61 protein-coding genes, 1 tRNA gene and 4 pseudogenes (1 of these 66 only partly in view) are annotated in these 56433 nt (G+C 49.8%); 54 read left to right on the top strand and 12 right to left on the bottom strand.

Going from position 1 to position 56433, the window contains the following annotated elements:
* The 6 genes from HV237_RS25420 to HV237_RS25395 all read left to right on the top strand — a co-directional run.
* Positions 1 to 3543 carry the 3' portion of a tail fiber domain-containing protein gene (locus HV237_RS25420; RefSeq protein WP_131405962.1) on the top strand. It extends 534 nt beyond the left edge of the window, so only the last 3543 of its 4077 coding nucleotides appear in the window; the start codon falls outside the window, past its left edge; the stop codon is at positions 3541 to 3543.
* A 64-nt stretch (positions 3544 to 3607) separates the two neighbouring features.
* Positions 3608 to 4396, top strand: a complete 789-nt coding sequence (locus tag HV237_RS25415) for a receptor-recognizing protein (protein WP_110921389.1) — start codon at positions 3608 to 3610, stop codon at positions 4394 to 4396.
* A gap of 74 nt (positions 4397 to 4470) precedes the next feature.
* On the top strand, positions 4471 to 4794 hold the full coding sequence (locus HV237_RS25410) for a hypothetical protein (protein ID WP_000064173.1): 324 nt from the start codon (positions 4471 to 4473) through the stop codon (positions 4792 to 4794).
* A gap of 13 nt (positions 4795 to 4807) precedes the next feature.
* Entirely contained in the window at positions 4808 to 5500 is a 693-nt protein-coding gene (locus tag HV237_RS25405) for a membrane protein (protein WP_006812500.1), read from the top strand.
* Between the two features lies 1 nt (position 5501).
* Positions 5502 to 5753: a hypothetical protein gene (locus tag HV237_RS25400; RefSeq protein WP_000147960.1), complete on the top strand. Its 252-nt coding sequence runs from the start codon at positions 5502 to 5504 to the stop codon at positions 5751 to 5753.
* Positions 5746 to 5910 (top strand): hypothetical protein, encoded by a 165-nt coding sequence (locus HV237_RS25395; RefSeq protein ID WP_233622557.1) that lies wholly within the window; start codon positions 5746 to 5748, stop codon positions 5908 to 5910. Before HV237_RS25400 ends, HV237_RS25395 begins: the two co-directional genes overlap by 8 nt.
* A gap of 28 nt (positions 5911 to 5938) precedes the next feature.
* Here the strand turns inward: HV237_RS25395 and HV237_RS25390 are convergent, their stop codons facing one another.
* Together HV237_RS25390 and HV237_RS25385 are read right to left on the bottom strand one after the other, a co-directional pair.
* Positions 5939 to 6442, bottom strand: a complete 504-nt coding sequence (locus HV237_RS25390; protein WP_172754447.1) for a GNAT family N-acetyltransferase — start codon at positions 6440 to 6442, stop codon at positions 5939 to 5941.
* Positions 6443 to 6466: 24 nt separating this feature from the next.
* Entirely contained in the window at positions 6467 to 6736 is a 270-nt protein-coding gene (locus HV237_RS25385) for a DUF1778 domain-containing protein (RefSeq protein WP_016582626.1), read from the bottom strand.
* Positions 6737 to 7156: 420 nt separating this feature from the next.
* Here HV237_RS25385 and HV237_RS25380 point away from each other — a divergent pair, with 420 nt between their 5' ends.
* From HV237_RS25380 to HV237_RS25355, 6 genes are all read left to right on the top strand, one after another.
* Positions 7157 to 7822: an AAA family ATPase gene (locus tag HV237_RS25380; RefSeq protein WP_023315962.1), complete on the top strand. Its 666-nt coding sequence runs from the start codon at positions 7157 to 7159 to the stop codon at positions 7820 to 7822.
* Between the two features lie 5 nt (positions 7823 to 7827).
* Positions 7828 to 8181, top strand: coding sequence for a hypothetical protein (locus HV237_RS25375; RefSeq protein ID WP_160859104.1), 354 nt, complete (start codon positions 7828 to 7830; stop codon positions 8179 to 8181).
* A gap of 48 nt (positions 8182 to 8229) precedes the next feature.
* Entirely contained in the window at positions 8230 to 9933 is a 1704-nt protein-coding gene (locus HV237_RS25370; RefSeq protein WP_131405960.1) for a P-loop NTPase fold protein, read from the top strand.
* A gap of 191 nt (positions 9934 to 10124) precedes the next feature.
* Positions 10125 to 10850: a hypothetical protein gene (locus tag HV237_RS25365; protein WP_130715040.1), complete on the top strand. Its 726-nt coding sequence runs from the start codon at positions 10125 to 10127 to the stop codon at positions 10848 to 10850.
* 60 nt (positions 10851 to 10910) lie between these two features.
* Positions 10911 to 12251, top strand: coding sequence for a DnaB-like helicase C-terminal domain-containing protein (locus HV237_RS25360; protein ID WP_006812582.1), 1341 nt, complete (start codon positions 10911 to 10913; stop codon positions 12249 to 12251).
* Between the two features lie 91 nt (positions 12252 to 12342).
* Positions 12343 to 13527 (top strand): DNA primase, encoded by a 1185-nt coding sequence (locus HV237_RS25355; RefSeq protein ID WP_233622553.1) that lies wholly within the window; start codon positions 12343 to 12345, stop codon positions 13525 to 13527.
* Here HV237_RS25355 and HV237_RS25350 read toward each other — a convergent pair.
* Entirely contained in the window at positions 13511 to 14581 is a 1071-nt protein-coding gene (locus HV237_RS25350; RefSeq protein ID WP_130715038.1) for a hypothetical protein, read from the bottom strand. The two genes, HV237_RS25355 and HV237_RS25350, sit on opposite strands and share 17 nt — an antisense overlap.
* A 183-nt stretch (positions 14582 to 14764) precedes the next feature.
* Here HV237_RS25350 and HV237_RS25345 point away from each other — a divergent pair, with 183 nt between their 5' ends.
* The 11 genes and pseudogenes from HV237_RS25345 to arsC all read left to right on the top strand — a co-directional run bounded on the left by HV237_RS25345 (position 14765) and on the right by arsC (position 22655).
* Positions 14765 to 15559, top strand: a complete 795-nt coding sequence (locus HV237_RS25345; RefSeq protein WP_130715037.1) for a hypothetical protein — start codon at positions 14765 to 14767, stop codon at positions 15557 to 15559.
* A gap of 81 nt (positions 15560 to 15640) precedes the next feature.
* Positions 15641 to 16117, top strand: a complete 477-nt coding sequence (locus HV237_RS25340; protein ID WP_176691752.1) for a hypothetical protein — start codon at positions 15641 to 15643, stop codon at positions 16115 to 16117.
* Positions 16118 to 16151: 34 nt separating this feature from the next.
* A complete protein-coding gene (locus tag HV237_RS25335) occupies positions 16152 to 17474 on the top strand; it encodes a DNA ligase (protein WP_131405957.1) in 1323 nt (440 codons plus the stop codon).
* The gene (locus tag HV237_RS26300) at positions 17474 to 17650 is read left to right on the top strand and encodes a hypothetical protein (protein WP_100229812.1); all 177 of its coding nucleotides are present in this window, start codon (positions 17474 to 17476) and stop codon (positions 17648 to 17650) included. Before HV237_RS25335 ends, HV237_RS26300 begins: the two co-directional genes overlap by 1 nt.
* On the top strand, positions 17634 to 17846 hold the full coding sequence (locus HV237_RS25330) for a hypothetical protein (RefSeq protein WP_004110177.1): 213 nt from the start codon (positions 17634 to 17636) through the stop codon (positions 17844 to 17846). The genes HV237_RS26300 and HV237_RS25330 overlap by 17 nt, the downstream gene beginning before the upstream one ends.
* A gap of 148 nt (positions 17847 to 17994) precedes the next feature.
* Positions 17995 to 18075, top strand: a pseudogene (locus tag HV237_RS26385) (C-type natriuretic protein); the annotation flags it as partial.
* Positions 18076 to 18346: 271 nt separating this feature from the next.
* On the top strand, positions 18347 to 18700 hold the full coding sequence (gene arsR / locus HV237_RS25325; protein ID WP_001114073.1) for an As(III)-sensing metalloregulatory transcriptional repressor ArsR: 354 nt from the start codon (positions 18347 to 18349) through the stop codon (positions 18698 to 18700).
* 47 nt (positions 18701 to 18747) lie between these two features.
* Positions 18748 to 19110, top strand: a complete 363-nt coding sequence (gene arsD / locus HV237_RS25320; protein WP_000783215.1) for an arsenite efflux transporter metallochaperone ArsD — start codon at positions 18748 to 18750, stop codon at positions 19108 to 19110.
* A 17-nt stretch (positions 19111 to 19127) separates the two neighbouring features.
* A complete protein-coding gene (gene arsA, locus HV237_RS25315) occupies positions 19128 to 20879 on the top strand; it encodes an arsenite efflux transporter ATPase subunit ArsA (RefSeq protein WP_001556710.1) in 1752 nt (583 codons plus the stop codon).
* Between the two features lie 48 nt (positions 20880 to 20927).
* Positions 20928 to 22217, top strand: coding sequence for an arsenite efflux transporter membrane subunit ArsB (gene arsB / locus HV237_RS25310; RefSeq protein WP_000922630.1), 1290 nt, complete (start codon positions 20928 to 20930; stop codon positions 22215 to 22217).
* Positions 22218 to 22229: 12 nt separating this feature from the next.
* On the top strand, positions 22230 to 22655 hold the full coding sequence (gene arsC, locus HV237_RS25305; RefSeq protein ID WP_000065758.1) for a glutaredoxin-dependent arsenate reductase: 426 nt from the start codon (positions 22230 to 22232) through the stop codon (positions 22653 to 22655).
* A 30-nt stretch (positions 22656 to 22685) separates the two neighbouring features.
* Here arsC and HV237_RS25300 read toward each other — a convergent pair.
* Positions 22686 to 22979, bottom strand: a pseudogene (locus HV237_RS25300) (ArsA-related P-loop ATPase); the annotation flags it as partial.
* Positions 22980 to 23098: 119 nt separating this feature from the next.
* Positions 23099 to 23671 carry a recombinase family protein gene (locus tag HV237_RS25295; protein WP_001556711.1) on the bottom strand — a complete coding sequence of 191 codons (573 nt, stop codon included), beginning with the start codon at positions 23669 to 23671 and terminating at the stop codon, positions 23099 to 23101.
* 163 nt (positions 23672 to 23834) lie between these two features.
* Between HV237_RS25295 and HV237_RS25290 the strand changes: the two genes are divergently transcribed.
* The 3 genes from HV237_RS25290 to HV237_RS25285 all read left to right on the top strand — a co-directional run bounded on the left by HV237_RS25290 (position 23835) and on the right by HV237_RS25285 (position 27932).
* Positions 23835 to 26843, top strand: coding sequence for a Tn3 family transposase (locus HV237_RS25290; protein WP_136374471.1), 3009 nt, complete (start codon positions 23835 to 23837; stop codon positions 26841 to 26843).
* Between the two features lie 48 nt (positions 26844 to 26891).
* Positions 26892 to 27110, top strand: a complete 219-nt coding sequence (locus HV237_RS26295) for a C-type natriuretic protein (RefSeq protein ID WP_249415312.1) — start codon at positions 26892 to 26894, stop codon at positions 27108 to 27110.
* Positions 27111 to 27857: 747 nt separating this feature from the next.
* A tRNA-Asn gene (locus HV237_RS25285) sits at positions 27858 to 27932 on the top strand.
* A gap of 292 nt (positions 27933 to 28224) precedes the next feature.
* Here the strand turns inward: HV237_RS25285 and HV237_RS25280 are convergent.
* Positions 28225 to 28611, bottom strand: a pseudogene (locus HV237_RS25280) (hypothetical protein); the annotation flags it as partial.
* A 72-nt stretch (positions 28612 to 28683) separates the two neighbouring features.
* Here HV237_RS25280 and HV237_RS25275 point away from each other — a divergent pair.
* A protein-coding gene (locus tag HV237_RS25275) for an IS3-like element ISSen4 family transposase (protein WP_249415311.1) occupies positions 28684 to 29846 on the top strand; the annotation gives its coding sequence in 2 pieces (ribosomal slippage) (positions 28684 to 28942 and positions 28942 to 29846; 1164 coding nt in all).
* On the opposite strand, the gene HV237_RS25270 is transcribed toward HV237_RS25275, so the two are convergent.
* Both HV237_RS25270 and HV237_RS25265 read right to left on the bottom strand, forming a co-directional pair.
* Positions 29812 to 30899 (bottom strand): IS3 family transposase gene (locus HV237_RS25270; RefSeq protein WP_095661766.1). Its coding sequence is split into 2 segments (ribosomal slippage): positions 29812 to 30647 and positions 30647 to 30899, totalling 1089 coding nucleotides; the frame shifts between segments, so codons are not numbered across the junction. The genes HV237_RS25275 and HV237_RS25270 overlap by 35 nt on opposite strands.
* 133 nt (positions 30900 to 31032) lie before the next feature.
* Positions 31033 to 32238 (bottom strand): annotated as a pseudogene (locus HV237_RS25265) (hypothetical protein); the annotation flags it as partial.
* Positions 32239 to 32478: 240 nt separating this feature from the next.
* On the opposite strand from HV237_RS25265, the gene phoH reads away from it, so the two are divergent.
* From phoH to HV237_RS25230, 7 genes are all read left to right on the top strand, one after another.
* Positions 32479 to 33252 (top strand): phosphate starvation-inducible protein PhoH, encoded by a 774-nt coding sequence (gene phoH / locus HV237_RS25260; RefSeq protein WP_130715034.1) that lies wholly within the window; start codon positions 32479 to 32481, stop codon positions 33250 to 33252.
* A 9-nt stretch (positions 33253 to 33261) separates the two neighbouring features.
* Entirely contained in the window at positions 33262 to 33465 is a 204-nt protein-coding gene (locus HV237_RS25255; protein WP_130715033.1) for a hypothetical protein, read from the top strand.
* Positions 33466 to 33480: 15 nt separating this feature from the next.
* The gene (locus HV237_RS25250) at positions 33481 to 33840 is read left to right on the top strand and encodes a Gp49 family protein (RefSeq protein ID WP_130715032.1); all 360 of its coding nucleotides are present in this window, start codon (positions 33481 to 33483) and stop codon (positions 33838 to 33840) included.
* Complete coding sequence (locus tag HV237_RS25245; protein WP_130715031.1) at positions 33840 to 34085, top strand: GrxA family glutaredoxin; 246 nt, start codon at positions 33840 to 33842, stop codon at positions 34083 to 34085. Before HV237_RS25250 ends, HV237_RS25245 begins: the two co-directional genes overlap by 1 nt.
* A gap of 95 nt (positions 34086 to 34180) precedes the next feature.
* Entirely contained in the window at positions 34181 to 34789 is a 609-nt protein-coding gene (locus HV237_RS25240; protein WP_165501434.1) for a hypothetical protein, read from the top strand.
* A gap of 9 nt (positions 34790 to 34798) precedes the next feature.
* A complete protein-coding gene (locus tag HV237_RS25235) occupies positions 34799 to 35209 on the top strand; it encodes a type II toxin-antitoxin system YafO family toxin (RefSeq protein WP_042863510.1) in 411 nt (136 codons plus the stop codon).
* Between the two features lie 173 nt (positions 35210 to 35382).
* Positions 35383 to 36489, top strand: coding sequence for a site-specific integrase (locus HV237_RS25230; RefSeq protein ID WP_048665987.1), 1107 nt, complete (start codon positions 35383 to 35385; stop codon positions 36487 to 36489).
* On the opposite strand, the gene HV237_RS25225 is transcribed toward HV237_RS25230, so the two are convergent.
* Positions 36481 to 36867, bottom strand: coding sequence for a transcriptional regulator (locus HV237_RS25225; protein WP_000224608.1), 387 nt, complete (start codon positions 36865 to 36867; stop codon positions 36481 to 36483). The genes HV237_RS25230 and HV237_RS25225 overlap by 9 nt on opposite strands.
* 264 nt (positions 36868 to 37131) lie before the next feature.
* Here HV237_RS25225 and HV237_RS25220 point away from each other — a divergent pair, with 264 nt between their 5' ends.
* From HV237_RS25220 to HV237_RS25200, 5 genes are all read left to right on the top strand, one after another.
* Positions 37132 to 37344, top strand: coding sequence for a hypothetical protein (locus tag HV237_RS25220; protein ID WP_004110118.1), 213 nt, complete (start codon positions 37132 to 37134; stop codon positions 37342 to 37344).
* A 109-nt stretch (positions 37345 to 37453) separates the two neighbouring features.
* The gene (locus tag HV237_RS25215) at positions 37454 to 39850 is read left to right on the top strand and encodes a porphyrin biosynthesis protein (protein WP_181541874.1); all 2397 of its coding nucleotides are present in this window, start codon (positions 37454 to 37456) and stop codon (positions 39848 to 39850) included.
* 96 nt (positions 39851 to 39946) lie between these two features.
* Complete coding sequence (locus HV237_RS25210) at positions 39947 to 41182, top strand: AAA family ATPase (RefSeq protein ID WP_131405955.1); 1236 nt, start codon at positions 39947 to 39949, stop codon at positions 41180 to 41182.
* A 180-nt stretch (positions 41183 to 41362) separates the two neighbouring features.
* The gene (gene dnaE / locus HV237_RS25205) at positions 41363 to 44881 is read left to right on the top strand and encodes a DNA polymerase III subunit alpha (RefSeq protein ID WP_131405954.1); all 3519 of its coding nucleotides are present in this window, start codon (positions 41363 to 41365) and stop codon (positions 44879 to 44881) included.
* The gene (locus HV237_RS25200; RefSeq protein WP_130715028.1) at positions 44878 to 45321 is read left to right on the top strand and encodes a hypothetical protein; all 444 of its coding nucleotides are present in this window, start codon (positions 44878 to 44880) and stop codon (positions 45319 to 45321) included. The genes dnaE and HV237_RS25200 overlap by 4 nt, the downstream gene beginning before the upstream one ends.
* Positions 45322 to 45478: 157 nt before the next feature.
* Here HV237_RS25200 and cspG read toward each other — a convergent pair whose 3' ends face one another.
* A complete protein-coding gene (gene cspG / locus HV237_RS25195; protein ID WP_130224581.1) occupies positions 45479 to 45694 on the bottom strand; it encodes a cold shock protein CspG in 216 nt (71 codons plus the stop codon).
* A 376-nt stretch (positions 45695 to 46070) separates the two neighbouring features.
* On the opposite strand from cspG, the gene HV237_RS25190 reads away from it, so the two are divergent.
* Positions 46071 to 46496 carry a hypothetical protein gene (locus HV237_RS25190; RefSeq protein WP_131405953.1) on the top strand — a complete coding sequence of 142 codons (426 nt, stop codon included), beginning with the start codon at positions 46071 to 46073 and terminating at the stop codon, positions 46494 to 46496.
* Between the two features lie 10 nt (positions 46497 to 46506).
* Entirely contained in the window at positions 46507 to 46806 is a 300-nt protein-coding gene (locus HV237_RS25185; RefSeq protein ID WP_047722225.1) for a hypothetical protein, read from the top strand.
* Between the two features lie 41 nt (positions 46807 to 46847).
* Here HV237_RS25185 and HV237_RS25180 read toward each other — a convergent pair whose 3' ends face one another.
* A complete protein-coding gene (locus HV237_RS25180; RefSeq protein ID WP_047722227.1) occupies positions 46848 to 47522 on the bottom strand; it encodes a hypothetical protein in 675 nt (224 codons plus the stop codon).
* 158 nt (positions 47523 to 47680) lie between these two features.
* On the opposite strand from HV237_RS25180, the gene HV237_RS25175 reads away from it, so the two are divergent.
* The 13 genes from HV237_RS25175 (at position 47681) to HV237_RS25115 (ending at position 54770) form a co-directional block, all read left to right on the top strand.
* On the top strand, positions 47681 to 48112 hold the full coding sequence (locus HV237_RS25175) for a hypothetical protein (protein WP_000102109.1): 432 nt from the start codon (positions 47681 to 47683) through the stop codon (positions 48110 to 48112).
* A gap of 119 nt (positions 48113 to 48231) precedes the next feature.
* A complete protein-coding gene (locus HV237_RS25170) occupies positions 48232 to 49260 on the top strand; it encodes a regulator (protein ID WP_131405952.1) in 1029 nt (342 codons plus the stop codon).
* A 60-nt stretch (positions 49261 to 49320) separates the two neighbouring features.
* Positions 49321 to 50265, top strand: a complete 945-nt coding sequence (locus tag HV237_RS25165) for a 5'-3' exonuclease H3TH domain-containing protein (protein WP_022649902.1) — start codon at positions 49321 to 49323, stop codon at positions 50263 to 50265.
* Entirely contained in the window at positions 50265 to 50531 is a 267-nt protein-coding gene (locus HV237_RS25160) for a hypothetical protein (RefSeq protein WP_130715027.1), read from the top strand. The genes HV237_RS25165 and HV237_RS25160 overlap by 1 nt, the downstream gene beginning before the upstream one ends.
* Before the next feature lie 2 nt (positions 50532 to 50533).
* Positions 50534 to 51610 carry a recombinase gene (locus HV237_RS25155; protein WP_130715026.1) on the top strand — a complete coding sequence of 359 codons (1077 nt, stop codon included), beginning with the start codon at positions 50534 to 50536 and terminating at the stop codon, positions 51608 to 51610.
* A gap of 90 nt (positions 51611 to 51700) precedes the next feature.
* Positions 51701 to 51901: a hypothetical protein gene (locus HV237_RS25150; RefSeq protein WP_000589750.1), complete on the top strand. Its 201-nt coding sequence runs from the start codon at positions 51701 to 51703 to the stop codon at positions 51899 to 51901.
* A 3-nt stretch (positions 51902 to 51904) separates the two neighbouring features.
* Positions 51905 to 52735 carry an SPFH domain-containing protein gene (locus HV237_RS25145; protein ID WP_004110049.1) on the top strand — a complete coding sequence of 277 codons (831 nt, stop codon included), beginning with the start codon at positions 51905 to 51907 and terminating at the stop codon, positions 52733 to 52735.
* A 162-nt stretch (positions 52736 to 52897) separates the two neighbouring features.
* Positions 52898 to 53269: a DUF2591 domain-containing protein gene (locus tag HV237_RS25140; RefSeq protein WP_000801005.1), complete on the top strand. Its 372-nt coding sequence runs from the start codon at positions 52898 to 52900 to the stop codon at positions 53267 to 53269.
* On the top strand, positions 53253 to 53663 hold the full coding sequence (locus HV237_RS25135) for a hypothetical protein (RefSeq protein ID WP_032655922.1): 411 nt from the start codon (positions 53253 to 53255) through the stop codon (positions 53661 to 53663). Before HV237_RS25140 ends, HV237_RS25135 begins: the two co-directional genes overlap by 17 nt.
* A 67-nt stretch (positions 53664 to 53730) precedes the next feature.
* Positions 53731 to 54006, top strand: coding sequence for a hypothetical protein (locus tag HV237_RS25130; protein ID WP_004110038.1), 276 nt, complete (start codon positions 53731 to 53733; stop codon positions 54004 to 54006).
* 40 nt (positions 54007 to 54046) lie between these two features.
* Positions 54047 to 54226, top strand: coding sequence for a hypothetical protein (locus HV237_RS25125; RefSeq protein ID WP_004110036.1), 180 nt, complete (start codon positions 54047 to 54049; stop codon positions 54224 to 54226).
* Positions 54223 to 54558: a hypothetical protein gene (locus tag HV237_RS25120; RefSeq protein ID WP_016051670.1), complete on the top strand. Its 336-nt coding sequence runs from the start codon at positions 54223 to 54225 to the stop codon at positions 54556 to 54558. The genes HV237_RS25125 and HV237_RS25120 overlap by 4 nt, the downstream gene beginning before the upstream one ends.
* Positions 54558 to 54770 (top strand): hypothetical protein, encoded by a 213-nt coding sequence (locus tag HV237_RS25115; protein ID WP_006812558.1) that lies wholly within the window; start codon positions 54558 to 54560, stop codon positions 54768 to 54770. Before HV237_RS25120 ends, HV237_RS25115 begins: the two co-directional genes overlap by 1 nt.
* Positions 54771 to 55377: 607 nt before the next feature.
* On the opposite strand, the gene repA is transcribed toward HV237_RS25115, so the two are convergent.
* Complete coding sequence (gene repA / locus HV237_RS25110) at positions 55378 to 56433, bottom strand: replication protein RepA (RefSeq protein WP_001293470.1); 1056 nt, start codon at positions 56431 to 56433, stop codon at positions 55378 to 55380.

Raw genomic sequence — 56433 nt, 5'->3', positions numbered from 1 at the left:
GAAGCAAGCCAGAGTGCTGCCGCAGCTGCTGCATCAGAAAACGCTGCCGGTGCAAGCGCTTCCGCTGCCAAAACGTCTGAAACCAATGCTGAGAGCTTCAAGGTAGAAGCTGCTGCGTCTGCCGCGACAGCGTCTACCAAAGCGACTGAAGCGGGAGAATCAGCCACGAGTGCCGCGGCATCCAAAGATGCGGCGAAAGCATCTGAAACTCAGGCTGCGACCAGCGCGTCCGAAGCCTCTGCTTCAGCGTCTGCTGCGTCTGACTCTGCTGCTGCTGCCAAAACCTCTGAAACCAATGCCTCTGCCTCAGAGCAGGCCGCCGCTGGCAGTGCAGCTGATGCGCTGGCCTCAAAAAATGCGGCTAAGGAATCAGAAACCCATGCTGCTTCGAGCGCCGGTGAGTCGGCGGCAAGTGCTGCGGCTGCCAAAACGTCAGAAACCAACGCCGACGCATCACAGAAGGCTGCTGCTGCCAGCGAGTCAGCTGCCGCATCCAGCGCGAACGCCGCTTCCGAAAGCGCCACCGCTGCAGGTGAGTCTGCTGACGCCGCTTTAGCGAGTAAAAATGCTGCTGCGTCCAGCGAACAGAAGGCAAAAACTTCGGAGACCAATGCAAAGGCGTCCGAGACAGCTGCATCGGAGAGCGCAACGGCTGCCGAAGCATCAAAAGCGGCTGCCCAGAACTCAGAAGCCCACGCAGTGGAAAGTGCCGCTGCCGCAGCTGGCAGTGCTGATGCTGCGAGCAAATCCGCTACCGCGGCTGCCGATTCGGCCACAACTGCAACAGAGAAGGCCAACGTTGCCAGTGAACAGGCGACAGCTTCTGAGGCATCTGCCGCAGCCGCCAAAACCTCTGAAACCAACGCGAAGTCTGCTGAGACCGCCGCTGAAGGATCTGCAACAGCTGCTGCCAAATCCGCAGGTGAGGCTGCTGCTTCCGCAGCGACTGCGACCGAAGCGATGGCAGTGGCTGAAGCTAAAGCCAAAGAAGCCTCTGACTCTGCTGCTCTGGCATCCACGAAAGCAACTGAGGCGACCGATGCGGCTGCCGGGGCGAAAACTTCTGAACTGAATGCCAAAGAATCAGAAACGAAGGCTTATGAGTACGCCCAGAACGCCCAGGCCAGTGTTGCCAGTGTGAAATGGAAAGGGACTTCGGCTGAAATGGACATGGCTACCGATGCGCCGAAGTGGGTGAAAGTGTCCACGGCACGTATGCCACAGTCGACCAGCACCGTATACATCGAAGTGATCGGCGGGGCAGGGTACGAAGCCGGGCAGCCAGGGCTTGCTGCAATGGCCGATATTGTGCTGCGAACTGCTGCAGGCGATCCGAAATCGTTGAATGCGGTCGCTTATCGCACTATGGATTCGGCTGTGTTGACTGTAGCTACCGTTAACACGACTGACGATAATTACGACATTTACCTCAAAGCCGGTGCTGGCTCTCAGAAGCTGGTCGTCAACCTGCAATCTGCCGGTGCTGTGGTCGAAACTCTGGAAGTACTTGAGGTTGTGGATACGCTGCCTGAAGACGCTGTAGAAGGGACTGTCTACCATCGCGTCATTTCTGATCAGGATGGCTCTATTACCGGTTCGCTGGTGGGTAATGCCAGCACTGCGACTGTACTTCAGACTGCACGCCAGATCGGTGGAGTGAGATTTGACGGTTCGGCTGATATCAACCTACCTGGTGTGAATATTCAGGGTGATCAGAACACCACTGGTAATGCCGCTACTGCAACCAAACTGCAAACACCGCGGACAATCAACAGCGTAATGTTCGATGGCTCTGCCAACATTACTATCCCGACGTTGGTTTCCCGCGGGCGAGTTAATGCGCTGGCTTCGAACACTCAAGGTGCCATGCCTGGCATTCAGATGTATGAAGCCTATAACAATAGCTATCCAACGGCTTACGGCAACGTTATTCACTTGAAAGGTGCTTATGCGTCTGGTGAGGGCGAACTTTTAGTTGGTTGGAGTGGAACAAGCGGCGCTCATGCCCCGGTATATGTGCGATCTCGACGTGATGCCGGTGACGCAAACTGGTCTGATTGGGCACAGGTTTACACCACAGCACACAAACCCACAGCGAAAGACGTTGGGGCCGCGCAAGCATTTAGCGCGTCGTACAGCACAGGGGCTGGTAATTGGACTACCGCTGAATTTATCGCATGGCTGAAGGAGCGTGGTGCTTTCGAAGTGCCGTACTGGATGATGAAGGGTTCCTGGTCATATGCCGACAATAAAATTATCACTGATACAGGTGTCGGCAATATCTGTCTTGCTGGTGCAGTTATCGAGGTTTTAGGTACCGAAGGCGCAATGACCATCCGAGTAACTACGCCTACAACGACGACCGGTGGTGGGATTGCCTGTGCTCAGTTCACCTATATTAATCACGGTAGCGCGTATGCCCCTGCCTGGCGCAGAGATTACAACACTGCTCTCAAACCTACTGCGGCTGATGTCGGTGCATTGCCGATTTCTGGCGGTTCACTCTCTGGCGGAATCACTGCATCCGGGGAACTCCAGGTCACTTCGGCAAAAACAGATGGAGGCCAATTCAGGGCTGTAAGTGGAAACTACGGTTTCTTTATCCGTAACGACGGTGCAAATACCTATTTTCTTCTTACCAATTCTGGCAGTGCATATGGCGGTTGGAATGGCTTACGTCCTTTAACCATCAACAATGCCACTGGCCGTGCTTCAATATCAAACGGAATTGATATCGGTGGTGGGGCAACCATCAACGGAAGTGTGGGGTTGGGGGTTGCAAACGGGTTAGGCGGTAATTCAATCGTTCTTGGCGATAATGATACCGGCTTTAAACAGAACGGAGATGGCATTCTGGATGTTTACGCCAATAGCGCCCATGTTTTTAGGTTCGTTAATAGCACGCTGCAAAGCCTTAAGCCGTTGAGTGTAACGGGTGACATCACGTCAAGTGCGTGGGTTTACGCCAACCGTTTTTCCATCAACAGCAGTTCTGGCGCGTGGATAGATATGCGTAACCAGAACGTCATCTTCGGGAGGAACGCTGTAAGTACAAGCTCTGCACAAGCGTTGTTGAGACAAGACCACGCGGATCGCAAATTCTTCTTGGGTGGCTTGGGAAACAGTCAGTTTGGTTTTTACATGATCAACAACTCACGTACCGCAAACGGCACGGATGCGAACGCATACCTCCAGAATGATGGTACTTGGGTTTGTGGCGGTAATGGCAGCTTTAATGACGTTTATATCCGCTCTGACCGTCGTAGCAAACGCAATATTCGCAAGATTGAACGAGCGCTCGACAAGCTGGATCGGATCGAAGGTGTTCTGTACGAGATTCAGGTCTGTGACCGGTATGAGCAGTCTGGCGGCCTCATCGCTCAGGACGTCCAGAATGTTCAGCCTGAACTGGTAACGGTTGATCATAACGATCAGTCCGGAGAGCCTCGTCTGCGTCTGAACTATAACGGCGTTATCGGTATGCTGGTTGAGGCCGTCAAGGAGCTGCGCAAGGAAGTGCGTGAACTGAAGGCGAGAATGTAATCAAGGCGATTGGTGGGGCTTCCCCACCAATCATCTATTTTCACATCGAATAAGGAGATTAGGTGTGCCAATTGTCGGTGTTCCCGGTTGGATTGGATCTTCGGCTGTTAGTGTTACCGGCCAGAGATGGATGAGCGCGGCTCGAACTGCGGTGCAATTGTCTGCTGCTGGGAATATGTCTCAGTTAGCAGGTCGTTCTACGGAAATTCATTACAGCATCGGTGCGAATCATAACTACAACAAAGACACACTGATCAACTATTTAAAATCACAGGGGTCGACACCAGTCGTTGTTACCATTACAGGGGATCTGGTGTCGTACAGTAGCGGCGTGCCATGTTTAGATTTCCCAAGTTCGCTTACCAACTCTTATATCAGCCTGGTAATCAACGCAGGTGTAACTGTCTATGGCCGTGGCGGTAATGGTGGCGTTAAAGGTGGCGGTGCTGCCGGTGGCACTGCTATTAACAACGGAATTGGGACCCGTTTAAGAATAACCAATAACGGCGCTATTGCCGGTGGTGGCGGTGGCGGTGGCGGTAACTCAGCCGATGGTGGTATGGGTGGGGGCGGTCGCCCGTTTGGTGTTGCAAACACTACAAGGCCACCAGCTTCAAATTCGCGTGCGGCAACTTCTGGCACTCTAACCGCTGCCGGGATTGGCGCTCAATATTTGATCGGCTCTACTGCTGTCCAATACACATGCGGTAGTGGAGGTAATGTGGGGGCTGCTGGTGCCGCTGCCACTGGACGATTGGGGACAATGTACGGAGGTGGCGCGGCGGGTAAGGCTGTCACGGGGAACGTGCCTACATGGACTAAAGTCGGTGCAATTTATGGTGCTCGTGTGTAAGTACTTACCTACCATGTAAGAGTGATTTGTGGTATAAAACAGCCATCCCGATTTGACGATTCATGGAGGAAATAATGTCGAACGAGATGGCAGGCGTAACGCCAGAGCAGGTAGAGCGCATTGCCGCTATCGTTGCGCGTGAAGTTGTCGGCAAATTAGGTAAGGAGTTACGTGAGGAAATTGGCCAGGAGGTCAACGACCAGCTCAAAACCTACTTTGGCGATATGACGCCTTCGCAACACAGCATTCAGCACTCCAACCTGGACAAACTACTTAATCGACTAGACGCCATCTCCAGCGGGTTCTTTGGCGGCATTATCTCAAAGATAACGTCGTTCCTGATTACCGCGCTGCTGCTGGGTCTGGCCGCTTATGGCGTGAAGAATGGACTGCAATAACAGGAGATCAAGGATGAAAACTCCGAGAGGCATTCGTAATAACAACCCTGGCAACCTCGACAAAGGTTCGCCGTGGCAGGGGTTAATTGACAACCCTGCCGAACCGCGTTTCTGCACGTTCAAAGATCCCGTATGGGGCATTCGAGCGCTGGCAGTAACGCTCATTACCTACCACGACAAGCGCCGCGCGAAGGATGGCTCCAGCATCGATACGATCCGCGAAGTCATCGAACGCTGGGCGCCTCCGCATGAAAACAACACCGTAGCTTACGTGAACGAGGTATCTAAAGCCGTTGGCGTGACCCCGGACATGATTATCGATCTGCACGACTACGACACTCTGCGTCCGCTGGTGGAGGCGATTATCCGTCATGAAAATGGCCGTGGCCCGCTCAAAACGCCGAACACCTGGTATGCGGCAGAAGTTATTGAGGAAGGTCTACGTCGCGCTGGTGTCGTTAAGCCGGTGAAAACCGTGAAGGCTGTTCCTGTAACCAAAGAAACTGCCGGTGCGACCGTTACGGCGGGAATTGGTCTGGCACAGCTGGCCGACGTCATGCCACAGGTCTCTGCGGCAATGGACAAGGCGCAGGGACACATCACCAGTGGTGATACGGTTCGGATCATCTTCGGTATCGCGACCATTGTGGTGGCTGGCTTTATCGCCTGGTCACAGGTGCGAAAACACCAGAACGGGATGGTCTGATATGACCGGCAGCCTATTTTCAAAGCTGAAGTTTGCTCTGATGACTCTGGCTGCCGTTCTTTTCGTGCTTGTCGGTGCTTATACGATGGGAGGTCGTGCGGCCCGGCAAGCAATCGAAGAGAAGGCCAGACAGGAGGACAGGAAAAGGCTTCAAAGCACAGTGGACGTCAAAAATGAGACACTTAATGAAGTGCGGCGGAAAGATGCTTCTGCTGTTCATCGCGAGCTGCATGATAAGTGGCTGCGTGATTAAGACACAGACTTCCGGCGTGCTGTTCTGCGATGCAGCAAACCCTATTTATGTCAGTAACGACGACTTTATGACCGAAGAGACGGAACGTGAGATCCTCTTCCATAACACGATGGGAGAGCGATTGTGTAACTGGCAGGACAGACAAGCCTTGAAATAAAAAAAGCCCCTCGATTGAGGGGCTTCGTTTACTCTGTTTCAAACAGCTCTTCAATGCTTTTCGTGGGGTAGAAAAGCGAGTTCGCATTCGCCCCCGTCAAAGGGATGAATCCAAACTTCTGATAGAACTGCATTGCGCTTTGGTTTAGTGCATCCACAAACAAAGCGTATATGCCTACTGCGCGAGAAGCCTGATAAACAACCTTCAACGCGTGCGTTACGAGAACCTCACCGTAGCCTTGTTTCTGTAGGCTGATATCTATTGCCAGGCGGCCAAGCGTAACGCTGGGTGCATCTGCGTAGGGGATTTTCCGCTTCTGGGTGTTCGATGGTAGCGTCTGTCTTGCAAAACAGCTCCCGGATAGCGTGTAAAAACCCTTAACTTTCGGCACCGGATCTTTGGTAAGAAGCAGGTAGCCGCGTAATATACGCCCGTTGTGTTGCTGTACTAGGCGGTTTTGCAGGAAATCATTCAGAGATGGTTCGCCGCAGTCGAAGCCAGAAAAATCGTATACGGCTTGTGCTGAAAACATCTCTATGGTCAGGTCGGCCACGTCTTACTCCATGCTTTGTAGACGTTTGGCAGCTCGTTTCAGCCTATCGTTCGGTGCAGGCGGGTTACTGATGGCATCCATTACCAGATTCCAGGACTCTTCACTGAGAATCAAGCGGCGATGTTGCTCTATCACTTCCGCAGCACGTTCAGAGGCGCTGGCAACCATAAACTGAGTAATAGTCTGGTTGGTCATTGCCGCAGCTTCTTCGATCATGCTCTTGTCGTCGTCAGTTAATCTTAGATCGATGCGCTGTTTTTTCAGTGCTGACATGCTTTACTCCTGGCCTCACTTCCCAAGCTGTGAGGCACTTCTTTGTCTAGATATAATTAAATGATATAAGTGTCAGATATATAAGCTATTTCAGTATCAACTCAATAATTTAATGTCAGTATATAAGCGATTAGTAACAGTAATTTAAACGGTATTTATTCAGTAAGATCAGTATTTATATAGTCATTTCAAGCATCAATAATATTATCGGTCAAACCCGTCATATGTACGGCGTCTTTCCGTACATTCACTATAAGGCTGATTGGCCAAACATTCAACTGTTAGTTTGCTCTGTGAGCTAACACCCTGCATTGCCTATCATTTCACCTTTACACCGTAGCCGTAGGCATTTAGGCTATATCGCATATAAGAAAACAAGTTGTTTCATACGACAATAATTCACGCAAAGGGAACTCACCAATGACCAGGATCATTGTGGTTGGCGGCACAAAAGGCGGCCCAGGCAAATCTACCGTTGCCCAGCAAATTGCGGTATGCCTCAAAGTTAAAAAGAAAAAGAAGACTCACGTCACCGACATTGATATTCAGCGCACCACAACGAGCTGGTGCGAAGACCGTCGCCAGAACGAAGATCTTGAGCTAATCCCGTTCGCATACGTTCAGGACGACATCGTCAAACACATCAAATCGCTGAAGGGACGCTACGATTACGTCGTCATTGATGCGGGTGGTTTTGACTCCGAAATTCAGCGACAAGCGATGCTGCTGGCAGACTTCATCATTATCCCGCTTCGCCCTAAGCGTCGTGATTTGAAATCCCTGCGTGATATCGACCCGATTATCGACAACGTTCGCAACGTGAACGAGACTGTGAAGATCCGCGCGGTAGTGAACCAGTGTCCGTCACTGCCTTCCCAGGCGTCACGTATTCTGGCGGCGAAAGAAATTGTCGAGACATTCGGCATCGAGGCTGCGCCGGTTAACCTGTACAACCGTAACGTTTATGACGATGCGGAAGAGGCAGGTCGTTCTATCTTTGAAATGACTGGCGCCGAACGCGATAAGAAGGCAGAAGCCGAGTTTGAAGAGTTTGTAGATTACATCATGAGTCTGGAGGAAGAATAATGTCCATGAGAATGGGAGACCTTGCAAAGCGCAAAGATCCGGAAGAACCGGTAAAAAGCAGCACCCCAATGCGCCAGCCAGTCAGACCGCAGGGGCGTCCGACTCGTGGGAAAGAGAAGATTAAGAGCCGCACAATGTCGCTGGAAGACGAGTACTTCGATCTGCTGGAGATGATGAAGTTCATCCCTCGTTTCGAGAAGTTCACCCGTTCTGACGTGATTCGCGCAGCCATTTTCCATCTGGCAGAGAAGTCGCCGCAGGAAATCGAAGACATCGTGAAACTGAACGAGGCGATCACCGCTGCCGACGTCACGATGCGCACCGATGAAATCAAGCGTGAGCTGATGAAGAAAGGTTAAGTAAAAGGCGCTGAGAGGCGCCTTTTACATTTGTCAAATAGAGCATAAATGATGATAAATTTGGATGAAGTCTTAAACACTTTTTTCAATTCAGACAATAAGGTTGCTGTAATAAAAGGTGATTGGGGGATAGGGAAAACACATTTTTGGAATGGGTACTATCACAAAAATGTTAATTCGCTAAATAAAAGTGCTTACTCATATATTTCTCTTTTTGGAAAAAACTCAATAAATGAAATTAAGAAAGAAATATTTCATTTGGCGACTCCAATAAATGAAAAAAAGTATAGGCAGACACTTGTCGAACAAGATAAAATAGTGAATGGGAAATTCCTTTCCAAAATTTGTTATTGTTTAAAATATAATAGATTATCTAAGTTCATTATAAAATATTTCGACAATACGTCTATAGGTTTTAGAGCGGGAAATTTTGTTTCGGCTGTTGAATATTCGTTTGTAAAGGATTATGTAATTTGTTTTGACGATTTAGAAAGAAAAGGTAACTCTTTAGAGATAAAGGATATCATGGGGTTGATTGATGAGTTAGCCCGAAAGAAAAACTGTAAAATAATACTGGTTTATAATGAAAACAATCTCAAGGGGACAAAAGAGGAAAAACAATTCTCAGAGTACAGAGAGAAAATTGTAGATCTAGATATTATGTTTTCCCCAATGGCCATTGATAACCTGGATAAAGTTTTTTTTAAAAATGATAAAAACTATAAATATTTAAAAGAAATTGTATTGCATTTGGATATTAAAAACATTCGGATATTAATTAAAATTAAAAATATGCTTGCAGAATATGAAAAAGACCTTTGCGAAGCACATGAACAGGTTAGAGCTGACTTTGTCAATAGAGTAGCTTTATTTTCATTTGTCTACTATTCTGGGGTTCATGACGTCGATTACGAAGAGTTCAAAACTCTCATTAATACAAATGCATACTACATTCCAGACGATGAAGTAGATAACAAAACACCTGTGCATCTATTTGTAGGTAATGTCGAAGATGTTTTTAATAGATGCGATGGTGTGTTTGATGATGATATTGACTTTCATCTAAAACATGGTTATAAAATCGCTGCAAGTAATCTTGGTGAAGTAATCCAAAAGAAGAATAAAGATTATACTAATATCACATTGAATAATAAAGTTAATGATGTTTGGGCTATTTATACTGGGTCCTTTGCAAAGAATGATTTTGTTTTTATTTCTGAAATTAAAAAGCTATTTGAAGAAAATCTTTGTGATCTTCCATTGGGTAGGGTATCCAGTTTAATGGAAATGTTGGAATCTCTAGGGGAAGATTGTGACGACTACATTACGAAATATACTGATGCATTTTTCGAAAGATGTGATATAAATTTAGCGTATTCAGATTTAATAGATGCACATATAAATTTTGAAAAATTGTCAAGTGTCATTAAAAATCGAATCGTTGCACTTAAATATGAAGGGATTTCTTTAGAAGATATACTAATTAAGCTAAGTGCAGGCAATTCTTATAACCCAAGAGATGTTGATGCTTTGAATAATTTTAGTGAGGATGACTATTTCAATTGGATGACAACATGTGAACGAGATGTGATGAATCTAGTCAAAAATGGTCTGTTAAAATTTGACAACTTAACTAATCCCACCAGTGAGCAAGAGCAGATAACCAGAAAGGCCAAAGATGCACTTGTAAGGATTTCTAAATTGTCTTCTTTAAATGAATTTAGGGTAAGGTATATTATTAAAACAATTTAAAAATTATACTTCTGTGAACCTGTTTTCGTATATAAATACTAAGTTACTTATTATTATTTATACGGGAGCAGGTCTTTTTCTATGCCAACTTCCCAGACACATTCCCTTCCGTTTCCACTTCCAAAAACAGTCTCCAGTCGCTATGATTCGCTCATTATGATAAGTAAGTAACTACCTATCGAGCAAAGCACATGAGCCAGATCTTCTTTAACACTATTAACAACGACCAGTACGACTTCATGACCGAGTGGGACACCACAGTCATGGACAAGTGGGTGGCCGAGAATATTGGGCTGTCACGCTGTAAGGATGAGGCAGAGCTGTTCGAGACAAAGTGGTTCGATTACCGCGACATGCACCCGCTTATGGCCACATGCCTCTTCACTGAGGCATACAAGCGCCAGTACTCATACATCATGCTGTCGCATGGCCGCGAGCACTATGAGACGGCCCAATTCACTACCGGTTTGAAACGTGTGCCGTATCAGGAGCTGTCGACGGCCAACAAAACGTCTCTCTGGAAAGCACGCCAGTTTGCCGACCAGTACTGCTGCTCTTATGACTACTTTATTTCTACCGTTCTTTCCGCAGCTGCACGCCGTCTGTGGGACAAATTACCTCGCCCCCAGCATCTCTGGCAGCCCGAGCTGATCGAGATTTTCGAAGAGAAGTTAGCCAAACGCGCTGTAACCCGTCTGGATGACTCTCTGGTGAGTTTTAAGCATCTGGGAGACATGCAGGACGACCCGATTCAAGAACGCTATTTTGAGTGGGTTCTGGAGCGTCTGCGTGGCATTACCCGAGACAAACGCGTCCGCATCATCTTCTCCGCTGTCTGGTTGATGGAAATCGTGCCTGAGCGTGTGATTTACGCGCACTTCCCGGAAGAACTGGAAGAAGCACGGCGATTCTGTTGATCCCCTATTTGGCTTTTTTAGTATTAGAAAACAAATTGTTTAAGCACCAAAGGAAAGCACATGACCGAACTTTGCCACACAGGACGAGGGTTGTCTGAAGAGTTCGACGACGATTTCCAGAATCGACTCGCAGCCTACTTCTGTCGCGACCATGAATTTCTCACTCGCGCCGGTGATCTGGTTGCGCCAAACCAGTTCTCCAATGCGGCCAACGCCATTCTGGTGAACATGGTGTCGGGCTACTACAGAATGTATAAGAGCGCACCATCATCGTCGGCCATCCTCGACATGCTCAAACGCGCCAAACGCGATAAGACGATCCGCGAAGAGCTGTTCCCCGACGTCGTTGAGGCGTTTAAGCGGATTCTCGCGGAGAAGCTGTCAGATACGGCGTACATGGTCGACCAGGTCGCGACGTTTGCCAAAAGCGTAGCGTTCGACGACGCGCTGATTAAAGCGGCTGAGATGAAAGAGAAGGGCGATTTCCAGGGCGCAATGGCAATCATGGCCAAAGTCCAGCAAATCGGCTCTAACGAAGCGACCGGCATTTACGATTACTTCTCTGAATCAGCAGAGCGTTACAAGGCGCGTGAGTATGAAGCATCCGACGATTACGTGCCAAACAGCATCACGACGGGTCTACCGCTGCTCGACAAGCTGCTTTACCAGAAAGGCTGGGCAAAGCGTGAAATGGTGCTGTTCATGGGCTTCGCGAAGTCTGGTAAATCGACAGCGATGGGTGAGTTCTCCATCAACGCCACGCTTGCCGGTTACAACGTCCTGTATCTGTCGCTGGAAGTTCACACCTCCATTCTGTCAGATCGCTTTGACGCCCGTCTGTCTGAGACCGAAATGTCCAAGCTGGTGGAGCGCCGCGACGACGTCCATCGCAAACTGGCAGAGCTGGGCGCGACGAAAGGCGTGGGGAGCTTGTGGATTGTTGAACGACCGTCCGGAAGCATGTCGCCTGCAGATCTGGATCGTATGTTGGGCAGCATGAAAGCCAATGGCATGATCCCCGACATGGTCGTGGTCGACTACGCCGACCTGATGCGTGCCAGCTACGACCTCCGCGACGACCGCGCCAACATTCGCAGCATCTACACTGACCTGCGTGCGCTGTACGACAAACACAACGTTGCCGGCATCACTGCATCGCAGACTAACAGGGAAGGTGGTGCTTCAGAGGTGGCCACAATGATGCACGCAGCGGACAACATCGAGAAGGTGCGTATCGCTGACCTCGTTATCACGATCAACAAAACGGAAGAGGAAGAAGCGAAAGGCGAAGCGCGTCTGTACTTCGCTGGTTCACGTAACCAGAAAGGCGGCGTAAGCATCCGCGTTAAGCAGAACCTCGAACAAATGCGATTCATCGAACGCATTATGGACGTCCTCTAAAAAAAAAGAAGGCGTGGAGAAACGCTCTCCACGCCGGTCTCCATAAGAGAACAAATTTTCTCTTTTGCCAAAGCCACAAAAGAAAAAACACATGAGCCTTTATGGTATTCAAATACCGAGGCTTATCGAGATATTACCTGCAAAAAGTAGGGTTAAGAACGTGAGCGACTTGAAAGAATTACTGACCGAGCTGGATTTTGAACAATGGCTCGATATGGAAGGAATCATCTACCGTCGTGGTGGCGTCAGTACTCGTGGACGTGAGGTGAATATCAAGGAGTGTCCGGTATGCGGCAGCTCAAACTGGAAGGTTTATTTCAACCTGACCAATGGCGTCGGCAAATGCTTTGCTGGTGATCATCCCGAAGAGATTCAGTTCAACAAGCTGGTCTTCCTCAAGCACTACAGCGGCAAATCCCGTCGCGATTTTGAAGAGTACGTCCAGAACGCGCTGATCTCACAAGGATGGGCGCCGAAGAAGGAAGAGGTCGTGCTGGCCAGCAAGGTTGAACTCGAAGGGCCAGTAGCTCTCCCGCGACATTACGAACTCCCCATTGACGGTCGTCTTCCTGATTATCTGGTGGAGCGCCATATCTCCCCGGATCTGGCCAAATACTTTGATCTGCGTTACTGCGTCGAAGGCAAGCACGCATACGTCGATCCGTACACAGACCAGGTCAAAGGGCAGGTGTTTGATATGCGCATCCTGATACCGGTTTACGATCTGGATGGCGTGATGAAGACCTTCCAAGGGCGTGACATTACCGGTGCAGCAGAACGCCGTTACCTCTTTCCGATGCAGCTGCCGGCGTCGGGTAAGTTTCTCTACAACGGCCACAATGCAGTCGGAAAACAAACGGTCGTTGTGTGTGAAGGGGCATTTGACGTAATGGGCGTGAAGCGAGCCATCTTCGACGAAGAGACGCTGCGGGATTATGTAGAGCCAATTGGCACGTTCGGGATGCACTTGTCCGGAAATATGAATGAGGACGCTGAAGATCAGTTAGGCGCGTTCCTGACGCTCAAGGCGCGTGGATTACGCAACGTCATCATGATGTGGGACAGCGAAAAGCAAGCGATCCGCAACACCATGTCAGCGGCCAAACGTCTCACCAGCATCGGACTGAATGTCAAAGTGGCCTGTCTGGGCGAAGAAGGTCTCGACCCCGGCGACGCGACGCCAGAGCAGATACTAAAAGCCTATTATCGTGCCAAGCCGTACTCCAGACAGTTGGAGCTACAAAGCAAGGTACGGGGAATTAAGGCTTTAATTTAGTTCCTATAGATGGAGATAGTCGGTCTAAAACAAACGCAGCTACCTTATTTAGTGCGTTATTTAGCTTACTTGCATCGAATGACGAATCGTCGTCTCCAGGTGAAAAATGCTCGCGGTCGACTGTCTCCCTGAATGCACTTTCATAAAAGCGATTAGTGCTGTTATCTAAATGTGTGAGGACGCTAATATCGCCATAATTTATCCACTCGCCAAGACCGTTCAACCCGCTACCTGTTTTGACGGAAATGAAGAGCGTTGCTAGCTTGTAGGCAATACAGTCTTCACTTTTCTCTATGCAAACTTTAACTCCAGCAGCCCGAAGCTGACGATAGATAATGTTTGGATATGAGCCTCGGTAAATCTTGTCGCTGTCAATAATAATGACGTCATATTCTTCTTTCGATTCAATGGACAATGCCGTAGGTTGTAGATCGTCACTATGGAAAATGAATCCCAAAAGACGCTCTAAATCGCTTGTTAGTTTGTAGCCCGGATTGGCCTTGATCTCACCTGTTCTATCCTCGTAAACAAGTCCTGAAGAAATGAGCTTATTGAGTGAGCGCAGAGACAGTGCTTTTTTTTGTGATGTGATGCTGGCTTGAGCTGATGCTGATGTTTTAAAACCTTTGATGGAAGCATTCGTTGCAATGTAGAGCTTGCGGGCATAATCGATATCAGAGCAGGTTAATTCACTTAATATATGAATAAAAAGTAGTCGTTCATCGTCGTTAAGGCTGCTGCGGGCTAGGCTTACCGTCAAGCGGATGTAGTATTCTGTTTTCTTGTCTTCATCATCAAGCACGAGCTTTTTGACTAACGCCGAAAAGTGTTCTCTTGAGATATCGACCTCATCGTCGCAAATTTCACCAATGCCCATAATGTAACGGTTGAATCGATCACGACAAGTCGTAGCATTTATCTCTGAGAACAACGTGAACATTTTTTCCGCTGCCTCAATATGAGGCCCAACAAGCGGTATAGATTTGGCAAATGCCAAACCGGTTTCTTTCAATACCTTCCTGTGTTGCATCACGTTTTTGGACAACGTTGTCATAGACCTAAGCCTTGTGTGTTTAACGTATTAGTTAAGTGAAATCATATAGAAGTGACGTGACTGCTACAACTGGGCAGGATTAAGAGCATCTTTTATAAACGAAACAAAATGCCTATATTGTTAAGTAGATACATACTTATTTTTTTGTAAGAATATGCGCGACGAAGGAATTGAGGAACCTTTATGAAAGCAGATATTCAGAAGTCCGTTACCGTAATTATCGACAAATCAGGCGTAGAAATTGATACAGAAGAGCGCCAGAAGATTATCGATGAGGCGATCCAAACTGCGCTGGAGCACATCGCCACGTCTGTGGGCACCGCACCTCTTGGGGAAGGCTCGAAATACATGCGGGTATGGGTTCGTTTTGGAGAGTCCCCGGAGCTGCCTGGTGTTAAACAGAAACGCGCGGCACTCGTGGCGTTCACTCGCAAAATGAAGGACGCAACGGTCGAAGTACGTGCCGGTGCATGGTACGACGGCCGCGTTGTCTACACCAATCAGGCGGTGTGTGATGAAGGTGAACGATTTGAGGAAATTGTCGACGCAACTCTTCGCGCGATCAAAGGCAGGGCTGGTGTAGAGGATGATCCGTCTATCGCGGCGTTCCTGAGCATTGTCGAACTGCCTGAAGTTACCGAACGCGTAACAGATCTGACAACCCCACCTGGTTTGCTGGAATTGGTGGTCAGTGGCGATACCAAAAAGGCCGTTGAGCGCATTCGTGAGGTGGAATACGGCATCATCTGCGATATGTGCCGTAGCGACTTAGACCTGGTGCGTATCATTGTCGACGCGGGTCAGGCATGTGACGGTGTACTCGCCAGTTTTGCAGGGCAGGTGGCACGCCTGGCCAACGAGCTGCCGATGATTAAACAGGAGGCAAAATCATACGCCGTCCACCATGCCAACGATTTACTGGAGCCATACCGGTTCGAAGCCGCTCAGGACAAAATGACTGGCTGGGCGACCTGGTAAGCCTTGATAAACCATTTAGCCCCCTGGTGGGGCTTTTTTAAACTGCGCTCAATAAGTAAGTACACGACTACGGTTATAAGCATGTCCACAAGAACAGATTTGTCGAAAATCCCGTCTATCTCCGGAAACAACGGTTATTCGCTGCGCTGTCCGGAAGTGAAGATCAACGGCCATGAGGCTCATTGCAGCTATACAGTCTGCCAGCACACCATCCTCGCCTACAAAGAGAAGCGTCTCCCGGCTACATCGTTCCAGTCCTGCGCTGCGGCCATTGCTGCCGGCAAATGCCAGGCGCTGAAGATGATGGTCGAAGAGATCCGCAAAGGCGAACAGCTCTACTTCATCGATATGACTGCGCTTATCAAAGAAGTGGAAGAGCAAAACGACCATGCCAGAACGCTCACCCGGAAGCGCAACACCATGACGATTAACAGTCTGGTTAAACGCACGAAGAAAACAGAACCAGCCAAACCCAAAACCACGTCCACCGATTCACTGGCGCCCGTCACTGACGTGTACGCGGCACTCATTGAAGAAGCAACCAAAGAAAACACATGAAAACTCCCGAGCGACCGATGGAGGTTAAACACTAATGGAAAAACTGATCGCCCTAAAGCACAAGCTGGATGCCATAAAAACGATGGGAACAAACGCCAAGAAAGAGGCGCTGGCCAATCTTGATGGATTTGAGCAGAGCATGGTCTCGCTAATGCTCAACCCATTCATTCGATTCGGTGTGAAGAAGTACAAAGTGGCCGAGCCACTCGATACGTCCGTACCCAGCGACCAGAAGGTAGTAGAGCTGCTGGAGAAGCTGGCGGCGCGCGAACTGACCGGGAACGCGGCCGTTACTGCTGTCGAATCACTCGTTGCCTCAATGTGCGCTGACGGGCAGGACGTGTTTCGTCGCTTCCTGCTGAAAGATCCGAAAGCCGGTGTCGGTATCAGTCTGTGCAACAAGGTGTTCGAAAACCCAATTCCGAAGTTTGAGGTACAGCTGGCGTCTCCGTACAAGGAGAAAGGCGACAAATACCCATTTAAACCAAATCCAAAGGCCAAGTGGCCAATGATCGGCAGCCTCAAACTCGATGGTCTCCGGGTTATCTGCGAAGTCATCGTTGACGAGGAAGAGGTGAACTTCCTGACGCGTACCGGCAATCCGATTACGTCACTCGATCACCTTAAACCGGCCATGCTGGAGCGAGGCAGACTCTCCGGTTTCAAGCACATCTTTTTCGATGGTGAGGGTACTGCAGGTACGTTCAACCAGTCCGTGTCGGCGCTTCGCAAGAAGAACGTGACAGCCATTGGTGCCGTTTACCACATCTTCGATTTCTTCTTACCGGAGTGGCGTGCTCAGGCAAAAAGCAAAGAGTACCTGAAGACCGGCATGAAGCTGAAAGAGCGCCTGGCTATGCTGGTGGCGTTATTCCGCAACACTTGCGGGGAAGATTACGCGCAAGATATCCACCTGCATCCGTTCTACATCATCCATAGCCATGAAGACTTTATCGAACGCTTTATGAAGCGCCTGGACGAGAACGAAGAGGGGGAGATGGGCAAAGATCCGGATTCTGTTTACGAGTTCAAACGCACCCGCAGCTGGTGGAAGCTGAAAGACGAGGATTCCGAAGACGGTGAAATCATCGACTTCGAGCCAGGCGACCCGGACTCTGGCTTTGCGCATACGCTGGGCAAGATAGTGATTCGTCTGGAGAACGGCGTCATCGTTCGTGCCAGCGGTATCAAGCATAAGTACCTGGACGAGATCTGGAACAATCAGGAGAAGTATCGTGGACGCATCGTTGAGGTTCACTGCCATGAGAAAACGCCAGACGGTAGCTTACGCCACCCACGTCTGAAGTGGCCGAAATGTCTGCGAGATACCGAAGACCGTATTGGAGATAAAGACTGATGCTCGGCTGGATGATTGTAATTTTGGTCGTCGGCATTGTTATCGGCAGTCTGGTTACGTCCAGCTGCATCAACGATTACGTAAAAGCCGGTGTCATGCAGAGACGTGGCCGCATTTACCGCATTGTAGATATCACGTACACACTGAAGGATATTAAGGATGATCATGCTAAGTAAACGGGAGAAAGAAACTCTGCGTGAAATCAGCCAGTGGAAGGAGTTCTACGCTAACTGGAAGCCAAAGACCCGCGCCAAACTGGAACGCATGAATCTTGTCGCTAACGTTTCGCCAAAGGGATGTGTGGAGAACTATCAACTCACTGAAAAAGGACACTCACTGTTGCAGCAATTGACTGAGGCGGGGGCGTTCTAATGATTCCATACATCCTATTATCTTTTGCTGGGGGCGTGGCCCTCGGCTTCAGTATCTGTCGCGACCTGGTCAGGCAGGAACTGAAAACCAAAACGCTTCGCATCGGTAAGCGTCTGTATCGGGTTGTTCACGAGACGGGAGTGCGGAAATGAGCAATTTGACCTCTTTCGACTGGTGGCTGGCAACCTACCTTGTGGCGGCCGGCTTCGGATATGCCTTTTACACGGGGTCTGAGGGCCAATGGAACGAAAACGTACGCTAAGGAAATAACCAATTGTTATAATTGATATTATTCATTCTTCTCTATGAACTGAAAGCCCGCACTAAGCAATGTTTTAGCCTCAAATGACTTTTTTACCTACCCAACTAACGTAACGATCGCACATCAGGTCGTTTTTCAACCGCATAGTGACACCTGCACTCACATGCGAGAAAACACATATGATTTTGACTTCTTGTTTTGGTGGAGAGACAATACCCATTCATAGCAGGAGTACATAATGCCAGAAATTGCATCCCTACAACTTTTCAAAATACTATCTGATGAAACCCGCCTGGGTATCGTGCTACTGCTCAGGGAGATGGGGGAGCTGTGCGTATGCGATCTCTGCACAGCGCTGGAACAATCACAACCCAAGACCTCCCGCCATCTGGCGATGCTTCGGGAAAGTGGCCTGTTGCTGGATCGCAAGCAGGGGAAATGGGTTCATTATCGCTTATCCCCGCATATTCCTTCCTGGGCTGCCCTGGTGATTGAGCAGGCCTGGTTAAGTCAACAGGACGACGTACAGGCCATCGCCCGTAAGCTGGCATCGGCCAACTGCTCTGGCAGCGGTAAGGCTGTTTGTATCTAAAAATTTTGCCTGTACATATATGTTTTTACGAATATGAGGTGTTAAAGATGAAAATGTTAACGGTGTTTGATCCGGCGATGTGCTGCAGTACCGGCGTTTGTGGTTCAGATGTCGATCAGGTTTTGGTCAATTTTTCTGCTGATGTGCAGTGGCTGAAAGGGCGTGGGGTTCAGATCGAACGTTATAACCTGGCGCAGCAGCCTATGAGCTTCGTTGAGAACGAAAAAGCGAAAGCATTCCTTGAGGCTTCTGGAGCTGAAGGGCTTCCGCTGCTGTTGCTTGATGGTGAAACGGTGATGGCCGGGCGATACCCAAAACGCGCTGAACTGGCTCGCTGGTTTGGTATACCGCTGGAAAAGGTGGGTTTAGCTTCCACCAGTTGCTGTGGTGGTAAAACTTCCTGTTGTTGAGTATGTCAGGAGGACATATGAAATTCTTAGAGAATATCCCGTCTTACCTGTTTTTCACCGGTAAGGGAGGTGTAGGCAAAACTTCGATTTCCTGCGCAACGGCTATACGTCTGGCTGAACTGGGAAAGCGTGTTCTGCTTGTCAGTACCGACCCGGCTTCCAATGTCGGTCAGGTATTCGATCAGACTATCGGTAACACTATCCAGCCCGTGACTGCTGTGTCTGGTCTTTCGGCTCTGGAGATTGACCCGCAGGACGCCGCCCAGCAATACCGCGCCAGAATCGTTGACCCTATTAAAGGTCTTTTGCCTGATGACGTTGTTAACAGCATCAGTGAACAGCTTTCAGGAGCTTGTACGACAGAGATCGCTGCATTCGACGAGTTTACTGGCTTACTGACTGACGCTTCTCTGCTGACCCGCTTTGATCACATCATTTTTGATACTGCCCCAACTGGCCACACTATTCGCCTTCTTCAGCTTCCCGGAGCCTGGAGCAGCTTCATCGAAAGTAACCCGGATGGTGCTTCCTGTCTTGGTCCAATGGCTGGGCTGGAAAAACAACGCGAGCAATATGCTCATGCGGTTGAGGCATTATCCGATCCTGAACGAACTCGCCTTGTGCTGGTCGCGCGATTGCAAAAATCAACACTGCAGGAAGTCGCTCGTACTCATGACGAATTATCAGCTATTGGCCTTAAAAATCAGTATTTAGTCATTAACGGTGTCCTGCCTGCGAGCGAAGCAGAACGTGATGCACTGGCCGCTGCAATATGGCAACGGGAGCAAGAGGCGCTGGCAAATCTTCCTGCCGGGTTATCTGATTTGCCGACAGACAACTTATACCTGCAGCCGCTGAACATGGTTGGTGTATCCGCATTGAAAGGCCTGCTCAACGAACACGCTGAGATAACATCGCTTCCTGAACAAAGCCCACAGAACAAGCCAGAGAATATGTCGTTGTCTGTCCTGGTTGATGATATCGCCCGCAGTGAACACGGTTTGATTATGCTGATGGGCAAAGGTGGTGTGGGCAAAACCACAATGGCTGCGGCTATCGCCGTCAGTCTGGCGGATAAGGGTTTTGATGTGCATCTCACCACCTCAGATCCTGCTGCACATCTCAGTACAACGCTCAATGGCAGCCTCAAAAATCTGCAGGTCAGCCGAATCAACCCTCACGATGAAACTGAACGCTATCGTCAGCATGTTCTTGAGACGAAAGGCAGGGATCTGGATGAGGCTGGGAAACGGCTGCTCGAAGAGGATTTACGTTCTCCTTGCACAGAAGAGATTGCGGTGTTCCAGGCGTTTTCACGCGTAATTCGTGAAGCTGGCAAACGGTTTGTGGTCATGGATACGGCACCTACCGGGCATACGCTATTACTGCTTGATGCTACCGGGGCTTATCACCGTGAGATTGCCAGGAAGATGGGGGATAAAGGTCATTTTACCACTCCGATGATGCAGCTTCAGGACCAGGAACGTACCAAAGTTTTGCTGGTCACTCTGCCTGAAACCACACCTGTACTGGAAGCGGCAAACCTGCAGTCCGATCTTGAACGTGCGGGGATTCATCCCTGGGGCTGGATTATCAATAACAGCCTTTCGATTGCACAGACGCAATCGCCGCTGCTTTGCCAGCGCGCCCTACAAGAGCGTCCTCAAATCGAGGTTGTGAAAAACCAGCATGCAAGCCGCATAGCGTTAGTACCGGTAATGGCTGCAGAGCCCACTGGCATCGAGAAACTCAGAGAGCTGGTTGTTTAATTTTTTTTGTATATACAGGGCGGCAAAGCCGTCCTGTCTGGAGGATTTATGTTACTGGCAGGCGCTATTTTTGTCCTGACCATCGTTTTGGTTATCTGGCAACCGAAGGGATTAGGGATCGGCTGGAGTGCGACGCTGGGCGCGGTACTGGCGCTGATCTCTGGCGTAGTCCATTTTGGTGATATCCCTGTAGTGTGGAATATTGTCTGGAATGCGACGGCGACCTTTATTGCCGTGATTATTATCAGCCTTCTGCTCGATGAATCGGGCTTTTTCGAATGGGCGGCGCTGCACGTTTCACGTTGGGGTAACGGTCGCGGGCGTTTGCTGTTTACCTATATCGTTTTGCTCGGCGCAGCGGTGGCGGCACTGTTTGCCAACGATGGTGCGGCATTGATTCTGACGCCAATTGTTATCGCCATGCTGCTTGCATTAGGTTTCAGCAAAGGCACTACGCTGGCATTTGTCATGGCCGCCGGGTTTATTGCCGATACGGCCAGTCTGCCGCTTATCGTGTCCAACCTGGTTAACATCGTTTCTGCAGACTTCTTTGGGCTGGGTTTCACTGAGTATGCGTCGGTAATGGTGCCGGTGGATATCGCAGCCATTATCGCCACGCTGGTGATGCTGCATCTGTTCTTCCGCAAAGATATTCCGCCAACTTACGACCTGGCTCTCCTGAAAGCACCGGCAAAAGCGATTAAAGATCTGGCAACCTTCAGAACCGGCTGGATAGTGTTGATCCTTCTTCTGGTTGGCTTTTTCGTCCTTGAGCCGTTGGGTATCCCGGTCAGTGCGATTGCTGCTGTAGGGGCTGTCATTCTGTTTGCGGTGGCGAAGCGAGGCCATGCCATTAACACTGGCAAAGTGCTTCGCGGTGCGCCATGGCAGATCGTCATATTCTCTCTGGGAATGTATCTGGTGGTCTATGGTCTGCGTAATGCCGGACTAACAGAATACCTCTCCGGTGTGTTGAACGTGCTGGCAGATAAAGGACTTTGGGCCGCGACGTTTGGTACTGGCTTCCTGACGGCTTTCCTCTCTTCCATCATGAACAATATGCCTACCGTGCTGGTTGGTGCTCTCTCTATTGATGGCAGCACTGCAACAGGCGTTATCAAAGAGGCGATGATTTTTGCCAACGTGATTGGCTGCGATCTTGGACCGAAAATTACACCTATTGGTAGCCTGGCAACGTTGCTCTGGCTGCATGTCCTTTCACAGAAGAACATGACCATCACATGGGGATACTATTTCCGCACCGGGATCGTCATGACTCTGCCTGTGCTGTTTGTAACGCTGGCCGCGCTGGCGCTACGTCTCTCTTTCACTTTGTAATGAGATACTGATATGAGCAACATCACCATTTATCACAACCCAGCCTGCGGCACGTCGCGTAATACGCTGGAGATGATCCGCAACAGCGGTATCGAGCCGACCGTTATTCTTTACCTTGAGACTCCACCTTCACGCGATGAGCTGCTCAAACTCATTGCGGATATGGGCATTTCCGTCCGGGCTTTGCTGCGTAAGAACGTCGAGCCGTATGAGGAACTGGGTCTTGCAGAAGATAAATTTACTGACGACCAGCTCATCGACTTTATGCTACAGCATCCGATTCTGATCAACCGTCCGATCGTAGTGACGCCACTGGGAACTAAACTTTGCCGTCCTTCAGAGGTTGTTCTCGATATCCTTCCAGATGCCCAGAAAGCGGCTTTCACCAAGGAAGACGGTGAAAAAGTCGTTGATGATTCAGGTAAAAGACTGAAATAAAGACGAAGGGGGCATTTGCCCCCTTCATTATTACTTCGCCATTTCTTCCAGCAGGTCAATACCAACCGGCTCTTCGCTCTGTAGCGCTGTTAATGCAATACGCTTTGCATACTGCTCTTCCACATCAGAGATGAGAGGCAGCTCGCGGTTCGCCCTGATCTTCAGGAAAGGCGAAGACGGTTGAGCAGCTGCCAGGCTGTTATTAACGACCCATGCCCACGGCTCGATGCCAGCTCGGCGTAGATCCTGCTGCAGGTTAGCGGCTTCCAGTACAGGTGTCGTTTCGGCAAGCGTCACGATAATCACCTTCGTCTTCTCCGGGTCTGCTGCTTTTTCGCTATCACCTGTCTTCGATGTCAGAAAGCGAGAGAATTCGGCTTCATGCTGTCGCCAGAACACACTCATGCAATTGTTGAATGCCTTTACATCACTCATGTTCGTCCTCAAATTTTGCTCAGATTAACCCGGCTCTCATCTTCCAGAATTTTATAAACAGTGGAACGGGCAATACTGAGCCGGCGGGCAATATCTGTTGCACCAGTTCCCTGCTGATGAAGTGCCAGTACACTATTTCTGTCGATGATGCGCTTTCGGCCAAACCGGATACCTTTCAGCCTGGCCTCCTGCCGTCCTTCGTTCGTACGCTCCAGAATCCTCCTGCGTTCGGCCTGGGCTACAGCTGAAAGAATGGTCACAACCATTTTCCCCATTTCACCGTCGGTGCTGATCCCGTCGTCTATGAATCGGACCGCGACTCCCTGAGCGTCGAATTCTTTTATCAGTTGGATCATATCGGCAGTGTCGCGGCCAAGCCGGTCGAGTTTCTTCACCAGGATGACGTCACCTTCCTCCACCTTCATTCGCAGCAGATCCAGTCCTTTCCTGTCGGTAGAACTGCCGGATGCTTTGTCGGTAAATATGCGACTGGCTTTCACCCCCGCCTCTTTAAGCCCCTTGATCTGAATATCGAGGGACTGCTGGCTTGTTGATACCCGTGCGTAACCAAAAAGTCGCATAAAAATGTATCCTAAATCAAATATCGGACAGTGGGTGTCTGTTATAACAAAAAATCGATTTAATAGACACCTAGACAACACCATTTTAGTGTGTCCGAGAATTTATAATATTTCGGACGGTTGCGAAATTGTTAATTCATGACCATCAGGCAGGGAGGCCGGTATGCCCGTCGATTTTCTGACCACTGAGCAGGAACTGAATTATGGTCGCTATGTTGCAGAACCCAATGACGTGCAGCTGGCGCGCTATTTTCATCTTGATGAGCGGGATCTTGCCTTCATTAACCAGCGGCGGGGAAGGCATAACCGGCTGGGAATTGCGCTTCAGCTCACCACCGCCCGTTTTCTGGGCACCTTTCTGACAGACTTAACCCGGGTTCTGCCAGGTGTTCAGCAATTTGTCGCGGTGCAGCTTAATATTCGCCGTCCAGAAGTCCTTACCCGCTACGCAGAACGGGTTACCACCCTCAGAGAGCATACTGCGCTGATTAAGGAATATTACGGTTACCATGAATTTGGCGATTTCCCCTGGTCTTTCCGCCTGAAGCGCCTGCTGTACACCCGCGCATGGCTCAGTAATGAGCGACCCGGCCTTATGTTTGATTTTGCCACCGCGTGGCTGCTTCAGAATAAGGTCCTGCTGCCCGGAGCAACCACACTTGTACGTCTCGTCAGTGAAATACGCGAACGGGCAAATCAGCGGCTGTGGAAGAAACTGGCCGCGTTGCCGGACAGCTGGCAGACCGCCCGCGTGACGGAGCTTCTGGACATTCCTGAGGGGCAGCGTACTTCACCGCTGGAGCAACTGAAAAAGGGACCGGTCACCGTCAGCGGCCCGGCATTTACCGAAGCGCTGGAGCGGTATATCCGGCTGCGAAACCTGGAATTTTCCCGACTGAATTTTACCGGTCTGCCTGCTATACAACTGCGTAATTTGGCCCGTTACGCAGGCATGGCGTCGGTAAAATATATCGCGCGAATGCCACAGCAGAGAAAACTGGCCGTACTCACAGCATTCGTTAAAGCGCAGGAGACTGCGGCGCTGGATGAGGCCATTGATGTGCTCGATATGCTGATACTGGATATCACTCGTGCGGCGAAGAAAACGGGGCAGAAAAAACGGCTCAGGACGCTTAAAGATCTTGATCGTGCTGCGCTAATATTGGCGCGGGCATGTTCATTGTTGCTGGATGAACAGGCTGACGATGCTGAACTGAGGGAGACCATATTCAACAGCATACCGAAAAGCAGGCTGGCAGAATCCGTCTGCAAGGTAAATGAGCTGGCCCGGCCTCAGAACAACAATTTCCATGACGAAATGGTGGAGCAGTACGGGCGGGTAAAGCGCTTTCTTCCGGCGGTATTGCGCGACCTGCATTTCCAGGCAGCGCCAGCCGGAGAACATACGTTGTCCGCCATTCATTATCTGACCGAACTGAACTGCTCGAAAAAGCGCATCCTGGACAATGCGCCTGAACATATTATTACCGGCCCCTGGAAACGCCTGGTATACGATGCGGAGGGCCGGATACAGCGTGCCGGTTACTCGCTTTGTCTGCTGGAGCGCCTTCAGGATGCACTACGTCGAAGGGACATCTGGCTCGAAAACAGCGATCGCTGGGGAAATCCCCGCGAGAAGCTGTTGCAGGGGGAAGAATGGCAGGCTCAGCGGGTCCCCGTTTGCCGGGCGCTGGGACATCCCACTGATGGACATAAAGGCGTGCAACAGTTGGCGGTCCAGCTAGATGAAACCTGGAAAACCGTCGCATCCCGCTTTGAAGGAAATGCGGAGGTTCATATTTGCCATGACGGTAAACATCCTTCCCTGACTATCAGCAGCCTGGAGAAACTGGAGGAGCCAACATCGTTGCATCGTCTCAACAGTCGGGTAAGGCTGCTACTCCCGCCAGTAGATTTGACGGAACTGTTGCTTGAAATAGATGCCAGAACGGGATTTACACGTGAGTTTACGCATGTCAGTGAATCCGGGGCCCGGGCACAGGATCTGCACATCAGCCTGTGCGCGGTCCTGATGGCAGAGGCCTGCAATATCGGGCTGGAACCGCTGATAAAGCACAATATACCGGCGCTGACGCGCCACCGGCTTAGCTGGGTAAAACAGAATTACCTCCGGGCAGAAACGCTGGTCAGCGCCAATGCCCGCCTGGTTGATTTTCAGTCCACACTGGAGCTTGCTGGCCGCTGGGGTGGTGGCGAAGTGGCTTCAGCTGATGGCATGCGCTTTGTCACGCCGGTGAAAACCGTCAATTCAGGACCTAACAGAAAATATTTTGGTTCCGGACGTGGCATCACCTGGTACAACTTCGTCTCTGATCAGTACTCTGGATTCCACGGCATCGTTGTCCCCGGCACATTACGAGATTCCATTTTTGTGCTGGAAGGCCTTCTGGAGCAGCAGACAGGGCTGAATCCGGTTGAGATCATGACAGACACAGCCGGTACCAGCGACATTATTTTTGGCCTCTTCTGGCTGCTGGGATACCAGTTTTCCCCCCGGCTTGCCGATGCCGGTGAAGCGGTATTCTGGCGAGTGGATAAATCGGCAAATTACGGTGCACTGGACGAACTGGCACGTGGTTGTGCCGATCTGTCGAAAGCCGAGGATCAGTGGGATGAGATGATGCGAACCGCCGGTTCGCTGAAACTGGGCACCATTCATGCTTCAGAACTCATTCGCTCTTTGCTGAAAAGCTCGCGCCCATCAGGGCTGGCACAGGCGATCATGGAAGTGGGGCGCGTCAACAAGACGCTGTACCTTCTTAATTATATTGATGATGAGGATTATCGTCGGCGGATCCTGACGCAGCTAAACCGGGGGGAAGGCCGCCATGCTGTGGCGAGGGCGATCTGCTACGGGCAGCGCGGTGAGATCAGAAAGCGCTATCGTGAAGGTCAGGAAGATCAGCTGGGGGCACTGGGCCTGGTCACTAACGCAGTGGTACTGTGGAACACACTTTATATGCAGGAAGCCCTGAGCTGGATACGCAGTAATGGAGAAGAAATCGGGGTTGAAGATATCGCCCGGTTGTCCCCACTGATGCACGGGCATATCAATATGCTGGGGCATTATACGTTTACGCTACCGGAGGATATTTTGAAGGGGGAACTGAGAGAACTAAATTTCAATTTAAACAATGAATTAACTTCTTAGCGTACGTTTTCGTTCCATTGGCCCTCAAACCCCTACACTGGTCAGTTAATCGTAAAGCTACTGCTGATCAGATTTGCCAGCCATAAACGCATAGATGACGGTCTGTGGCGCCTGGGTTCTCTGCTGGAGACTCACTACGGCGAACTGAAGGAGAACGAAACTATCACTATTCAAGCGAAGCGTTTTACGGCCATCATCACTAGAACGCCGGAACAGAAGGTGAGCTTGGTCAAAAAGATAGCAACTGAACGAGTCACAGAAAAATAAGTATTTACTTACTTATCTGTTATGTATAAGATTCATTTGTTTTCGTTGAGACGCGACTGTTTGAACGTTAAATATAACTGCAAACGAAGATACGTACCTGGCAGTAGCCTAAGAAGCCAAACACCAGCGAGGTCAGTTTCCAGCCTCGTCACCGAAATGGGACACACTGAGCGAGTGTGATTGTAGAACGCAGGATAGGGCATGTTGCACCACCCATGCCCTATTCGATGAAGTAACAGGATGGGCGGTTGGTTTCCTCATTCCATTCCATCATCCCGGTTTCAGCCAGCTGACCGTCCATCCTGTTACGTCATTTCCATTACTTATGTCGTTTAATCTTGGGTTAAAAGCGGCGACGTAACCCGGCTGGCTTGGTTAGCCAGCGCACAACGTTGAGGTCACTGTTTTTCTTTTAATCATACAGGTGATTCCACAGAGCTGTAGTGACTGATCAATATGTTGGGTCGAACATAAATCGGTTCAGTGGCCTCAACGTTGTGAAAGCAGGATTCTTTAACCCTCTGGTGAAATCATTGTTGCCTATGTAGCCCCTGGTTCCACAACATGGATGATTCCATACATCCAATAAGATCGAAGAGTCTGGCGGCCGTCAACCGCCGAGAAGGATTCCAGATCTTCGCTCTATGTGAGCGAGCCATAAGCCTCGTCTGGCACTAACGTAAAGTGCAAGTTGCGGGAAAGTTCTTGGTTGCCTGGTTGTCCATGAACAAGTACCGCCGCGAAAATGATGGTGTAGCTCAGTGGTAGAGCGGTTGACTGTTAATCAACTGGTCGGTGGTTCGAGTCCACCCACCATCGCCAACATAGCGCTGAACGGTTTGGAGTTCGCCACCACCGTCCGAACGGAAAGACTCCGCAAAATGTCGCCAGACCGTTCAGCGCTGTGATAGACACGGCAGACGTTCTTAACCATTGCTTCTTAGCATCGTAGCAACACTTTTTTCAGCGCAAATAATTAAAGGGGCTTCGGCCCCTTTTGTAAGATTAGCAAAAAAGAACAATATTACTTGAAAAAAAAGACAAAGTTAGTCAATTTCATTTAATAACACCAATGTCATAATCGAGGACCTTGCTCCTCTGCTTAATTAAACCATTACCTGTTAAGTTTAATTTGAATAGCCAATTCTATCTTTTCTCTGAATTTTTTTGCATTTCCCTGTAAGTAAGGGTCCATTCGTTTGAATATCGATAGAAGCTTCCTACGATATGTTAAACTTGTAGAGTTAAATTCCCCCGTTGTTGTGTGTATCAATAATGCCTCACCTATATCATTAATCTGCCTTTCTTCGAGCCTGGTGTAACAGGTGACAACCATCTGTAATATGGATACTTTTGAGTACCCCTTCAATTTCAGGCTAGGAATAACATGCTCTAACATAGAGCCTAATACTTTCGTCGCTTCCTTAGGGATATACCTACTATCCTCCTTAGAATTATTAACTGTTTTTATATATGAACTTTGTTCTGCCCAATCTATAGCATGACCTGCTCCCCGTTGATTAGTACACCCCGATGTTAGTAATGTCTTCATAAGCCACATGAGGACATCCCCATGAAGAAGCGTTTTTCCGACGAACAGATCATCAGTATTCTCCGCGAAGCCGAAGCTGGGGTACCCGCCCGTGAACTCTGCCGCAAGCATGCCATTTCCGATGCCACGTTTTACACCTGGCGTAAGAAGTATGGCGGTATGGAGGTGCCTGAAGTTAAGCGCCTGAAGTCGCTTGAGGAAGAGAACACCAGACTCAAGAAGCTGCTTGCCGAAGCCATGCTGGATAAAGAGGCGCTTCAGGTGGCTCTTGGGCGAAAGTACTGACGACAGACCAGAAGCGGGAAGCCGTGATGTTGATGTGTGATGCGACCGGTCTGTCGCAACGTCGTGCCTGCAGGCTTACAGGTTTATCCCTGTCGACCTGCCGCTATGAGGCTCACCGTCCGGCTGCTGATGCGCATTTATCAGGGCGCATCACTGAGCTGGCACTGGAGCGCAGGCGTTTTGGCTACCGTCGTATTTGGCAGTTGCTGCGCCGTGAAGGGCTTCATGTTAATCATAAGCGCGTGTACCGGCTTTATCACCTCAGTGGCCTGGGCGTAAAACGCAGAAGACGTCGTAAAGGGCTGGCAACAGAACGTCTGCCGCTGCTCCGTCCGGCGGCGCCCAATCTGACCTGGTCGATGGATTTCGTCATGGACGCACTTTCCACCGGTCGCAGGATCAAGTGTCTTACCTGCGTCGATGATTTCACAAAGGAATGCCTGACGGTCACTGTTGCCTTTGGGATTTCAGGCGTTCAGGTCACGCGTATTCTGGACAGCATTGCACTGTTTCGAGGCTATCCGGCGACGATAAGAACTGACCAGGGGCCGGAGTTCACTTGCCGTGCACTGGATCAATGGGCCTTTGAGCATGGTGTTGAGTTGCGCTTAATCCAGCCGGGCAAGCCAACGCAGAACGGATTTATTGAGAGCTTTAACGGACGATTTCGCGATGAATGTTTGAATGAGCACTGGTTCAGCGATATCGTTCATGCCAGGAAAATTATTAATGACTGGCGGCAGGATTATAACGAATGCCGCCCGCACTCCACGCTGAATTATCAGACACCGTCTGAATTTGCAGCGGGCTGGAGAAAGGGTCATTCGGTAATACCCCCATTTTTGACGGAGGTGATAAGTAGAATCAGGCCATGCGTTGAATATGTTGCATCGGCGTGAAACCATTCAACGCCATATTTGGTCGTTCATGATTATAAAACCATTGCCACTGCGTGGCATAGTTCTGCAATTCATCCAGTGATGTAAACAGGTGTTGCCCCAGCCAATCATAGCGTACCGTACGGTTGTAACGCTCAATATAGGCATTTTGCTGCGGATTGCCGGGCTGAATAAAGTTAATCTGGATGCCCCTGTCATTAGCCCATGATATCAACGTGTTACTGGTATATTCTGGTCCATTATCACATCGTATTGCTATGGGTTTACCTTTCCATTCAATGAGCTGTTCCAGCGTTCGCACAACTCGGTTTGCCGGCAGAGAAAAATCGACCTCTATTGCCAGTGCCTCACGGTTAAAATCATCGATAATATTCAGCAGACGGACTGAGCGACCATCTGATAATTGATCGTGCATGAAGTCCATCGACCAGCATTCATTACTGTTTTTAGGTACCGTCAGCGGTTCGGGCTTATCCCGTTTCAGTCGTTTTTTCGGCTTTATTCGCATGTTCAGCGATAACTCGCAGTAAATTCGGTACACCCTTTTGTGGTTGAACTTAAAGCCTTTTACGTTACGCAGATACAAAAAGCACAGGCCAAATCCCCAGTTGCGCTGATTGCCAGTGATGCGGAGCAACCAGTCGGCAATAATGACATTTTCTTCATTCAACTGAGGCTGATAGCGATAGCAACTTTCGCTGACAGCAAACAACTGGCAGGCAAAATGTATGCTGACGCTTCGACTCCTGACTGCGTCCTGTGCCATCTGCTTTCGATGCGATGGCTTCACCACTTTTTTGCCATAGCCTCCTGAATGATCTCGGCTTTTAGTCGTTCTTCGGCATACATCTTTTTAAGGCGGCGGTTTTCATCTTCCAGCTCTTTCAGACGGGCCATCATGGAGGCATCCATCCCGCCAAAGCGTGAGCGCCACTTATAGAAACTGGCGCTACTCATGCCATGCTCGCGGCACAATTCAGCCACCGGCGTTCCTGCTTCTGCTTGCTTGAGGATGGCCATGATCTGGCTGTCGGTAAAACGTGATTTTTTCATAGAAATCTCCCGGTTCAGATTACGAGAAAATTCTACTTATGAACACACCGGCTTTTCGGGGGGATTACCATTCTGAGAATGAAGATTCCGACGTTACTAACTGAGTGTTGTATCTAATCGTGGGGGCAGGTCAAGCAATACCGAATAGGCGACATAGAAGATAGTGATATGGTGTTTGATGTTCTGCGATTGAGTCAATACTCTGAACTTTCATTTGATATAATATTTTTTCAGCAAAGTGTTTGAAATAATGCAGCCAAAGATGATCTTGCAATCTTTGATGAATACCTTGATGCACCATAATTTCGAACATTGTTATTCCAGAATTAATAGGACAACTAAATCTACTTTGCTCACGGTAAGAGCCAAGGGGCTTGTTTAGTATTTCTGATAACTTACTGTCTTCATCTAAACGCCAGCAAACAGATTCACCTATAGCTCTATATATGCCACTTTTACTTGCATACACTGAGTCGGCAAAGAAAAAGTGAAGCAAGCGGTTGGTTTCAGGTATCGCAAGACGTCCTCCAGTACATGTATTTTGGTTATTTTTAAGTTCTACATAAAGACGACTACCAGGTGAGTCAAGCAGCGAATTAATAAATCTATCAATGAAATCAGAACGAACGACCTCATCAGCACCAATAAGCCTCAAACAAAAATGAGGATATGCAAGTGAAAGATGCCTTGTAAGATCAGGAGAAGTTAGTATATTCAGCAAAACCTCTCGGGCTTTATCACTGGCTTCATAATTTGATGATAGCTTTTTACGCAAAGGACTTAGTAGGGAATATAGACCTTTCACCAAGACATTTCGTTCTTTGGGTTCTTCTCCATTCAATAACGCATTTCGATCGGAGCCGCCATATAGCTTATCAATCCATTGAACAATAAGGTTCGGTTTTCCATTAGCAAGGGATATTATTTCGTCTAACTGAGGCTCAACTAACAATACTAACTCATCATATTTTTTGGTAAGATGTAAACTCTCAATTAGCTCAAGAAATAGTGTTATTTTACCTCGATTTAATGTTGGCGATTTTAGCCGAATGAAAAGATATGAGGCAGCCAAGAGAAACAATAGATATACTGCACTCGAACTATCCAATCCCCATATCCACGGTCCGAAACTGTAATACAGTCCAACTTGTCTTAATGCAGGTGCAAAAACCAAATAATTAGCTAGTATAAAAATCAGCCCAATGATTAGTAGGTCCCACCGAGTCATACAAAAACGAAATCGCAGTCTGCTGGTAGGAGTAATTATTGCCCATACGGCAGCGATCACTCCAAGTATAGTGAGTAAATTAGTGGTATCTATTTTGGCTGGTATCGTCATAATAATTTCAGTATTCCTTTAGTAGACGCACTGGCAAGCTTAAACTGTATCACATGACCGCTTCATAGTAGTCATGATTGAAGCAAAGCGCCTATCCTATAATAACTAAAAAAACTTTATTTTCCCCCTTTAATACCGTAAAAAACTTTGTTGAAGTCATTCTGATAGGTAGGTACACACTTATCTTTTTTGTGTTTCTAATGTATAGTACTTTCAGTTACTCACTTGAAAGGACTCAATATGGGAAACAAACGTAAACAGACGCGTCGCGCAGCTCGTCAGGCTCTGAAGTCAAAACCACGCATCCACGGCTACGAAATTGACACAATCATTGTTGACGAACTGGCTGCCGCCCCTGCTCTGCCTCCGAAACCGAAGCGCGACAACTCTCCTCTCGAAGCGCGAAACGAGGCCCAGGCCCACTATCTCATCTCCCTCGATACCAAAACGCTAACGTTCGCCACAGGCGAAGCTGGCTGCGGCAAAACGTACCTGGCAGCTGCCGTCGCAGCGCAGCGTCTGCTGGATAAGGAAGTCGGGAAGATCATCGTGACGCGTCCGGTATTGCAAGCAGAAGAAGATCTGGGCTTCCTTCCGGGCGACATGAGCGAGAAGTTCGCTCCGTTCTTCCGGCCCGTCTATGACGTGCTACAGAAGCGTTTGGGTGGCTCGTTCCTTGAATATTGCTTAAAGCCAGAGGTGGCCAAAGTAGAAATTGCCCCCTTCGCTTACATGCGTGGGCGCACATTCGAGAACGCTGTAGTCATTCTGGATGAGGCGCAAAACGTTACAGCGTCACAAATGAAAATGTTCCTGACCCGTATGGGCGAGAACGTAACCGTCATTGTGAACGGAGATGTGACGCAATGCGACCTGCCAGGCAATGTTAAGTCTGGTCTGGAAGATGCACTGGAGCGTTTTAAACCTTCCTCCCATGTTGGCCTTATTGAGTTTGCGACCGAAGACTGCGTGCGTTCTGAGCTATGCAAAGTCGCACTGGAAGCCTATCAGTAAGGAAAGCCAATGACCAAAGAGTACCTGCCACACCAGAAACGTGTCATGGATGAACACGAAGAACTGTGTAGCCGCATAAAAGAACTGGAGGCATACATTGCCGGCGACGAGTTTGCTCGCCTGCTGTATGTCGACCGCATCATCCTCATTAAGCAGCTGGACACGATGAAGGCGTATGACCTGATTCTTCGTGCCCGGATCGCTCAGTTTTAACGTAAGGAAACCAAAATGACCGATATGGATATCGAAAAAGAGATTGTGGCCAAAGGCAAAACGGCCGCGCGTGTTACCCCGGAACGCATTGAAGCTGTTATCTCAGGCGAGTTTTACTTTACCGGCGCGGACGGATATCGCAGCTCACCGTTGTGGCTGAAGCAGGAAGAGCCTGAACCGGCCCCGCTCGAACTGCTGACCTTCTGCGTTCTTGTGCTGGAGAACGGCTACACCGTAACCGGCGAGTCTGCGTGCGCCAGCCCGGAGAACTTTGATCCGGAGATCGGACGTAAAATTGCACGCCAGAACGCGATTGCCAAAATCTGGCCCCTGGAAGGCTATCTTCTCAAGCAGCAGCTGCACGAGGTGAAGTGATGAAGGTCGTTATCTACGGACGGGATAATTGCTCATACTGCAAACGTGCGGTCGAGCTGGCGAAGCAGCTGCACGGCCACGACTTTGGTGATTACGAATACATCGATATTGTGTCTGCCGGGATCGACAAAGAGAAGTTAAGCGACCTGGTTGGCAAGCCGGTGGAAACCATACCGCAGGTGTTCGTAAATGGTGAACCTATCGGCGGCTATACAGAATTTGCTGCTTTTGCGAGCACTCTGTAATACAATACGGCTCCTTTTGGGGCCGTTTATTATTTGTCGCTTTCATCAACACAGCGTACACTTAGTTACGAGCCATTGAGTAGTTAAGAGGTTTTATGCGTTTAGAAAATTGCCTGGAAGATATGAGTGTCATTAGCAATGCCCTTGCTACTGTGACCTCTAACGCTTCGCGCTTTTCAAATGCAAAGCCTAAAGCTAAATCTGGGCGTGTCTTTATTGAGCCGCTTGGATATCGACGCTTCCGTGGCACGGTGAAGCACTCTGCAAAATTCGCAGGATTCAAAGAACAAACCTATGTGAGAACCGCAGGTATCCCTGTTCAGGAGAACGGCGATGCCGCACAGCTGGCAGAGATCGAAAGCAAGCTCGCAGAATTGACGGCGAAACACGTTCGCCTGGCTAATGCCATCTCTGGATGGAAAGCGGAAAAGATTCGCAGCAGCTTCGGTGAAAGCCGTTACGAAGAACTGAAGAACGTTGACCTGACCATTCGTGGTTTGGAGGGATTCGTTAACAAGTTGATTCGTGACTCTGAGCAACCTCATCCATACTTGAAGCGCCTGAGCGATTCTGTAACTGAGTATCGTTTGGCTATCTCTGATCTGCTATTGATTTTAAATCAGTGTTTTAACGACGTAGACGTCATCGAATCGCAGACTGGCCTCATTGATGAGGACGTCTTCGCCAACTTCTCATTCCATTGAGGTTGAACGATGAAGGTCACATGGAACAGTGATAGTTACGCCCAATTTTTACAGCCGACCTTCGATATAAAGCCTGACTTAAAGATCACGTTACTCGACGATTTCACGTCGCTTAAACAAGGCATGTGCCCAGCCGTATTCGGCAAAGATGGCCCGTATACGGCTCCGGGTGCTATCGTGTCCTCCCGCGTTTATCACGTTCATCTCTTGTTCACGAAGCAAGAACGAACCAGCAGCCGCAACAGATTCAATTGCACAAGCGACCGCGCACTCGTTTACAGTCAACATGCACATTTCCAAGATGTGTATAGCCTATTGGCAATCTTCCCTAACAACGCACATCAGTATGCGAAAGATCCAAAAATTATGGCCGATATCGCTGCATACGCCGCTGCATTTCAAGCGCTCACTAATCCGTGACAATCACGCTAATAAAACCTCAGAATTTAAATTTCCGCCCTTTAATGATTCCATACCTAGTAAGTATGGAATCATTGTACAAAACAGGCTATTTTATGGTTGATCATACAGAAACTTATGCCTAATATACTGTTTATACATACAGTAAAAGGGCTTCACTCAGTGAGTGGACGATGAAAAACACCTTTGATAAAGCACGCGCAGCAGAAAACACCTCTCGGGAAGCCATCGAGTACCTCGAACGCGCTTCCGGTTTGTCGGCAATGTCGACCGCCAAATTCGACGGAGACATGTCATTTTCTTCCGCCTTCATGTTATTCACTCGCTTATCTTTACTGATAACGAGGCGTCGACCTGAAATAGCTGTTCATTGTGTTTTGATACATGTAATGCCGCATATCTCTGAAGTAAAGGTAAGTGATATAAGTAGGGTCTTGGTTAACCAGCTGGTGAACCCGCTGATACTGGAAGGCAAGATCGTCCAGGGCAGACGTGTGTTCTCCCTGATGAAACAGTTCCTGAGCTGGTGCGCCTTTCAGGGGCTGATTGATACATCACCGTTGAATGATATGTCGCTCAACAGAGTTGCCGGTGGCGCAAAGCCAGTACCGCGCGAACGTAAGCTGACCGACGCCGAGGTCTGGGTATTCTGGAACGTCTGGGATTACTTCAATGTGTGCGAAGGCACAAAGTGGGCGGCCAGGCTCTGTCTTGTCGCTGCCAGACGCCCCGATGAAGTGCTCCGAGCCAGAAAGGATGAGTTCAACCTTCAACGTGATGTATGGAATCAAGGTACGCGTAACAAATCGGCCAGACAGCACGCGCTGCCGTTAAGCCCATTAATGCGCAAATGCGTGGAAGAGTTGTTTGAGTACGGGAAAGGCAGCCAGTGGCTCGTTCCTTCGAATAAGAAGAAGGGCGTGGATACGCCAATGTCTAAGGTGGCCATTGCCCAGGCACTGAGAAGGATACTGGAACGACCTGAGTTGATGGAGGTTGAGTCATTCACCCCACGCGATCTGAGACGTACAGCGCGTAGTTATTTCCCTGCTCTAGGGATTAACCAGGAGGTGGCTCGTAAGATTATGAACCACAGTCTTGAAGGGATAGATCGCGTCTATGATCGCCACGATTATATGGATGAGATGCGAGACGCCTTGAACAACTTCTCAGCGTACATCGCATCTATCGTTAATCAAACAGACTTAGACGAGATAGACCACAAATTCAAGGGAGATCGTCTAGCCACCGAGCTTATTCGTGTAAATTTCTCACAGTGACTTGATGGCCTCGACCACCTTTTCTGATGCGCCCTGCTGACCGTTAAAACGGTTACGGAACGCTTCTAGAACAAGTTTTTCATCAGCGGAGAGAGGCGCAGTTCCCTCTTCGCGAAAAAATTCGAGCAACTCAGGGTGGCGTTCTTCCAGAACCATCAGCATCAGTCGAACCGGGTCTGCATCTAGCGCTTTAGCTAAAGCTCGAACTTTATCTACCGGCAGCGGGATTTTGCCGCTTTTAATGAGGGAGAGATTGTTGGCGTTCTTGTACCCAACCTCTTTGGCAATGGTGGCCTGACTTTTAGGCGAGATTGTGATTAACGAGTCAATATAAGCTGCGTAGCGACCTTGTTTGATCTCTGTTTCGTTGGTAGCCATGTAGTAAACCTTGCGTGTTTTGTTTATCTCTGGTAAGTGCTTACTGATATTACAGCAAAGGCCAGGGTTGTAAAGACTTATCTATTTAATTTCGATAGGTACTAATCCCCTGGGACACCGCTATTATACTATGTTTTTTAGGCAATTTGTCACTATTAGCTTACAGGCAAAAGTAATACGTATCTGATATAGACTCATTCCATATTGATACAATAGGTAGTAGTATTGACAAACTTTCAAATGTGTTCAGTTGGATGATATGAAATGAAAAATATAACTTCTAAATTGACCGCCCTTGAGGTTGGACACGCGTATGCGATTGGACTGGATGGCGTGGCAACGATCCTGACGGAATTGGAATCCGAAGAGCTTCCCGTGGAGATGGTTGATACGACGGTTTTCACTTTTGAGCTAAAAAATAAACATTTCACTCTCATCAATACTGGCTGCGGCTCTCTTGCCGTTAGAACCATTTAAAACACATTCCTGCCGATAGAAGCCTGTACGAACAGCTTAGTCGCCTGTTCGTACAGTGATAAATTACGCACATCAGAAAACAAATTGTTTTAATAACAAGGAAATTCTCATGTCCAAAGCCATGACCAGATCTGTGCTGAAAGAGGTACAGGACTTCCGCGACTGCGTAAAACGAGTTGTAGCGATGCTTTCAGGTAAACAGATACCTGTTGCAGAGCGAGGCAATGAAGCATATGTCCGCTACAACCGGCGCGGCGAACCAGTGCTGGTAAATATCCCATCTATACCTGACGACGCATCGCCAACCCTCATGAACGCAGTGCGTGGTTTTCTCGACCATGAGGTAGCCCATATCCTCTTTACTGATCCGAAAGTCGCAATGAAGATGCGCGAGAAAGGAAAGGCTCCGTCTACCGGTCTTTGGAACGCGCTGGAAGACGTTTTTATTGAACGCAGAATGGGACAGGTATTCAACGGAACTCGTCGCAATTTGCTGGCCACACAGAACCTGGTGATCGACAAATACTTCAAGGGCAAAGTGTCAGAGGCGGTTTCAATCTGCCACGGCAACCAGCGTGAATTGTTCCTGAAATTCTTCCTTTGCCCGGTCGTCCGCGCCTGGGATGGCCAAAGCCCTTTCATCGACTTTATGGAAGAACACTGGCACCTCATCGATAAGCCTGTAGCCTTGCTCAAAGAACATGGGATCGACGTGGCCGTTCGCAATATGTCGAACACAGAAGACTGTGTGAAGGTCGCAGCTGCTATCGCCCAAATCATGCAGGATATGAAAGACAAGCCAGAGGGCAAATTACCAGAGCTGAAATCGTCTGCTAGGAAGCCGTCGAAGAGTGAGGACGAGTCAGAGGAAACCCCAGAAGCCGGTGATGAACCGACTCATAGTGAATCAGCACCAAAGCGTACCAAAGGCGAAGACGACGACAAGGAAGAACAAGAAGATGATGCCTCAGAAGAGGAAGAGTCTGGGGATTCTGATTTGCCTGAATCAGTAGATAGGGACTTACCTACAGAAGATAAAGAAATTAGTGATACAGAAAGTAAATATACAGAAGCAGGCGAAGAGGAATCAGGAGACACCCCAGAATCCGATGATGCCGGCATGGAATCAGGTGATTCTGATGACGAAGGTAGTAGTGATGACACTGGCTCTCCAACGCTTGGTGATGGCATTCGCGAAGACGCCGATGACTCCGATGGTTATGGCTCTGGCGCCGCTGGCGATGGTGATAGTGATGACGGCGAAGACTCTGATGCTGGTCACGGGGAGTCCGAAGGAGAAGGAGAAGGAGAAGGAGAAGGAGAAGGAGAAGGAGAAGAGGAAGATGACGCAGCCGATCACACAGACGGCGAAGGCAAAGAAAATGAAGATGCCGCGGAAGCGCCTGAAGACAGTGAGTCAGGTTTTGTTCCCGCTCCGGATGAAATGACTCTGGAGGAAGCACTCAAGGCGCTCGACGAGATGGAAGACGGAACAGGCGAAATGACCGAAGACGCGCTGTCGGCCACCATCAGCAAAGAGCTTATGAGTACCTCACTTTCTGAGTATCGCCCATACGATCGTTCATACGACTTTATCGGGTTGATTGATGAGGCTGAAGAGCATGTAAAGCGCACCAGAAAGACGTTCGGCGCAATCCCAATGCACTCACCGGTCGATCGCTACCGCATGGTTCCGGAAGGTAGAAAACTCTTTGAACTGAAAATCGAAAAACATCTGTCAGCAGGCGTTTCTTCGACTCTGGCCAAAGACCTAGAGCGAGCTATCGCCAGCCGCAACCGAGTTCAGTTTATCCCAGGCCAGAGACGTGGGCGGATACATGGCGCGAACCTGTATCGTCTGGCAATGAACGACGACCGCGTATTCCGCAAGAAAGAAGACCACAGAGCCGTGAACGCGTGCGTCCAGCAGGTGATCGACTTGTCCGGCTCAATGGGCGGCAGGAAGATTCAACTGGCACTCGCCAGCGCCTACACCATTGCGGATGCTCTGGATCGTATCAATGTGCCTAACATCATCACCGGCTTTACCACGTTTGGTAGTCCGGATTATGAAACCATGTCGAAGCGCGGGTTTACTCGTTTCGAGGCGCTAATGCTGCCCATTATCAAAAACTGGAATGAGAAAGCTAACTCTCCAGAGATCCGCGCCCGCATGGGCTGCGTGTGTGAGACGTTCCCCCTGCTCAATAACGTCGATGGTGAGAGCGTCGCGCAGCTGGCGACTCTGTTTGCAGGGCGAATGGAGGACAAGAAGATCATGCTGGTTATGAGCGACGGGGCGCCATGTGCTGCAGGCGATGGGTTCCATCAGCATTTGCGAACCGTCACCAAAGAAATTGAGACGTTGAGTGACATCGATTTGATGGCTATCGGCGTTCTGACCGACGCACCACGGCGTTACTACAAAAATTACGCACTGGTAAACAGCGTAGAAGAGTTAGGGCCGTCAGTCGTCACTGAGCTATCTCGTATCATTCTTGGGTAATTGTTTTACCCGTAAAAATAAGTAATCACTTACTATACAGACTAATATATTTATATAAGATATACCCCACGAACGACAAACAGTAAGGAAAAACACATGACCGCTACTGCACTACAGCAAGAAGAACATTTGCCGGAAGCCATCGTCTGCAAGTGGTGTGGCAAATCCTTTCATTACCTGAAATCCCATATCTCTATGGGCCGTTGCGAAAACATTCCTGAGTCCGCGAAGGGTCTGGACGTGGACGAAGTGGTGAAAATGTACACCTCTGCGTTTCCGGATGAACCAACGATCTCTCGCACGGCACTGGCCAAACTCAATGAGAAGCTTGCCGAAAAGCATTCAGGCGAAGGAAAAGTAGCGGAGATTAGCGCACATCCGGGCTACGTAGGAACGGTCGAATACAAGACTGAACTGGTGGCCGCGCACGAGCTGCTTGGCGTAACGATCAAAGAGCTGGGAACGCCACGCGGAAAACCACTACAGGTGACAGTCAACGTCAACACGCCATATCCGGAGTTCGTACCGGAAGCGAAGAAGAACTATGTGTATGGCGACTTCGACCTGATTAAAGACATCTTCATGATGCTGGAAATCGGAATCCCAGGCTATCTCTGGGGTCATGCAGGAACCGGTAAATCTTCTCTTCCTACGCAGCTATGCGCCCTGCTGAATCGACCACTGATCCGCGCCCAGCATACGGCGTCTATGGAAGAAGCACACGTTACAGGCCAGATCCTCGCTCGCGATGGCTCCACCTACTTCGAGCCGGGTTTGCTGGCGCTGGCGATGAAAAATGGCTGGGTGTACCTCGCTGATGAATATGACTTCGCGTTCCCGCAGATTCTGGGTGTGTACCAGCCAGTTCTTGAAGGAGAGCCGCTGATCATCAAAGAGGCAACTCCGGACTGGCGCCGTATCACTCCGCATAAACGCTTTGCCTTCATTGGCACTGGCAACACTAACGGCTCTGGCGACGAAACGGGTCTCTATCAAGGAACGAACATCCAGAACGCGGCGAACTTCTCGCGCTTCGGCATTGTTTCGAACGTGAAGTACATGAGCACTAAGGCTGAAGTCAACATGCTGGCTGAGGCTGGCGTCATCCGCGAATACGCCGAGAAGATGGTGAAATTCGCGAACCTTGTCCGTGAAGGTTATGAACAGCATCTGATCAGCCAGCCAATCGGCCCTCGCGAGCTGCTGCTGTCCGCAAAAATCGGAATGATGCGCGGTGATTTCTCTGCCGGCATCGAAAAGTCGTTTATCAATAAACTTCCATCCACGTCTGCACAGGCAGCGCGTGAAGTGGTTCAGAAGATCTTCGGTTAATCGTGCGTAAAGGATGTTTCGGCTCTCTTATCGCAGCGTCTGAAACTGGCCGGGCTTGTCTGGCGTGTCCGGATAGGTCCGAGTGCCACCAGTCAGCCAAAGAGGTTGCGATTTCGATGTATGGGAAGTTCGTTGGCTTCCCCAATGACAAAATCAAGAAAACCAGAAAGGTAAAAACACATGAAGGCTCTGATGGTCAGAACTGACTTCTCCCTGGGAGAGTCGGCTCTAAAAGCAGAAAACGCGGTGAAAATCGCGAGAGACGCTGGCTACACCGCTGTCATTTCCGCTGACAGCATGAACATTGCCAGTGTGATCCCCCTGCAACGTGCCGCTGGCGACGACATGGCGGTTATTTGTGGTGTTAAGCTGAATGTTGTCGACGATCCGACATACGAGCACCGCGCCCGCCTTGCGAAAGAGTCAGGGGGATGTATGGGATCATTGGTACGTGATCGCAGCTACTGCTTCACGGCACTGATAAAGAATGAGCAAGGTTATCGCGACGTGTGCGAACTGATGACCTTAGCCAACAAGCGCGAGCAATTCTACTTTGTCCCGCGTCTGGCGCTTGACCAGCTGGCGGCCGCATATGCCAAAGGCAACATCATCCTGCTGACGTCTGACATTGGCAGTGTATTCCAGCGCCGGGACTTCGCAAAGATTATCGGGACGCTGGTGACAGCTGGAGGACGCGATAACTTCTACAGCGTGGTTTATCCGCACCCTACCCCATTCTACGACCAGATTAACGTCCGGGCGATGAAAGTGGCGAGCGCACTGAAAATAGAGCCAGTGGCATTCTATCCCGCTTATTACGAAGCGGTCGACGACGCTGACATTAAAGACATTGCGCACATGGTTACGAACAACATCAAAATCGACCAGCCGCATCGTCTGCGTATTCCCCACCAGCGAGATAACGCCGTTAATGGTCGCCGCCATCTCCTTGAAGCACTGAAAGCCTTCTCCGTTCGAATGGATGTGCCGGTAATAGCTGCAATGGCCTCAACAACGCAGGACACTATTATTGAAGCCTGCACATGGCGCTGGCATGAATTGCCACCAGCACTGCCCAAGATGGCAGACGACGAACCTGCAACGCTGATGAAGCTGGCTGTCGCGGGGCTGCGCAAGCGTCTTACTACCAAAGAGTTTGGCTACACCCCACCGGCTTCTGAGCACCGTGTGTATGTTGATCGCCTGAAGTACGAAATGGACACGCTGACCCGCCTGGGCTTCTGTGGCTACTTCCTGATGGTGCGCGACCTGATGAATCACAGCCGTGAAACTGGCATTCCTGTCGGGCCTGGTCGTGGTTCCTCTGCCGGTTCTCTGGTGGCGTGGTGCATAGGCATAACCAACGTAGATCCTATCCGTCACGGTCTTCTGTTTGAGCGTTTCATCAACCCTGAACGTCTAGACTTGCCGGATGCGGATCTGGACTTCAGCCAGGCACGTCGTCATGAGGTGATCGAGTATCTGAATGAACGCTATGGCGAAGATTACGTTGCCGGTATTCCGAACTTCACCTATCTGGGCGCCGCTTCTGCGCTGCGTGACACTGCGCGTATTTACGGTGTCGACGCTGCTGATATGGCGGTATCCAAAGAGTTCAAGAATCTGGAGGACGATAGCCTGTCACTGGAAGAGCTGCGCGAGCAACTGGCCAGCCTGGACAAATACGCCACGAAAAACCCGGAAGCGTTCAAAGCGGCGTGTAAGCTGCAAAGCCTGATGCGTGGTTTTGGCCGTCACGCAGCGGGGATGATCGTCGCTGGCGTTCCACTGGTAGAGCGCACGCCCGTCGAGCTGCGTGGCAACGCTCGCTGTATTGCATTCGATAAACGTTACTGCGAGGCGATGGGGCTGATTAAGTTGGACGTTCTCGGTCTGGCAACGCTCGATCTGCTGGATAGCGCGAAACGCTACATCAAAGAGAGCACCGGGGATGACATCAATCTCGATGCGATCCCACTGGACGATCGCAAGGTTCTGGATGGGTTCGCTGCAGGGTACACTCAGGGCGTATTCCAGCTGGAGTCCGGCCCCATGCGCAAGCTGCTTAAAGATCTTGGCGGCGGCATTGAACCAATGAGCTTCAAAACCGTTGTCGCCACGACCGCACTCTTCCGACCTGGCCCGATTCAATCCGGCATGTTGGACGACTATGTCTCCGTGGCCAAAGGCTTCATGGCTCCACAGTCGCTGCACCCGGTACTGGACGAACTTACCGCGGAAACCAACGGCGTGATTCTGTATCAGGAACAGACGATGAACGCGACACGATTGCTGGCCGGCTTCACGATGGCCGAAGCAGATGGTGTGCGTAAAGCGATCGGTAAAAAGGATATGGAAAAGATGAAGAGCATGGGCGAGAAGTTCGTCGTTCAGGCTCAAGGTGGTTGGATCGATGTTGAGATGGAAGACGGCACCACGCAGCGTATTCACCGCGCGGAACACTTCAAATGTGAGGACGGCGCACTGCGGACGGTCGAAGAAGCGCTGGAGGCAGGTGTGAAATTGCCTATGGCTGCTGTACGCGTTACAGGGTCACAACCGGGCTTGTCTGAGACGAAAGCTAAGGAGATCTGGGATGCCTTCGAGAAGAACGGTGCGTATCAGTTCAACAAATCACACTCCGTTGCCTACTCGCTGATCAGCTATCAGTCTATGTGGTTAAAGACACATTACCCTGCTGAGTTCTTCGCTGCTGCGCTCACCATTCTGGGCGAGGATAAACACCAGGGGCTGGTTAAGGATGCGCTGACCTATGGCATTCGCGTATTGCCACCAGACGTTAACGTGTCATCTAACCGAATTGAGATCCGCACGCTGGAAGACGGCAGCCAGGTTCTGTATGCGCCATTCTCTGCTGTGAAAGGCTGTTCTGAGAATGGTTGCCAAGCCATCATGAGAGCGCGTGAGAAAGTTGGCGGCAAATTCGAGTCACTTGAGCAATTTGAGGAGGCGGTCGAGAAGCATGCGTGTAACAGCCGGGTACGCGAGTCACTGCAAAAAGTAGGTGCGTTCGCATCGATTGAGCCTGGCAGTCTGCCAGCGACAGATCCGGAACGGCTGCGCGACCAGGCAGAGTTGATGGGCAATCTGGTGATCGACGCTGTAAAAGCCTCTCGACCGTTCGAGATGAACCCTAAGCGCTCTGCTGAAGTGAATGTACTGATGACTCGCATGGCGGCCGAAATGGGTCTGGGAGACGACCTGATTCGCCCAAGCATTGGCATTAAGCCGAAAATCATGGTCATTCTGGACAACGCGAACGGCAATGATGGGCGTACCGGCTACTTCATGGAGAACGGCTACGACGACTTTAAGGCGAAGTTGCTTACTGCAGGCGATCTGCGCATGGGCGATCTCTACGTCACCGGCGTGTGCAAAAAGGTGAAAGACAAAGAAAAGGACTACACCAAAGACGAGATCGGCCAGTTCACCGACTTTATGCGTGAAGAGATCAATCTGGTGCGTCCGACCTATGTGCTGACGTGTGGCAGCCGGGCGACGTCACTCTTCAACAACAAGAGCAAACCATCCGACCTGGTTGGACGCAAAGAGTACCTGCCAGAGCTGGATGTGACCGTTTTCTACGGATTTAACCCGAACATTTTGTACTTTCGCCCAGAGGAAGGCGAAAAGCTGGAAGCAATTCTGGCAGAGGTAGCGGAGACTATTAGCAAATGAATAAAGAGAACACCATGAACGAGGCACAGAAGATTGCACAAGCGCTGGCGGCTATCCCAGCGGATTTTCAGGATAAAGCAGTTGCGGCCACCATGCGGTCGCAGTTCTGGGAGATCATCGACTGCCCGGTCACGTTAGATCTGGCGCTGGCGTTCGCCTGGCTGGATGGTGCCGATAAAGTCAGTCGTCTGCGTAAATGTGCCAGAGCGCTGGCGCTTAAAACGCAAGATCCGAAGGCGTGCCAGTATCTGCTGGAGATTTACGAATCGGATAATCCAGAGGAACAGCTGGAGGCGTTCAAAGTGTTCCGCAATCGGCTGGTGCTGAAGGTGGCCAAAGAGTTTATGGAAGTGAACAAGATTGGCGATGTGAGACAGTACAGGCTGAAACGCCAGACCAGAGTCACGCTATCCAACATTTTTGGTACGAAAGTCGCATAAACAAAAAACCCGCCGATTGGCGGGTTTCATTTATTGGTGGCGTGTTGGTCGGGCGAATGCCGCCAGATCAGCCTTTCACCGTCTGATAATCACATCGTTCTGTCTACTCAGGCTAAAGCCGTCTTCGTTATCGCAGCAAATGGATTACCAGAGTGTATTAGCTTAAGGCTACAACGTTTGCTGCTGCCGGGCCTTTAGCGCCATTCTCGATAGAGAACTCAACTTTCTGGCCTTCATCCAGGGTACGGAAGTCATTGCTCTGGATTGCAGAGAAGTGAACGAACACATCTTTGCTACCATCAGCAGGAGTGATAAAGCCGAAGCCTTTATCAGCGTTAAACCATTTTACTAAACCAGTCATTTTGTTAGACATAGATATTACCTTCTTGATTCGAGAGCCACACAACGCGGCGAATTTGGTCTGATAGAGTGGGACTTACTTGGGCACTTAGGAGGAGACTCACGAAGAAGGGAAATCTGTTGGATAACACCTGAACTACGGACTGCTTTACTAAAACTGCTTTCATAAGGTCTGTCTTGCAAACCGACGCCACTATTAAGTCATGACCTTAAACTTTGTGCAATATTTATTTTTCCATTCTCACAATCTCCCTCCAACTGAACACCTTTCCAGACCCACAGTTTTTGTAGGGATGATCTTGTTTATTTTGGAAAATTTGGGAACATACCACCCACCAACGATGGTACTGAATTAAATCATTTGGTTTTCAAAATGGAGTCCCTGGGTTATGGATAGAATAAAAAACACGCTGATAACAGCGATGTGCTTCGGAATGGTTGGTTGTGCCGGCATGAAGGTACCTGATTATGCCGAGATAAAAACAAGCCCGTACTACTCAGAATGCCGCGAGTTCGCTGCCGATGTGTACAAGAACAATGGTTACAGCAAACTGGCCAACACGGTGATCCTAACAATGGACGACCACAAGGCCCAGGCCATTGTTTCCGGATGCGTAGTGACGATGGGCAAAAATAGTGTTGAGGAAGCAAAGTCCGATCTGAACAAGAAGGCTGCGGGATACGGAATAATCAGTGGAGCTTGTTACGACGCCTCATGTCGTGTTGATACTGAGCAGCAGTTGAAAGCCTACACGCTGGGAAGCTATTACGCGGCATACAAGAAATTCCCTGATCAAATGAAACCTGAGTTTTAAGGATAAAACGATGAAAAGCATGATCAAAACTCTGACTCTGACCGCTACGATTCTCACACTGTCAGGTTGTGCTTTCCCGGATAAGGATGGAGATTACGGCGCTTACGTCTATAACTGCCAGCAGTATGCTTACGGCAAATCCTACGCATTTGAACACAGAGATTTCGCATATAAAGTTTGCAAAGACGCCGCCAAACTTTGGGGAGATGAAGTCCCAGCCTATGTCATCAGGCAAATCAAACTTCACCCGGAGATCCCTGCTGATGAAATCAAATATGCAGCAATGGCCGGTTCATTGGGCAACAACTAACAATAACCAGTTAACGGAGGCATTGCGGCCTCCGTTAATGTTTATTGAAAAAACTGTTCAAGGTCATTTTCTGGTTTTTTCGCTTTTAACGCCCCAGCCTGAACGAAAGTTTTGCATAACTTGGTCGGAATAATATAACCACCATCAGTTGCGCCGTTGTTTATTGCCAAACCAGCATTAACATAACCTACCAAGAGTGGGTCATCATTAGATCTAGAGCTAAACCCTCCTCTTAGGCAAAATTCAGCCAATTGTTCAATATCGAAGGCAGGTACTCTTTCAAGAGCATAAAGCAAGCGTCTCAAAGTGTTGAAATCAATATCTTCCCTGGCAAAAGCCTTGAGGAAAGATGCCACCAACTCTGGTTTTTTCTCACTTTCCATACGGTCAATTATTTCGATCAGACTGGCACCTGCTTTACCGGCGAACTTGTCGTCATCATTCAGACGGTCAGTCATTTCAATACGCTCAGATTCAGTCATCTCCGACAAAGGGTTCAGAAAGTGAACTAATTTATCCGTGAAGATTTGGTCGCGGATATGGCCTGCCGTTTTATATACACCGACCAGCGTATTCACGAAGGGGATGGATTCAAGAGCCTTAGATTCAAGCAAGGCATCAAGACCTAGTTCGACATACTCTTTTCCAAGCTCGACTACAGATTCGGATTTTATGGCGCTGATTAATGCGCGGCCGGGTTTCGTGTCCTTTGCCATTTGAGCCTCTTATTTGGGGACGGTATCCACCATTTTTGTATAGCGACAATAGTACCAAACAGGAGATCTGTATAACCTCCATTTTTTGCCCCAACATGCAACACCCTGCATTACTCATGATAAAATTAACACATCAATGTAAGTGGAAACTTAATACCATGAGCACCGATATCTACGAAAAAATCATGTCCGATCTGGAGTTCGACCGCGACAATCTTGAAGAAGTCTGGCGTCAGCAACCGCGCCTGTTGATGGAATACGGCTCTAAGCTGGCGCGGGCAGAACGCGAGGTCGCAGATGCAAAACTCTCTCTCGATGCGATTGAGGCGAAAATCTACGACAATGAGCGTAAGAACCTGAGTATGAACGGCATTAAGTTTAATGAGTCCGTACTGGAGGCGAAGGTTAGAACCAACCCGCAATACCTCGCAAAGCGCCAGAAACTCGACGATGCCCGGCACATTGCAGATCTGTACAAGCACGCTGTAGCCGCCTTCTCTCACCGCCGCGACATGATTGTCCAGGCGTCCAAAATGGCTATCGTGGAGATTGAACGTTTGGGCGCCGAACGTTTCCACTCTCCCCGTTAATTTATGCTAGATCGTAAGTAAGTACTGATCTATCATTCTTCTCGCTCGAAAGAGCCACGAATAAACGAACGCCCAACGCGCATAGCGCCAATGGCCACAATCACAACAAGGAGAAATACATGTCTAAGTCATTACTTGATCTGCTTAACAAGACCCGTGGCGATATTGCTTCTAAACGTGGCAATAACGTTGATTTGACCCGTCTGAAAGACGGCAATAACTATCTGCGCATTTTTCCGAACAAGGACGACCCGAATGGCGTGTTCTTCCAGACTTTCGGTATGCACTACGTTAAGCATCAGAATGAGGAAGGCAAAGATGTAACCACCGCCTACATCTGCGAACAGCACACCCACGGCCACGCTTGCCAGCTGTGTGAGATGGTTATGGAAGGTCGTGCTCGCTTTAAGGGCAATAAAGCGATGGAAGAGCGCATTAACAGTATGCGTGCCACACCGCGTTATCTGGTCAACGGTGTTCTGTCTGCGCGTGAAGACTTTGCGGATGCAGAGAAATGCCAGCTGATTGAGCTGCCGTCTACGGTCTTCGACGATATCTGCAAAGTGATGTCCGAAGATATTGCGGATGATATCGGCAACCCACTGAGCAAAGAAGAAGGCTATGCGTTCCTGATTAAGCGTACCGGTTCCGGTCGTGACACCAAGTACGACGTATCCCCGAAACGTAAAGTCTACAAAGGCGACATTCCTGAGAAGCTATGGACTACTCAACACGATCTGATCGCATACGCGAACCAGGCTGACGAAACCCGTCTGCTGTCTACAGCTCGCACTATGGGTCGTCTGATTGGTATCGCGGCTCCGGCAGCAACAATGTCGTCTCCGGCCATTTCTTCCGCTGCAAAATCAGCCGCTGCTGAACTGCCAGGCTTTGGCTCTATCACTGGTCATACGGAAGGTGCAGCTGCTGTCGCTACAGCACACACTCCGGCTCCAGAGTCCACCAGCCTGGTTGATGAAGAGATCCTGCGTGCCGCTGAAGCTGAGTTCAAACCGGAAACTAAACCGGAAGAAGTTAAAGCTCCGGAAGCCGCCGCAGCTGCAAGTGCTTCAGCATCTTCTGCCGCTGCATCTGCACCAGCTGACGAAGGTCTCGACGACCTGCTGGCTGAACTGGACGCTCTGTAATCCCATAACGTGACCAGTAAGGCGTCTACGGACGCCTTACTTTTTGGAAGGAGTGTACCGGTGAATTATCTCTTTGTGGACGGTAACAGCCTGGGCTATTACCACCAGCAATCCGACAAATTACACAACGGCGAGATGGAAGTTCAGGCGGCTTTTGGCTTCGTGAAGAACGTTCGTCGTTACGCCTCAATTCTCCATGCCCGGCCAATGATCTTGTGGGATGGATTCAGCGACAAACGTCGCGACTTCTACCCGGAGTACAAAGCGAATCGCGATGACGACCCGGATATGAAGAAGATGAAAGAAGGCTTTGCCATCCAGAAGCCGTACATCTTGAAAATGATGACCGCGCTGGGCGTTAACCAACTCATTGCAAAGGACGCAGAAGCGGACGACCTGGCTGGAATGCTGGTCTCTCGCCTGGCTCCGCAGCCGACCGTCGATCACATCTACCTGCTGACGGGCGATGGCGACTGGCTCCAGTTGGTTCGCGAGAATGTGAGCTGGGTAAGCCTGCGTGAAGATGCCAAGCACAAGCAGGTGAACTTCGAACAGTTCGCAGAGCTGACAGGTCTGCCAACACCACGCGCGTTTCTGGAAGCGAAAGCGTTGCAGGGCGATAACTCGGACAACATCAAAGGCGTCGGCGGCATTGGTGATGGTGGCGCGAAAGAGCTGCTTCATGAGTGGGGAAGCGTGGCCGCAATGGTACGCGGCATTAACGACGGTTCCATTGTCATCAATAAGGGTCGCTATAAGACGGCATTCAACAAGCTGGCAAAGAACGCCTTCAACGAGAAGACGGGCTGCCGGATGCTCGAAGCCTTTAAGCGCAACATGATGCTGATGAACCTTATCGACACAAAATTCCCACCCAGCGAAATCGAGTCGATTAAAGGCGCACGCGACATGAATGCCTTCGAACAGATGTGTTACGAGCTGAATTTCCGGTCGTTTCTGGAAGATCTGGAAGTGTTTGTTCTGCCATTTGAGAGGTACTGCTGATGCTGAAATCCATCATTAATGGCGGGGCAACTACGCCAACCATGCTGGCTAAAGAGATTGTCTTCTGCCACGGCGAGCACGCTGTGATGGCGCTGCCGAACATTCTGGGCGCTGCTGGCATTTCTGCAACTGAGCGCGAGTTCGCGCTGGTCAGCGAGCAGGTCGTGAAGATCATCGCTCGCGTCGCCAAACACCTGAACCACGACGCAATCAAGTTTGACGAAGCCGCTGCTTCGAAGCGAATCAACGAATCAAAAGGAGCCTAATCATGGCAAAAGGCAAATCCGCACTGGCACTGGCGCTGAAAAAGAAAATCGGCAGCAATGACGAGATCCAGAAGGTCTCCCACTGGATTGACTCCGGTTTCCCTCCACTGAACAAAGCCATTTCCGGACGTTACGACGGCGGTTTTCCGTGTGGGCGTATCGTTGAAGTCTTCGGGCCACCAAGCGCCGGTAAAACCTTTTTGGCGACGGCTGCAATGGTGTCAGCACAGAAACAGGATGGTCTGGCCGTGTTCCTTGACCACGAAAACAGTTTCGACGTTGGTCTTGCGGTGGCGAATGGCTTGAACGCCGACGAAGATGACGGCCAGTGGGTTTACAAACAGCCGGATACCTTCGAAGACTCCGTCGAGCTGATCGGCACAATCCTCAAGCTGGTGCGCGACGAAGAGCTTATCCCGGAAACAGCCCCTATCTGCATCGTTGCCGACTCTCTGGCGTCGATGGTTCCGAACTCGAAGGCTGAGAAGTTCGACAAGATGGCAGAAGGCACTGCGAAGGACAAAGATCAGCTGAACATGAACGACAACACGGCGCTGGCGCGCGCGACGAGTGCGAACTTCCCTACTCTGGCGCTCTGGGCGCGTAAGTACAACGCGTGCATCATCTTCTTGAACCAGGTGCGTACCAAAATTGGTGTGATGTTTGGCGATCCGACTACGTCTCCGGGTGGCGACTCTCCGAAGTTCTACGCGTCGGTGCGCATCCGTCTGGGTGCATCCGTCATGAAGGATGGCAAAGAGAAGATCGGACAGGACGTTGGCGCCGAGTGCATTAAAAACAAAGTCGCGCCTCCGTTTGGCAAATGCTCATGGAAATTCTACTTCGACCCGACTCGCGGGCTGGACGTCATCGAATCGCTGGTTGAGTACATGCTGGAAGAAGGATACCTGCCCAAGAACGCCAGCGGGCGTGTGGAAATTAGCGATAAGAAATACACCAAATCGCAGATCGTCGAGATGTACCGCGAGAAGCCACTCCCGGAAATCATCGCAGCACTCCAGGCGATAGACGAACGGCGAGCGAAAGAGTCGTCCCCAGCAGAGACAGAAGAAGCGTAATCACAAGGCGTCCAATGGACGCCTTTTTATACTTGAAAATATATAAGTACTTACTTATCATTTCTACACCAAAACGACAAAAGGAAACACATGATCAAGGGTTATCTCATGGCTGTTTCAGCGGTGATATCAGTCTGCTTTATCTACGGTTTACTGGTTCCATCGCTTATCTCAGCTAAAAGCGATCTGGCCTTATTTATCGGACTTGCCATCGCTGTAGTCTTCCCGGTTGCCTTGTTAAAAGCTGGCCGAAGGTATATCAACTCACTCAATAAAACTAAGGAGAAGTAAGTAATGAAGAAAGGTTTACTGGCGGTGGCTTTGGCTGCTATTTGCACAATGGGTCTGACCGGCTGCGATCGCGTGGAACCGGGGTACGTTGGCATTAAGGTAAACAAATTGGGTGAAGACAAAGGTATCGGTGAAGTTGTCGGCGTTGGCCGTCAGTGGACTGGTCTGAATACCGAGCTGTACACCTTCCCCACTTTCAAACAGATGAAAACCTACGATGAGCCGTTCACATTCCAGATGAGCGACGGTACAGCTATCGGCCACAAAATTGGTGTGGCATATCTGGTTAATCGCGACAAAGTAACTACCGTATTCCAGACCTATCGCAAAGGTGTTGATGACATTACCGACACTGATCTGCGCCAGAAGATTGCGGACTCACTGAACCGTCTGGCCAGCCGCATGACTACCGACACGTTCATCGACGGCGGCAAGGCGTCTCTGCTCGACAATGCGCTGAAAGACATTCAGGCAGAAATGTCACCGGTAGGTATTGAGGTTATTAGCCTGTCATGGGTGGGCAAACCAGACTACCCGGACACTGTCATCGAATCTATCAATGCCAAAGTGACCGCGAACCAGAAAACGCTCCAGCGCCAGCAGGAAGTTGAGCAGCGCAAGGCAGAAGCGAACATGCTGCGTGAACAAGCCGAAGGTGAAGCCGACGCTATCCGCAAGCGTGCTCAAGCAGAAGCTGATGCCATCAAGTTGCGCGGTGAAGCATTGCGTCAGAACCCGAACGTCATGGAGCTGGAAGCCATCAACAAATGGAATGGCCAGTTGCCTCAGTACATGACTGAAGGGGCTAATACTCCGTTTATCGCGTTGAAGTAACAGCCTTTTCAAAGATACGGCGTCCACTTGGACGCCTTTTTTATTTCCGTATTATCACCAACAAGAAAACAAATTGGTTACTAATACGGAATTACCATCCGTAGAAGTACAAAGTGACAACGCCACATAGTTGTTCGGCAACGGATGAGAAGGAGATCGGGAATGAAAAATTACAGCGAGATGACGGACTTTGAGATTAACTGCCTGGTCGCGGAAGCCACCGGCCACCGACCGCTCATTTCACAATATGGCTGGAAAGGCTCACAGGAAGGCGATTACACAGCAGTGGTCGCCATCGGCCCGAACGGAGCCGGAACCTTCGACTGGTGTAACGATCCGGAAGATGCGTGGGACATTATTTACCGACACAGAATCGGTGTAATTCCTGCCAGACAGCCCGGTGAGTGGAGAGCGGCCCACAGAAAGGTGGATAGCTCAACGCCACAACATCTGATCCAGAACCCTAACCCTTTCAGAGCGGCAATGACCGTGTTCCTTTTAATGCAGGAGAAAAAGCATGAAGAAACTGTATGACGCGGCCAACGCTGCGCTGGATGTAGTGGATACCGAAATTGCCCAGGGCTTCCCGGAGCCAGAATGGGCGACGCAGCTGCGTGAGGCGATTGCAGAGATGAACGCACCGGAACCTTCAGAAGATGAAGCCGACTGGCAGCGTTTCATCAGAATGTACGCGGAAGAGATTGGCCCGACGCCCACCGCTGAACAGGCCATGCTGCTCAAGTACTTCAAGGAGGCTGGAGAGAATCTGCCGGTTGATGATACACCGCACTGGTTTCACGCCGCCTGGCGTAAGTTCGACGTGATCTACACCCGCGGTCTGGGAAGCAAAGATATGGTCGTCTGGCATCTGATGCACATTGATAAAGCTGTAGACCGCACGCTGGAGAAGTTCTTTCCTCCAGCCTGAACACAATGATTGTGCGCCGCATGGCGCACATTAATATAAATAAGTACTTACCAACAAGGAGAAACACATGAAGATTTTGGTTCGCATTTCAGCCAGCACCGACTATGACGTTTACCCGTTGTTCATGGTCAAGTGTGATGGGCTGAACGATGAAGAAATTCAAGCGGCAATTGAGCGCAATCTCGTTGAGTACACAGGCATGGATGCGGATTCTGTGTATGTCGATGATGACGGTGTTTGTTGGCACAACGGTAGTTGCTGGTACGTCGACGACACGATGCCGGTAAGCGATGAAGACGCGGCTCATCTTGAGCGTATCTTAGGCATCAGCACTTTTGAGTGATATTTACAGCAAAAAATATATAAGTTAGTATCTACCTATCATGAAAACTGTATTAGACACTTTATTACTTATTGTCTCGATAGCTTTTGTGCTCGATTGCATCTTCACCGGAGCAATCCGTAAAGCGCTGGCGCCTGTTAATGGCGCGATGGTTAATGCGCTGGCCGTAGTGCTGGTATTCGACTCAGCATTCGGCGTTATCAAAGGAGTCGTGGCATGAAGAAAATAGCCCTGGCTCTGGCGCTGCTCTCCCTCCCTGTCTACGCGGACACGCACGTCTATGAGTGTGAGATGTCAGTGGCCGAAGTGAAGAACGACGTGATCCGCAATGTCGTCAAAGCCAGCTACGGCGCGATGGTTGTGGACAGCGGCGAACAGTTTTATGTTGTGCGCGATGATCGCGTCCTGTCTTCCCCCTATCTCACCAAACGTAACGGCAAACTGTCTGGCGTGGGTGAAGATAAGTTCGTTTACAACAAATCAGGTGATGTCTACGGCGTTCACGCGAAGAACGCCAGCTATCTTTTCGATGACTGCAAGGAGGTTGGTTGATGGCGGTTACACTGGCAGGTCTGGAAATCGAAAAAACAAGCGGCTACTGGCGTGCCAAAGGGTTTAAGCAACCTGGCGTGCTGGAACGTCTGGAACGTGAGGACGGTGTCATTGTCCACCAGCGTCGCGAATGGCGCATGTACGATCCGGAAACAGGTAAGCTCACGACGAAGGCCGGGACACTCTGGGGTCTGCTGAAGAAAATCCACTGATAACCCTAACCACTGCGGTGAGTAGCCAGCTCACCGCGTGCGTATCCGGCCCATAACCACTGTAGTGAGTAAAACGCCTGCCGTGACATCCGGTATCCACTGTAGTGAGTAAAGTGGAGATTATCGACGTCGCTATCCACTGTAGGGAGTAAACAGGCGTTCATTCGCAGCAAACAACCACTATAGAGAGTGATGGAATGCGCTCTCCAGCGGGTATCCACTATGGAGAGTAAACCTTCACTGTTTTCAGCAGATATCTACTCTCCACAGTGGATAGTAAATCCAGCCAACCGGTTCTGCTCTCCACAGTGGATAGTAAATCCAGCCAACCGGTTCTGCTCTCCACAGTGGATAGCCAATAGCGAAGGGAGCAACGATAACCACTATAGAGAGTGGATTTAACAAGTCACCCAGTGACCACTAACCTCGCAGCCCTTGTTTCATCTAGGTTTGTAACCACTAACATTTATTTCGTTATTTGAGCGCTACTGCCTACAGTGGTTACTATTCGGTAGTTGTTACTCACTACAGTGGTTAGCGGATTTCAGATAAACAAAAGGCTCACTACAGCGGATAGTGAGCCTTTCTACTCTCTACAGTGGTTGGGCTATTTGCGAGCCTTTGCCTTGCGCAGCTCTTCGAGAATCGCCAGTTCTTCCTTGCTCAACATGACCATCTCACCCTCTTTTTCTTCAGGAACAACATCGATAATGTCCTCCTGATCATCACCAGGCAAGATGTCTTCTGGTTCTTCAGGCGCAGCTTTAGTTGGTGGCAGTGCTGGGCGTAATTTCGGCCGCCTATAGTGGATGATGAAGTAGACCGAGCTGCCGCGCTTCACTTCGGTGTAATCGAGATAGCCGATCTCCCGCAGCTGCTCCATCGCCTTCCTGACTGTCGCGTTCTGGGTGATGGTGCGGCTGGTTAAGTTAAGTCTGGCGCGTAAGCGAGCCAACGAGATTGGTGCCGGGTCAGGAGGCAAACTTTCGATGAAGGTGTAGAGCGCCTGCGCGGATTCTTTTCTGGAGAGTTCGTTGATTGCCCGGAGTTGCAGAAGAACCTTTTTGTCGAACTGGTAGAGTTCGAAAATCTTAGGATCAGCCTGCAGAGAGACCGTGTCGTTCTTGGTGCTGTACTTTGCTGTCTGCACAAGGTGCGTCACGTAATACTCATCAGAGCCTTTACTGCGGAATGAGATCGTGTTTGTGGCGATACGAGTTAGAGAACTGTCCAGGCGCTTACGTAACTTCGCTGACGATCTGGCCGTTGGTATACCACAGAGCCTGACGAACTCGACGAACGGTAACGTGACAGTGTCGCCAACAACCTTGTGCTTAGCGAACGCGTGGATGATGCCAACCCACGTTTTGAAGTCGTTATCCATATCCAGACGAACACCGGAGATCCTTATGTCCTCGTACCCTTCAGCTTTGGCCAGAGACAGCTGTTTGAGTTCAGCAGAGGCGTCCATAGAGACCATTTGCCCCTTTCTGCCCCTGGCGGTCGATTTCAGCGTTGGAACGAAGAGACCAAGACGCATCAGAGCAACGGGCTGAACTGTGTTGTTGGTGTTAGGAACTAACGTAACAACTTCGCCTGTCTTTTTGTCTGTTTCTGAGAATGCTTCAACGATCGCTATGTTTTTATTGCCGTTTTCGCTCAT

The organism is Citrobacter sp. RHBSTW-00570 (assembly GCF_013739755.1).
Taxonomy (GTDB): Bacteria; Pseudomonadota; Gammaproteobacteria; order Enterobacterales; family Enterobacteriaceae; genus Citrobacter; species Citrobacter braakii.
The sequence above is the reverse complement of the archived record's forward strand: the minus strand, read 5'-3'. Positions and strand labels throughout refer to the sequence as shown.

Excerpts from the sequence above, each read along its gene's own strand:
- HV237_RS25410 (WP_000064173.1), top strand. The coding sequence starts at position 4,471 with ATGTCGAACGAGATGGCAGGCGTAACGCCAGAGCAGGTAGAGCGCATT.
- HV237_RS25405 (WP_006812500.1), top strand. The coding sequence starts at position 4,808 with ATGAAAACTCCGAGAGGCATTCGTAATAACAACCCTGGCAACCTCGAC.
- HV237_RS25400 (WP_000147960.1), top strand. The coding sequence starts at position 5,502 with ATGACCGGCAGCCTATTTTCAAAGCTGAAGTTTGCTCTGATGACTCTG.
- HV237_RS25390 (WP_172754447.1), bottom strand. The coding sequence starts at position 6,442 with ATGTTTTCAGCACAAGCCGTATACGATTTTTCTGGCTTCGACTGCGGC.
- HV237_RS25385 (WP_016582626.1), bottom strand. The coding sequence starts at position 6,736 with ATGTCAGCACTGAAAAAACAGCGCATCGATCTAAGATTAACTGACGAC.
- HV237_RS25380 (WP_023315962.1), top strand. The coding sequence starts at position 7,157 with ATGACCAGGATCATTGTGGTTGGCGGCACAAAAGGCGGCCCAGGCAAA.
- HV237_RS25375 (WP_160859104.1), top strand. The coding sequence starts at position 7,828 with ATGAGAATGGGAGACCTTGCAAAGCGCAAAGATCCGGAAGAACCGGTA.
- HV237_RS25370 (WP_131405960.1), top strand. The coding sequence starts at position 8,230 with ATGATGATAAATTTGGATGAAGTCTTAAACACTTTTTTCAATTCAGAC.
- HV237_RS25365 (WP_130715040.1), top strand. The coding sequence starts at position 10,125 with ATGAGCCAGATCTTCTTTAACACTATTAACAACGACCAGTACGACTTC.
- HV237_RS25360 (WP_006812582.1), top strand. The coding sequence starts at position 10,911 with ATGACCGAACTTTGCCACACAGGACGAGGGTTGTCTGAAGAGTTCGAC.
- HV237_RS25355 (WP_233622553.1), top strand. The coding sequence starts at position 12,343 with ATGAGCCTTTATGGTATTCAAATACCGAGGCTTATCGAGATATTACCT.
- HV237_RS25350 (WP_130715038.1), bottom strand. The coding sequence starts at position 14,581 with ATGACAACGTTGTCCAAAAACGTGATGCAACACAGGAAGGTATTGAAA.
- HV237_RS25345 (WP_130715037.1), top strand. The coding sequence starts at position 14,765 with ATGAAAGCAGATATTCAGAAGTCCGTTACCGTAATTATCGACAAATCA.
- HV237_RS25340 (WP_176691752.1), top strand. The coding sequence starts at position 15,641 with ATGTCCACAAGAACAGATTTGTCGAAAATCCCGTCTATCTCCGGAAAC.
- HV237_RS25335 (WP_131405957.1), top strand. The coding sequence starts at position 16,152 with ATGGAAAAACTGATCGCCCTAAAGCACAAGCTGGATGCCATAAAAACG.
- HV237_RS26300 (WP_100229812.1), top strand. The coding sequence starts at position 17,474 with ATGCTCGGCTGGATGATTGTAATTTTGGTCGTCGGCATTGTTATCGGC.
- HV237_RS25330 (WP_004110177.1), top strand. The coding sequence starts at position 17,634 with ATGATCATGCTAAGTAAACGGGAGAAAGAAACTCTGCGTGAAATCAGC.
- arsR (WP_001114073.1), top strand. The coding sequence starts at position 18,347 with ATGCCAGAAATTGCATCCCTACAACTTTTCAAAATACTATCTGATGAA.
- arsD (WP_000783215.1), top strand. The coding sequence starts at position 18,748 with ATGAAAATGTTAACGGTGTTTGATCCGGCGATGTGCTGCAGTACCGGC.
- arsA (WP_001556710.1), top strand. The coding sequence starts at position 19,128 with ATGAAATTCTTAGAGAATATCCCGTCTTACCTGTTTTTCACCGGTAAG.
- arsB (WP_000922630.1), top strand. The coding sequence starts at position 20,928 with ATGTTACTGGCAGGCGCTATTTTTGTCCTGACCATCGTTTTGGTTATC.
- arsC (WP_000065758.1), top strand. The coding sequence starts at position 22,230 with ATGAGCAACATCACCATTTATCACAACCCAGCCTGCGGCACGTCGCGT.
- HV237_RS25295 (WP_001556711.1), bottom strand. The coding sequence starts at position 23,671 with ATGCGACTTTTTGGTTACGCACGGGTATCAACAAGCCAGCAGTCCCTC.
- HV237_RS25290 (WP_136374471.1), top strand. The coding sequence starts at position 23,835 with ATGCCCGTCGATTTTCTGACCACTGAGCAGGAACTGAATTATGGTCGC.
- phoH (WP_130715034.1), top strand. The coding sequence starts at position 32,479 with ATGGGAAACAAACGTAAACAGACGCGTCGCGCAGCTCGTCAGGCTCTG.
- HV237_RS25255 (WP_130715033.1), top strand. The coding sequence starts at position 33,262 with ATGACCAAAGAGTACCTGCCACACCAGAAACGTGTCATGGATGAACAC.
- HV237_RS25250 (WP_130715032.1), top strand. The coding sequence starts at position 33,481 with ATGACCGATATGGATATCGAAAAAGAGATTGTGGCCAAAGGCAAAACG.
- HV237_RS25245 (WP_130715031.1), top strand. The coding sequence starts at position 33,840 with ATGAAGGTCGTTATCTACGGACGGGATAATTGCTCATACTGCAAACGT.
- HV237_RS25240 (WP_165501434.1), top strand. The coding sequence starts at position 34,181 with ATGCGTTTAGAAAATTGCCTGGAAGATATGAGTGTCATTAGCAATGCC.
- HV237_RS25235 (WP_042863510.1), top strand. The coding sequence starts at position 34,799 with ATGAAGGTCACATGGAACAGTGATAGTTACGCCCAATTTTTACAGCCG.
- HV237_RS25230 (WP_048665987.1), top strand. The coding sequence starts at position 35,383 with ATGAAAAACACCTTTGATAAAGCACGCGCAGCAGAAAACACCTCTCGG.
- HV237_RS25225 (WP_000224608.1), bottom strand. The coding sequence starts at position 36,867 with ATGGCTACCAACGAAACAGAGATCAAACAAGGTCGCTACGCAGCTTAT.
- HV237_RS25220 (WP_004110118.1), top strand. The coding sequence starts at position 37,132 with ATGAAAAATATAACTTCTAAATTGACCGCCCTTGAGGTTGGACACGCG.
- HV237_RS25215 (WP_181541874.1), top strand. The coding sequence starts at position 37,454 with ATGTCCAAAGCCATGACCAGATCTGTGCTGAAAGAGGTACAGGACTTC.
- HV237_RS25210 (WP_131405955.1), top strand. The coding sequence starts at position 39,947 with ATGACCGCTACTGCACTACAGCAAGAAGAACATTTGCCGGAAGCCATC.
- dnaE (WP_131405954.1), top strand. The coding sequence starts at position 41,363 with ATGAAGGCTCTGATGGTCAGAACTGACTTCTCCCTGGGAGAGTCGGCT.
- HV237_RS25200 (WP_130715028.1), top strand. The coding sequence starts at position 44,878 with ATGAATAAAGAGAACACCATGAACGAGGCACAGAAGATTGCACAAGCG.
- cspG (WP_130224581.1), bottom strand. The coding sequence starts at position 45,694 with ATGTCTAACAAAATGACTGGTTTAGTAAAATGGTTTAACGCTGATAAA.
- HV237_RS25190 (WP_131405953.1), top strand. The coding sequence starts at position 46,071 with ATGGATAGAATAAAAAACACGCTGATAACAGCGATGTGCTTCGGAATG.
- HV237_RS25185 (WP_047722225.1), top strand. The coding sequence starts at position 46,507 with ATGAAAAGCATGATCAAAACTCTGACTCTGACCGCTACGATTCTCACA.
- HV237_RS25180 (WP_047722227.1), bottom strand. The coding sequence starts at position 47,522 with ATGGCAAAGGACACGAAACCCGGCCGCGCATTAATCAGCGCCATAAAA.
- HV237_RS25175 (WP_000102109.1), top strand. The coding sequence starts at position 47,681 with ATGAGCACCGATATCTACGAAAAAATCATGTCCGATCTGGAGTTCGAC.
- HV237_RS25170 (WP_131405952.1), top strand. The coding sequence starts at position 48,232 with ATGTCTAAGTCATTACTTGATCTGCTTAACAAGACCCGTGGCGATATT.
- HV237_RS25160 (WP_130715027.1), top strand. The coding sequence starts at position 50,265 with ATGCTGAAATCCATCATTAATGGCGGGGCAACTACGCCAACCATGCTG.
- HV237_RS25155 (WP_130715026.1), top strand. The coding sequence starts at position 50,534 with ATGGCAAAAGGCAAATCCGCACTGGCACTGGCGCTGAAAAAGAAAATC.
- HV237_RS25150 (WP_000589750.1), top strand. The coding sequence starts at position 51,701 with ATGATCAAGGGTTATCTCATGGCTGTTTCAGCGGTGATATCAGTCTGC.
- HV237_RS25145 (WP_004110049.1), top strand. The coding sequence starts at position 51,905 with ATGAAGAAAGGTTTACTGGCGGTGGCTTTGGCTGCTATTTGCACAATG.
- HV237_RS25140 (WP_000801005.1), top strand. The coding sequence starts at position 52,898 with ATGAAAAATTACAGCGAGATGACGGACTTTGAGATTAACTGCCTGGTC.
- HV237_RS25135 (WP_032655922.1), top strand. The coding sequence starts at position 53,253 with ATGAAGAAACTGTATGACGCGGCCAACGCTGCGCTGGATGTAGTGGAT.
- HV237_RS25130 (WP_004110038.1), top strand. The coding sequence starts at position 53,731 with ATGAAGATTTTGGTTCGCATTTCAGCCAGCACCGACTATGACGTTTAC.
- HV237_RS25125 (WP_004110036.1), top strand. The coding sequence starts at position 54,047 with ATGAAAACTGTATTAGACACTTTATTACTTATTGTCTCGATAGCTTTT.
- HV237_RS25120 (WP_016051670.1), top strand. The coding sequence starts at position 54,223 with ATGAAGAAAATAGCCCTGGCTCTGGCGCTGCTCTCCCTCCCTGTCTAC.
- HV237_RS25115 (WP_006812558.1), top strand. The coding sequence starts at position 54,558 with ATGGCGGTTACACTGGCAGGTCTGGAAATCGAAAAAACAAGCGGCTAC.
- repA (WP_001293470.1), bottom strand. The coding sequence starts at position 56,433 with ATGAGCGAAAACGGCAATAAAAACATAGCGATCGTTGAAGCATTCTCA.